Annotated in this window: 51 protein-coding genes (1 of these 51 running past the window's edge); 16 read left to right on the top strand and 35 right to left on the bottom strand. The window is 73.0% G+C overall.

Features of this window, described 5'->3' with window-relative positions:
* On the bottom strand, window positions 1-45 hold the 5' portion of the coding sequence (locus ACWCRA_RS32065; RefSeq protein WP_351553875.1) for a hypothetical protein. The gene continues 159 nt to the left of window position 1, outside the view; 45 of the gene's 204 nt are visible here — the first part of the coding sequence; its start codon is at window positions 43-45; the stop codon falls past the left edge of the window.
* Between the two features lie 157 nt (window positions 46-202).
* On the opposite strand from ACWCRA_RS32065, the gene ACWCRA_RS32060 reads away from it, so the two are divergent.
* Both ACWCRA_RS32060 and ACWCRA_RS32055 read left to right on the top strand, forming a co-directional pair.
* Window positions 203-1,036 (top strand): helix-turn-helix domain-containing protein, encoded by an 834-nt coding sequence (locus ACWCRA_RS32060; protein WP_451069226.1) that lies wholly within the window; start codon window positions 203-205, stop codon window positions 1,034-1,036.
* Window positions 1,018-1,290: a DUF397 domain-containing protein gene (locus ACWCRA_RS32055; RefSeq protein WP_451069225.1), complete on the top strand. Its 273-nt coding sequence runs from the start codon at window positions 1,018-1,020 to the stop codon at window positions 1,288-1,290. The genes ACWCRA_RS32060 and ACWCRA_RS32055 overlap by 19 nt, the downstream gene beginning before the upstream one ends.
* A gap of 49 nt (window positions 1,291-1,339) precedes the next feature.
* Here the strand turns inward: ACWCRA_RS32055 and ACWCRA_RS32050 are convergent, their stop codons facing one another.
* Window positions 1,340-2,290 carry a LysR family transcriptional regulator gene (locus tag ACWCRA_RS32050; protein WP_451069224.1) on the bottom strand — a complete coding sequence of 317 codons (951 nt, stop codon included), beginning with the start codon at window positions 2,288-2,290 and terminating at the stop codon, window positions 1,340-1,342.
* On the opposite strand from ACWCRA_RS32050, the gene ACWCRA_RS32045 reads away from it, so the two are divergent.
* The 3 genes from ACWCRA_RS32045 (at window position 2,274) to ACWCRA_RS32035 (ending at window position 5,458) form a co-directional block, all read left to right on the top strand.
* The gene (locus tag ACWCRA_RS32045) at window positions 2,274-3,614 is read left to right on the top strand and encodes an MFS transporter (RefSeq protein WP_451069223.1); all 1,341 of its coding nucleotides are present in this window, start codon (window positions 2,274-2,276) and stop codon (window positions 3,612-3,614) included. The genes ACWCRA_RS32050 and ACWCRA_RS32045 overlap by 17 nt on opposite strands.
* A gap of 16 nt (window positions 3,615-3,630) precedes the next feature.
* Window positions 3,631-3,852, top strand: a complete 222-nt coding sequence (locus ACWCRA_RS32040; protein ID WP_351553860.1) for a hypothetical protein — start codon at window positions 3,631-3,633, stop codon at window positions 3,850-3,852.
* 157 nt (window positions 3,853-4,009) lie between these two features.
* Window positions 4,010-5,458 carry a S28 family serine protease gene (locus ACWCRA_RS32035; RefSeq protein WP_351553857.1) on the top strand — a complete coding sequence of 483 codons (1,449 nt, stop codon included), beginning with the start codon at window positions 4,010-4,012 and terminating at the stop codon, window positions 5,456-5,458.
* 89 nt (window positions 5,459-5,547) lie between these two features.
* On the opposite strand, the gene ACWCRA_RS32030 is transcribed toward ACWCRA_RS32035, so the two are convergent.
* Both ACWCRA_RS32030 and leuA read right to left on the bottom strand, forming a co-directional pair.
* Window positions 5,548-6,225, bottom strand: coding sequence for a TerB family tellurite resistance protein (locus ACWCRA_RS32030; protein ID WP_451069222.1), 678 nt, complete (start codon window positions 6,223-6,225; stop codon window positions 5,548-5,550).
* Between the two features lie 298 nt (window positions 6,226-6,523).
* A complete protein-coding gene (leuA, locus tag ACWCRA_RS32025; protein WP_351553851.1) occupies window positions 6,524-8,284 on the bottom strand; it encodes a 2-isopropylmalate synthase in 1,761 nt (586 codons plus the stop codon).
* A 293-nt stretch (window positions 8,285-8,577) separates the two neighbouring features.
* On the opposite strand from leuA, the gene ACWCRA_RS32020 reads away from it, so the two are divergent.
* Together ACWCRA_RS32020 and ACWCRA_RS32015 are read left to right on the top strand one after the other, a co-directional pair.
* Complete coding sequence (locus tag ACWCRA_RS32020) at window positions 8,578-9,666, top strand: M4 family metallopeptidase (protein WP_451069221.1); 1,089 nt, start codon at window positions 8,578-8,580, stop codon at window positions 9,664-9,666.
* A 147-nt stretch (window positions 9,667-9,813) separates the two neighbouring features.
* Window positions 9,814-10,080, top strand: a complete 267-nt coding sequence (locus tag ACWCRA_RS32015) for a protealysin inhibitor emfourin (RefSeq protein ID WP_451069220.1) — start codon at window positions 9,814-9,816, stop codon at window positions 10,078-10,080.
* Between the two features lie 66 nt (window positions 10,081-10,146).
* Here ACWCRA_RS32015 and era read toward each other — a convergent pair whose 3' ends face one another.
* From era to ACWCRA_RS31955, 12 genes are all read right to left on the bottom strand, one after another.
* The gene (era, locus tag ACWCRA_RS32010) at window positions 10,147-11,100 is read right to left on the bottom strand and encodes a GTPase Era (protein WP_351553843.1); all 954 of its coding nucleotides are present in this window, start codon (window positions 11,098-11,100) and stop codon (window positions 10,147-10,149) included.
* A gap of 29 nt (window positions 11,101-11,129) precedes the next feature.
* Entirely contained in the window at window positions 11,130-12,140 is a 1,011-nt protein-coding gene (locus tag ACWCRA_RS32005; RefSeq protein ID WP_451069219.1) for a WxL protein peptidoglycan domain-containing protein, read from the bottom strand.
* A gap of 73 nt (window positions 12,141-12,213) precedes the next feature.
* Window positions 12,214-13,626, bottom strand: coding sequence for a beta-xylosidase (locus ACWCRA_RS32000; RefSeq protein ID WP_451069218.1), 1,413 nt, complete (start codon window positions 13,624-13,626; stop codon window positions 12,214-12,216).
* A 182-nt stretch (window positions 13,627-13,808) separates the two neighbouring features.
* Window positions 13,809-14,285: a hypothetical protein gene (locus ACWCRA_RS31995; RefSeq protein ID WP_351553836.1), complete on the bottom strand. Its 477-nt coding sequence runs from the start codon at window positions 14,283-14,285 to the stop codon at window positions 13,809-13,811.
* Between the two features lie 452 nt (window positions 14,286-14,737).
* Window positions 14,738-15,100, bottom strand: coding sequence for a cytidine deaminase (locus ACWCRA_RS31990; protein WP_451069217.1), 363 nt, complete (start codon window positions 15,098-15,100; stop codon window positions 14,738-14,740).
* A 491-nt stretch (window positions 15,101-15,591) separates the two neighbouring features.
* Window positions 15,592-15,948: an MmcQ/YjbR family DNA-binding protein gene (locus tag ACWCRA_RS31985; protein ID WP_351553830.1), complete on the bottom strand. Its 357-nt coding sequence runs from the start codon at window positions 15,946-15,948 to the stop codon at window positions 15,592-15,594.
* The gene (locus ACWCRA_RS31980; RefSeq protein WP_351553827.1) at window positions 15,945-17,243 is read right to left on the bottom strand and encodes a hemolysin family protein; all 1,299 of its coding nucleotides are present in this window, start codon (window positions 17,241-17,243) and stop codon (window positions 15,945-15,947) included. The genes ACWCRA_RS31985 and ACWCRA_RS31980 overlap by 4 nt, the downstream gene beginning before the upstream one ends.
* Window positions 17,240-17,737 carry an rRNA maturation RNase YbeY gene (ybeY, locus tag ACWCRA_RS31975; protein ID WP_351553824.1) on the bottom strand — a complete coding sequence of 166 codons (498 nt, stop codon included), beginning with the start codon at window positions 17,735-17,737 and terminating at the stop codon, window positions 17,240-17,242. Before ybeY ends, ACWCRA_RS31980 begins: the two co-directional genes overlap by 4 nt.
* 14 nt (window positions 17,738-17,751) lie before the next feature.
* Window positions 17,752-18,870: a PhoH family protein gene (locus tag ACWCRA_RS31970; RefSeq protein ID WP_351553821.1), complete on the bottom strand. Its 1,119-nt coding sequence runs from the start codon at window positions 18,868-18,870 to the stop codon at window positions 17,752-17,754.
* Between the two features lie 143 nt (window positions 18,871-19,013).
* The gene (locus ACWCRA_RS31965; protein WP_351553818.1) at window positions 19,014-20,144 is read right to left on the bottom strand and encodes a carbohydrate kinase family protein; all 1,131 of its coding nucleotides are present in this window, start codon (window positions 20,142-20,144) and stop codon (window positions 19,014-19,016) included.
* A gap of 763 nt (window positions 20,145-20,907) precedes the next feature.
* The gene (locus ACWCRA_RS31960) at window positions 20,908-21,570 is read right to left on the bottom strand and encodes a permease prefix domain 1-containing protein (RefSeq protein ID WP_451069216.1); all 663 of its coding nucleotides are present in this window, start codon (window positions 21,568-21,570) and stop codon (window positions 20,908-20,910) included.
* Entirely contained in the window at window positions 21,567-21,896 is a 330-nt protein-coding gene (locus ACWCRA_RS31955) for a helix-turn-helix transcriptional regulator (protein ID WP_351553812.1), read from the bottom strand. Before ACWCRA_RS31955 ends, ACWCRA_RS31960 begins: the two co-directional genes overlap by 4 nt.
* Before the next feature lie 81 nt (window positions 21,897-21,977).
* On the opposite strand from ACWCRA_RS31955, the gene ACWCRA_RS31950 reads away from it, so the two are divergent.
* A complete protein-coding gene (locus ACWCRA_RS31950) occupies window positions 21,978-22,430 on the top strand; it encodes a hypothetical protein (protein ID WP_351553809.1) in 453 nt (150 codons plus the stop codon).
* 9 nt (window positions 22,431-22,439) lie between these two features.
* Here the strand turns inward: ACWCRA_RS31950 and ACWCRA_RS31945 are convergent, their stop codons facing one another.
* The 6 genes from ACWCRA_RS31945 to ACWCRA_RS31920 all read right to left on the bottom strand — a co-directional run bounded on the left by ACWCRA_RS31945 (window position 22,440) and on the right by ACWCRA_RS31920 (window position 30,374).
* Entirely contained in the window at window positions 22,440-23,801 is a 1,362-nt protein-coding gene (locus ACWCRA_RS31945) for an enolase C-terminal domain-like protein (RefSeq protein WP_451069215.1), read from the bottom strand.
* 187 nt (window positions 23,802-23,988) lie between these two features.
* Window positions 23,989-24,996, bottom strand: coding sequence for an adenosine deaminase (locus tag ACWCRA_RS31940; RefSeq protein WP_351553803.1), 1,008 nt, complete (start codon window positions 24,994-24,996; stop codon window positions 23,989-23,991).
* A 14-nt stretch (window positions 24,997-25,010) separates the two neighbouring features.
* On the bottom strand, window positions 25,011-25,919 hold the full coding sequence (locus ACWCRA_RS31935) for a ribonuclease Z (RefSeq protein ID WP_451069214.1): 909 nt from the start codon (window positions 25,917-25,919) through the stop codon (window positions 25,011-25,013).
* 15 nt (window positions 25,920-25,934) lie between these two features.
* Window positions 25,935-26,294 (bottom strand): histidine triad nucleotide-binding protein, encoded by a 360-nt coding sequence (locus tag ACWCRA_RS31930; RefSeq protein WP_351553922.1) that lies wholly within the window; start codon window positions 26,292-26,294, stop codon window positions 25,935-25,937.
* A 115-nt stretch (window positions 26,295-26,409) separates the two neighbouring features.
* The gene (locus ACWCRA_RS31925; protein WP_351553797.1) at window positions 26,410-29,643 is read right to left on the bottom strand and encodes a S41 family peptidase; all 3,234 of its coding nucleotides are present in this window, start codon (window positions 29,641-29,643) and stop codon (window positions 26,410-26,412) included.
* A 245-nt stretch (window positions 29,644-29,888) separates the two neighbouring features.
* Window positions 29,889-30,374 carry a hypothetical protein gene (locus ACWCRA_RS31920; RefSeq protein ID WP_451069213.1) on the bottom strand — a complete coding sequence of 162 codons (486 nt, stop codon included), beginning with the start codon at window positions 30,372-30,374 and terminating at the stop codon, window positions 29,889-29,891.
* A 75-nt stretch (window positions 30,375-30,449) separates the two neighbouring features.
* Between ACWCRA_RS31920 and ACWCRA_RS31915 the strand changes: the two genes are divergently transcribed.
* A complete protein-coding gene (locus tag ACWCRA_RS31915) occupies window positions 30,450-30,833 on the top strand; it encodes a hypothetical protein (protein ID WP_351553791.1) in 384 nt (127 codons plus the stop codon).
* Between the two features lie 126 nt (window positions 30,834-30,959).
* On the opposite strand, the gene ACWCRA_RS31910 is transcribed toward ACWCRA_RS31915, so the two are convergent.
* From ACWCRA_RS31910 to hrcA, 4 genes are all read right to left on the bottom strand, one after another.
* A complete protein-coding gene (locus tag ACWCRA_RS31910) occupies window positions 30,960-31,703 on the bottom strand; it encodes a 16S rRNA (uracil(1498)-N(3))-methyltransferase (protein WP_451069212.1) in 744 nt (247 codons plus the stop codon).
* Window positions 31,703-32,773, bottom strand: coding sequence for a nitronate monooxygenase (locus ACWCRA_RS31905; protein ID WP_351553785.1), 1,071 nt, complete (start codon window positions 32,771-32,773; stop codon window positions 31,703-31,705). Before ACWCRA_RS31905 ends, ACWCRA_RS31910 begins: the two co-directional genes overlap by 1 nt.
* Window positions 32,774-33,388: 615 nt before the next feature.
* Window positions 33,389-34,525, bottom strand: a complete 1,137-nt coding sequence (dnaJ, locus tag ACWCRA_RS31900) for a molecular chaperone DnaJ (RefSeq protein ID WP_351553782.1) — start codon at window positions 34,523-34,525, stop codon at window positions 33,389-33,391.
* On the bottom strand, window positions 34,526-35,551 hold the full coding sequence (gene hrcA / locus ACWCRA_RS31895) for a heat-inducible transcriptional repressor HrcA (protein WP_351553919.1): 1,026 nt from the start codon (window positions 35,549-35,551) through the stop codon (window positions 34,526-34,528).
* A gap of 217 nt (window positions 35,552-35,768) precedes the next feature.
* Between hrcA and ACWCRA_RS31890 the strand changes: the two genes are divergently transcribed.
* The 3 genes from ACWCRA_RS31890 (at window position 35,769) to ACWCRA_RS31880 (ending at window position 38,681) form a co-directional block, all read left to right on the top strand.
* A complete protein-coding gene (locus ACWCRA_RS31890; RefSeq protein WP_351553779.1) occupies window positions 35,769-36,503 on the top strand; it encodes an MBL fold metallo-hydrolase in 735 nt (244 codons plus the stop codon).
* 9 nt (window positions 36,504-36,512) lie between these two features.
* The gene (locus ACWCRA_RS31885; RefSeq protein ID WP_351553776.1) at window positions 36,513-37,313 is read left to right on the top strand and encodes a DUF3097 domain-containing protein; all 801 of its coding nucleotides are present in this window, start codon (window positions 36,513-36,515) and stop codon (window positions 37,311-37,313) included.
* 327 nt (window positions 37,314-37,640) lie between these two features.
* Window positions 37,641-38,681: a hypothetical protein gene (locus tag ACWCRA_RS31880; protein WP_451069211.1), complete on the top strand. Its 1,041-nt coding sequence runs from the start codon at window positions 37,641-37,643 to the stop codon at window positions 38,679-38,681.
* Between the two features lie 126 nt (window positions 38,682-38,807).
* Here the strand turns inward: ACWCRA_RS31880 and hemW are convergent, their stop codons facing one another.
* From hemW to lepA, 3 genes are all read right to left on the bottom strand, one after another.
* The gene (gene hemW / locus ACWCRA_RS31875; protein WP_451069210.1) at window positions 38,808-40,040 is read right to left on the bottom strand and encodes a radical SAM family heme chaperone HemW; all 1,233 of its coding nucleotides are present in this window, start codon (window positions 40,038-40,040) and stop codon (window positions 38,808-38,810) included.
* A 137-nt stretch (window positions 40,041-40,177) separates the two neighbouring features.
* Window positions 40,178-42,067, bottom strand: a complete 1,890-nt coding sequence (locus ACWCRA_RS31870; RefSeq protein ID WP_351553767.1) for an AMP-dependent synthetase/ligase — start codon at window positions 42,065-42,067, stop codon at window positions 40,178-40,180.
* Between the two features lie 230 nt (window positions 42,068-42,297).
* Window positions 42,298-44,166: a translation elongation factor 4 gene (gene lepA / locus ACWCRA_RS31865; RefSeq protein WP_351553764.1), complete on the bottom strand. Its 1,869-nt coding sequence runs from the start codon at window positions 44,164-44,166 to the stop codon at window positions 42,298-42,300.
* A gap of 213 nt (window positions 44,167-44,379) precedes the next feature.
* Between lepA and rpsT the strand changes: the two genes are divergently transcribed.
* Window positions 44,380-44,646 carry a 30S ribosomal protein S20 gene (gene rpsT, locus ACWCRA_RS31860; protein ID WP_351553761.1) on the top strand — a complete coding sequence of 89 codons (267 nt, stop codon included), beginning with the start codon at window positions 44,380-44,382 and terminating at the stop codon, window positions 44,644-44,646.
* Window positions 44,647-45,148: 502 nt separating this feature from the next.
* Here the strand turns inward: rpsT and holA are convergent.
* Entirely contained in the window at window positions 45,149-46,138 is a 990-nt protein-coding gene (gene holA, locus ACWCRA_RS31855) for a DNA polymerase III subunit delta (protein ID WP_351553758.1), read from the bottom strand.
* 56 nt (window positions 46,139-46,194) lie between these two features.
* On the opposite strand from holA, the gene ACWCRA_RS31850 reads away from it, so the two are divergent.
* Window positions 46,195-46,440 carry a hypothetical protein gene (locus ACWCRA_RS31850; RefSeq protein ID WP_351553755.1) on the top strand — a complete coding sequence of 82 codons (246 nt, stop codon included), beginning with the start codon at window positions 46,195-46,197 and terminating at the stop codon, window positions 46,438-46,440.
* Window positions 46,441-46,453: 13 nt separating this feature from the next.
* On the opposite strand, the gene ACWCRA_RS31845 is transcribed toward ACWCRA_RS31850, so the two are convergent.
* Window positions 46,454-47,656, bottom strand: coding sequence for an erythromycin esterase family protein (locus ACWCRA_RS31845; RefSeq protein ID WP_451069209.1), 1,203 nt, complete (start codon window positions 47,654-47,656; stop codon window positions 46,454-46,456).
* A 58-nt stretch (window positions 47,657-47,714) separates the two neighbouring features.
* Between ACWCRA_RS31845 and ACWCRA_RS31840 the strand changes: the two genes are divergently transcribed.
* Together ACWCRA_RS31840 and ACWCRA_RS31835 are read left to right on the top strand one after the other, a co-directional pair.
* On the top strand, window positions 47,715-48,449 hold the full coding sequence (locus ACWCRA_RS31840) for a TioE family transcriptional regulator (RefSeq protein WP_451069208.1): 735 nt from the start codon (window positions 47,715-47,717) through the stop codon (window positions 48,447-48,449).
* A gap of 102 nt (window positions 48,450-48,551) precedes the next feature.
* Complete coding sequence (locus ACWCRA_RS31835) at window positions 48,552-49,307, top strand: class I SAM-dependent methyltransferase (protein WP_451069207.1); 756 nt, start codon at window positions 48,552-48,554, stop codon at window positions 49,305-49,307.
* 4 nt (window positions 49,308-49,311) lie between these two features.
* Here ACWCRA_RS31835 and ACWCRA_RS31830 read toward each other — a convergent pair whose 3' ends face one another.
* From ACWCRA_RS31830 to ACWCRA_RS31815, 4 genes are all read right to left on the bottom strand, one after another.
* Window positions 49,312-52,107, bottom strand: a complete 2,796-nt coding sequence (locus tag ACWCRA_RS31830) for a ComEC/Rec2 family competence protein (RefSeq protein WP_451069206.1) — start codon at window positions 52,105-52,107, stop codon at window positions 49,312-49,314.
* Window positions 52,104-52,973, bottom strand: coding sequence for a ComEA family DNA-binding protein (locus ACWCRA_RS31825; protein ID WP_351553740.1), 870 nt, complete (start codon window positions 52,971-52,973; stop codon window positions 52,104-52,106). The genes ACWCRA_RS31830 and ACWCRA_RS31825 overlap by 4 nt, the downstream gene beginning before the upstream one ends.
* A gap of 892 nt (window positions 52,974-53,865) precedes the next feature.
* Window positions 53,866-54,711: a DegV family protein gene (locus ACWCRA_RS31820; protein ID WP_351553737.1), complete on the bottom strand. Its 846-nt coding sequence runs from the start codon at window positions 54,709-54,711 to the stop codon at window positions 53,866-53,868.
* 109 nt (window positions 54,712-54,820) lie between these two features.
* Complete coding sequence (locus ACWCRA_RS31815; RefSeq protein WP_351553734.1) at window positions 54,821-55,591, bottom strand: hypothetical protein; 771 nt, start codon at window positions 55,589-55,591, stop codon at window positions 54,821-54,823.
* Window positions 55,592-55,847: the final 256 nt, after the last annotated feature.

Genomic DNA, 55,847 nt, shown 5'->3' with positions numbered 1-55,847 from the left:
CAGGGCGCCGCGCAATTCCGCCACGGCGTCTTCCGCGTCGGTCATGCATTCCCGTGCGTGGCGCATTTCCCTGCCTGACATGGCACACCTTCTTCCGGCCGGGCCGATTTCACACTTCGTATTGCGACAGTGACAGCGGGGCCGCTACCTTCGCCAGAGGCCGGCGCTCTACAACGCGTCGGCTGCGGAAGGGAGTTACGCCATGGCCAAAGGTCAACAACAGGCCGCGTGGGAGTTCTTCGGTACGGAGCTGAAACGGCGCCGGGAGGACGCGGGCCTGACGCAGGCGGAGGTGGGGATGGCGGTGTTTGTATCCGGGGGATACATCGGCCAGTTCGAACAGGCGATCAGGAAGCCGCAGCTGGATGTGGCGATGCGGCTCGATGATTTACTACAAACCGGAGGTCTTTTCGAGCGGCTGTGGAGGAAGTTGATCGACAGCTCGCCGCATGCGAGTTACTTCACGGCAGCGGCGGAGCTGGAGGCGCTGGCAACCCACATCTCCGAGTGGGAGCCGGGCTTGGTGCCGGGCCTGATGCAGACCGCCGAGCACATCCGCGCGATGATCCTCGCGGACCACCCCTTCGCACCGGAGGAGGAGATCGAGTCCAAGGTAGCCCTGCGCATGGAACGGGCGGAACTGCTCCAAGGCCCGTCCAACCCCGAGTACTGGGCGATCCTGCATGAGGGCACACTCCGCCTCCCGGTCGGCGGGCCCGACGCCATGGCACGGCAGCTCGACCACCTCGCGGACCTCATGGGCAGCCGCAGGGCGGTGATACAGGTCATCCCGTTCAGCGCCGGGGCCTACCCGATGATGGCCATGAATCTCCGGCTCATGGAGTTCGAGGACACACCGCCAACGGTCTATACAGAGGCGGTGTATTCGGGGAATCTGCTGGACGATCCGGCTGTGGTGAAGCGCGCACAGCGGGCATACGATCTGCTCAGGGCCGCCGCTCTGTCCCCTGAGGCGTCCCTCGCCCTGATCGAGTCGGTAGCAGAGGACCACAGACGATGCGCGAGTACGACCTGAGCACTGCTCGTTGGCGTAAGAGCAGCTTCAGCGACGCAAACAACGGCAACTGCGTCGAGGTGGGATACGACTTCCCCGGCGCGGAAGCCTGGCGCAAGAGCACCTACAGCGACACCAACAACGGCAACTGCGTCGAGGTGCTCGACGACATCCCCGGAGTCGTCCCCGTCCGCGACAGCAAAACCCCGTCCGGCCCTGTCCTCGTCATCCCCGCCCCCGCCTGGCAGAGCTTCATCACCCACGTGCGGGCCTGACCACCACCACCCACACGGGCCCGACTCCGTCGAGTCGGGCCCGTCCCTTTCACGTACCGTCGATCCGCTCCTGGACCTCCGGCGACAGGCTCTTCTCGGAGCCGGCGGAGGTGAACTCCTCGCGGAGGAGGCGGGCCAGGGTGATCAGTTGGGGGGTGGTGCGGTCCGTGCGCCAGATCAGGGCCAGTTGGGAGGACTCCTCCAGCCCCTCCACCGGGACGTACCGCACATCGCCCCGGACCGCGCGGTCCGCCAGCGGGCGGCAGACCAGCATCGAGTGGGCACCGGAGGCGACCAGGGCCAGGCCCTCCTGGACCGTGGTGATGCCGGCGGTGGAGCGGATGGGGGTGCCCTCGGGGGTGGTGCGGGGGACGCGGGCGGTCATCCAGTAGTCGGGGGCGTCGCCGACCGGGTGGACGAGGTCCAGGGCGGCCAGGGTCTCGACGGGGACGCGGGCGGCCGCTGCCAGGGGGTGGGAGGCGGCGACGGCCAGCAGGCGGTCCTGGGGCGGGAAGCGGTAGCCGGTGGTGAGGGCGGGCTCGTCGACGGGGAGTTCGACCACGGCCGCGTCGATACGGCCGTCCAGCACCCCCGAGAAGGGCGAGCCGAGCGGGATCTCGCTCAGCGCCATCGTGACCTCGTGGTCCGCGCGGAGCCGCCGGAACGCCTCGGTGATCTCCTCGTAGACGCTGCCGTGGAAGCCGATGCTCAGCCGGCTCAGGGTGCCGCTGCCCGCGCGCTCCCGGGCCCGGCCGATCACCGTGGACAGGGACTCGTACGCCGGGCGCACCTCGTCGACGAACTGCGCGCCGAAGCGGCTGAGCGCCACCCGCCGGCTGGTGCGGTCCACGAGACGCACCCCCACATGGCGCTCCAGGGCGGTGATGAGCTGGCTCACCCGGCTCTGGGAGAGGCCGAGGCGCTCGGCCGTCCGGCCGAAGTGCAGCTCGTCGGAGAGGACGAGCAGACACTCGATCTGCTGGATGTGCACCTGGTTCATCGCGGCCTTCCCGGCGCTGCGGATCGATTACCTCAGCTCATCGAACCGTGAGCGGATCGCCGTTGTTCCCGCCCCGGCCCGCTGGTTGTTTGGGGGCATGGTTTCGCACACGACCCCACCGAAGACCGGCACCGATCCGGCCCGCACCACACCGTGGCAGTGGGTGACGGTCGTGGTGCTGGCGCTCAGCACCTTTGTGATCGTCACCTCCGAGATGCTGCCGGTGGGGGTGCTGACCCCGATGGCCGACGGCCTGGGCACATCGACCGGCGCCGCCGGGTCCAGCCTGACCATCACCGGTCTGGCGACCGCCGTCACCGCCCCGGCGGTGCCGCGGCTGCTGGGGGCGTTCGACCGGCGGGCGGTGCTCGCCGTGGCGATGGTGGTGGTGGCCGCGGGCAACGCGCTGACGGTCCTGGCGGACGGCTTCGCCCTGCTGGTGGTCGCGCGGATCGTGCTGGGGGCCGGGATGGGGGCGGTGTGGGGGCTGGCGTCCGCTGTCGCGGGGCGGCTCGTGGCGCCGCGCGGGGCGGCGCTGGCGGTCTCGGCCGTTGTGAGCGGGGTGGCGGCGGCCTCGGTCGTCGGGGTGCCGCTGGGCACCCTGGTCAGCAACGCCTTCGGGTGGCGCGCCGGGTTCACCGCCCTCTCCGCCGCCGCGCTGCTCCTCGCCGCCGCGCTGGCGCTGGCGCTCCCCCCGCTCCCCCGGCCGGCCGCCCCGGCGGACGGCCCGGACGCCGGGGCCGCCCGGGAGCCGCTGTCGCGGATCGCGCCGGTGACCACCGGCCTGGTGCTGATCCTCCTCCTGGTGACGGCGCACTTCGCCGCGTACACCTATGTGCGGCCGATGCTGGAGGAGCGCACCGGGCTGGCCCCGGGGCCGATCGCCCTGGTCCTGCTGGTCTACGGCGTCTTCGGACTGATCGGCAACTTCGCCACCGGGGCCCTGGCGGCCCGCCGCGCCCGGTCCACGGTGCTGGGCCTGGCGGCGGGCATCACGGCGGCCGTCGCCCTGCTCGCGCTCTTCAGCCCGCTGACCGTGCCCACCGTCGTCTCCATGGCCCTGTGGGGTCTGGCGTACGGCGGGATGTCGGTGGGCGGCCAGCTCTGGATGTCCCAGTCGGCGCCGCACCGGATCGAGCAGGTGACCGGGGTGTACGTGGGGGTCTTCACCGGCTCCATCGCCCTGGGGGCGTTCCTCGGCGGGGCCGTCGTGGAGACGGGCGGGATCACCGTGCTGCTCTGGGGCGCCGCCGGGCTCGCGGCCGTGGCCCTCGCCGCGGGACTGGCCGGCCAGGGGCCCCGGCCCCGGCACTCGTCCCCGTAGCGGGACCGCCGGAGGCGTGCACCGGACCCAGGAGTCGTCCGTCTCGATGCTGATGCGGCGCCGTGACGCCCGGGTGGATGTCACCTGCGACCCGGAGGAACCGACCCGGGTGCGCGGCGGACGGGCCGTGGGACACCTGGCGGCGGGGGTCGTCCTCGGGCTCCTGGGGCTGGGCGGGGTACTGCCGTCGGTGGCCGTGTTCGTGAGCGTCACGGTCGGGGCGCTGCTGCCCGGCTGAGGGGCCCGGCCCCCGCCGGAGGGCGATGCCCGCTGCCCGCCAACACCCGCCTCACACCCCGCAGTTGCGTTGCCCTTGTCACACCCTCCCCGCTCAACCTCTGCGCGCGTCACACCGTCCCCCCGTGCGTAGACGGACTGGACGAGGAGGACAGCGCATGCGCAGAACGCTCACGGGGATGGTGTCCCTGGCCGTGCTGATGGGCACGGTGACGGCGGCCGGGGCCACCGCCGCCGAGATACCGGAGCGGGCGGCGGGGCAGGAGAGCCGGGCGGCGGATCTCAGGGACCGGCTGCTGGCGATCCCGGGGATGACCGTCATCAGCGAGGAACAGGTGGGGAAGCACCGGTACTTCGAGCTGGGCTACGAGCAGCCCGTCGACCACCGGAACCCCTCCAAGGGCACCTTCCAGCAGCGCCTCACCCTGCTGCACAAGGACGTGAACCGGCCCACCGTCTTCCACACCTCGGGCTACTTCCTGTGGGGCAGCCCGGAGCGGTCCGAGCCGGCGCGGATCATCGACGGCAACGAAGTGAACATGGAGCACCGCTTCTTCCCGCCGTCGCGGCCCTCGCCCGCCGACTGGTCGAAGCTGACGATCAAGCAGGCGGCGGACGACCAGCACCGGCTGTTCACCGCGCTCAAGTCGGTCTACACCAAGAAGTGGATCTCCACGGGCGCCTCCAAGGGCGGGATGACCGCGACCTACTACGAGCGCTTCCACCCGAACGACATGGACGGCGTGGTCGCCTATGTGGCGCCCAACGACGTCCACAACAAGCAGGACACGGCGTACGACCGCTTCTTCCGGAAGGTCGGCACCGAGAAGTGCCGCGGCCTTCTCGCGGGGATGCAGCGGGAGGGGCTGATCCGGCGGGCCGCGCTGGAGAAGCGGTACGAGAGGGAGGCGGCCGAGGCCGGGGAGACCTTCACCGCGTTCGGCGGCGGCGCCAAGCAGGCGTACGAGAGCGGGATCGTGGGCATGGACTGGGGGTTCTGGCAGTACGCCGGGATCGACCTGTGCGACTACATCCCCGCCAAGCCCGCGAAGCTGTCATCCGACCAGCTCTACGACGCGCTGAACGAGCTGGGCGGCATCGGCGGGGGCGACTCCTCCCTTCAGGACTTCGTGCCGTACTACTACCAGGCCGGGACCGAGCTGGGGTCGCCCTCGCTGAAGACCCCGCCGCATCTGCGGGGGCTGGTGCGCTACCCCGAGATGGGGCCGCGCGACTTCGTGCCCAAGAGCATTCCGATGACCTTCAAGCCGAAGGCGATGGCCGATGTGGACCGCTTCGTGCGGGACAGCGCGCGGCGGATGCTCTTCGTCAACGGCGAGTACGACCCGTGGGCGGCGGAGCCGTTCCGGCTGGGCCGGGGCGCGAAGGACAGCTATGTCATGACCGCGCCCAAGGCCAGTCATATGGCCGATATCAGCATGCTGGGGGCCAAGGACAGGGCGCTCGCCACCGCGAAGATCCAGGAGTGGGCCGGGGTGGCCACGGCGGCCGTGCGGAAGGAGCCGTCGCGGGCCGAACCCCTGGCGGCGTACAGCGCTCAGCTCGACCGGAAGGACACCCGGAAGGAGCGGTCACTGCGGCCGTGACCGGCTGAGAGGGGTGGGGGCGGGCACGGGCCGCGCCCCCACCCCGGGCCCGGAGAGCACCTGAAGAGCCCCGGGAGGTCTCGCGCGGATCAGGGCGAGGGGGTACGGGCCGCCGAGAGCAGCCGGTCGGTCTCGGCGGGCCGGAGCCGCAGGGCCGCCCCCACCGTCGCCAGGACCTCGCGCTCGGCGGGGCTGTAGGGCGCGTCCGCGAGGGCGATCCGGGCCCCCTGGAGCAGGATCGACTCCCGGCCCGCCGACGCCAGATGCGGCGCCAGCGGCTCCAGCGCCTCGTGCAGCTCGATCGCGAGGGCGGCGCCGTAGGGGCCGACATCGGCGACGAAGCGGCCGGTGTCGGCCGCGAGCGCCTCGATCAGCCCGGTGAGCTGGTCCTCGGTGCAGTCGTGCAGGCCGGCCGCGCGGACGGTGGCGACCGCCGTCTCCCGCACCTGGCGCGAGGAGGTGCCGCCGGAGGCGAGCACCGCGAGGGTGACCGTGTGCACGGCGTCCCGGAGCATCGCCGAGAAACGGGCGGTGGTGGGGTGGTCCAGCGCGTCCATGCCGAAGTGGCCGTGGCACGCGGCGCACTCGACCACCGGTCCGGCGTCCCCGCGCGGCAGCAGCGGAACACCGAGCAGGGTGAAACGGCGGCGGCCCGTGCGGCGGCGGTAGTTCCGGTCGCCTCCGCAGTCGGGGCAGAAGAACTCCCCGTCCCCTACCGTGTTCCACGAGGTATGAATGCCACAGACCAGCAGCTTTCGGCCAAACAATCCCCGGTCTGCGCGCACCGCGCACCTCCGTAACGCTCCGGCAACTTTCCCGCGTTGACGTGATGTTAGCCACACCGCAACCGTGCCGTCAGCACCCGGGCGGCAGTACGCCGACACATGGCCGATTCCCCGCCCTGCGATCCGCACACGAAACCCCGCGAACCGCCCGGCTCGCGGGGCCGTGTCCACCAGGAAAGTCCGGGGAGGGACCCGCTCCCGCGCGATGTCCGGGGACAGCCGTGCCCCCGGCACATCCATCGGGGAATGTGCCCGGGGCACGGCGCAAACAGAACCCGGTTCAGCGACTGGCGCGGTTGACGGCGGAGACAACCGCCTTGAGCGACGCGCGGGTGGTGTTGGCGTCGATGCCGATGCCCCACAGGACCTTGCCGTCGATGGCGCACTCGATGTAGGAGGCGGCCTGGGCCGACGCGCCCTCACTCATGGTGTGCTCGGTGTAGTCCAGCAGCCGGGCGTCCACACCCACCGCGTTCAGCGCGGCGAAGAACGCGGAGATCGGTCCGTTGCCCGACCCGGACAGCACGGTCTCCGCCCCGTCCACCACCGCCTCGACGGTCAGGGTGTCGATGCCGTCGGTGTCGGTGGTCGACTGGCCCGAGCGGAGCTGGACCCGGCCCCACGGGTTGTCCGGGTTGGGCAGGTACTCGTCCTGGAAGACCGACCAGATCGCCGCCGGGGTGACCTCGCCGCCCTCGGTGTCGGTCTTGTGCTGGATGATCCGCGAGAACTCGATCTGCATCCGGCGCGGCAGGTCCAGCTTGTGGTCGTTCTTCAGGACGTAGGCGATTCCGCCCTTGCCGGACTGGGAGTTGACCCGGATGACCGCCTCGTAGGAGCGGCCCACGTCCTTGGGGTCGATCGGCAGGTAGGGGACGTTCCATTCGAGGTCGTCGACGGACTTCCCGGCCGCCGCCGCCTCGCTCTCCATCGCGTCGAAGCCCTTCTTGATGGCGTCCTGGTGGGAGCCGGAGAAGGCCGTGTAGACCAGATCGCCCGCGTAGGGATGGCGCGGGTGGACCTCCATCTGGTTGCAGTACTCACTGGTGCGGCGGATCTCGTCGATCTGCGAGAAGTCGATCTGCGGGTCCACGCCCTGGGAGAACAGGTTCATGCCCAGCGTCACCAGGTCGACATTGCCCGTGCGCTCGCCCTGCCCGAACAGGCACCCCTCGATCCGGTCCGCGCCCGCCATCAGCGCCAGCTCGGCCGCCGCCACCGCCGTGCCCCGGTCGTTGTGCGGGTGGACGGAGAGGCAGACGTACTCCCGGCGGGAGAGGTTCCGGCTCATCCACTCGAACCGGTCCGCGTGCGTGGAGGGCGTCGAGCGCTCCACGGTCGCCGGCAGATTCAGGATGATCTCCCGGCCCGCCTCCGGCTGCCATACGTCCATCACGCCCTCGCAGACCTCCAGGGCGAAGTCCAGCTCGGTGTCGGTGAAGATCTCGGGGCTGTACTGGTAGCCGAAGACCGTCTCCGGGCCGAGGATCTTCTCCGCGTACTCCACCACCAGCCGGGTGCCGTCCACGGCGATCTGCCGCACCTGCTCGCGCGACCCCCGGAAGACGACCCGGCGGAAGGTGGGCGCGGTGGCGTTGTACAGGTGCACGGTGGCGCGGTGGGCGCCGCGCAGCGACTCCACCGTCCGCTCGATCAGCTCCTCGCGCGCCTGGGTCAGCACCGAGATCGTCACGTCCTCGGGGATCGCGCCGTCCTCGATGATCGAGCGGACGAACGCGAAGTCCGTCTCGCCGGAGGAGGGGAAGCCGACCTCGATCTCCTTGTAGCCCATCCGGACCAGCAGATCGAACATCTCCCGCTTGCGGGCGGGGGACATCGGGTCGATCAGGGCCTGGTTGCCGTCCCGCAGATCCGTGGACAGCCAGCGCGGGGCGGCCGTGATCCGGTTCTCCGGCCAGGTGCGGTCCGGGATGTCGACGGCCTCGTACCCGCCGTACTTGTGCACCGGCATGCCGGACGGCTTCTGGGTGTGCGTCGCGTTGGTGATCGGCGTCGGGCGGCCGACGGAATTCTCGGACATCTGCGCAGGGCTCCTCGGGGGTCCAGAAGTGTGGACGGCCGACGATTTCGAAGCAGCACCAGATCCCGCGGGGAGGGAGTCGGCCTACGACTACAGGCCCTCGCCGCGGCAGCTAAGGAGAAGCAGCCCGAAACGCATGATGCGCGGAAGCGTAACCGAGAAATCGGGGATGCACCGCTCCGTATCAGTATGCGGGATGTCCGTGTTCCGGCTGTGCGGGATACTTCACTCCATTTCACTAATCATCGTCGCAACTAGTGACAGTGGAGTAACTCAGTGCCACATTGCCGGACATGGCAGACACGCACGCAGTTTCCCACCCACGCCACCCCGTCTTCTGCACGATCATCCCGCCGCACCTCCTGGACACCCTGGCCCGGAGCGCGGACGAGCTGCTCGCGGCGGTCGCGCAGCGCACTCTGGAGCTGGACGCCGCCAACCGCACCCGGCGCCGGATCACCACGGTCCGGGGGCTGACCGGCTCCGTGGTCTCCGCGCTCACCGGGGCCGCCCCCGAGGAGCCGGACCGCACCATCCACGACTGTGAGCACCGCACCCGGCTGCCCGGGAAGAAGGTCCGCGCCGAGGGCTCCCCGCCCGGACAGGACGCCACCGTCAACCGTGTGTACGCGGGCCTGGGCGCCACCTTCGAGCTGTTGCAGAAGAGCTACGGCCGCAGCTCGCTGGACGGCGAGGGGCTGCCGCTGATCGCGAGCGTCCACTACGACCAGAACTACTCCAACGCCTTCTGGGACGGCGAGCAGATGGTGTTCGGCGACGGGGACGGGGAGATCTTCCTCGACTTCTCCCTCCCGGTCGACGTCATCGCGCACGAGCTGGCCCACGGCCTCACCCAGTACACGGCGAAGCTGGAGTACTTCAGCCAGTCGGGCGCGCTCAACGAGTCCGTGTCCGATGTCATTGGCTCGCTGGTCAAGCAGTCGACGCTGGGCCAGACCGCCGACGAGGCCGACTGGCTGATCGGCGCCGGGCTGCTGGCCCCGCGCGTCCAGGGGGTGGCGCTGCGGAGCATGAAGGCGCCCGGGACGGCGTACGACGACGATGTGCTCGGCAAGGACCCGCAGCCCGCGACGATGGACGACTATGTCCGCACCGGGCAGGACAACGGCGGCGTCCACATCAACTCCGGCATCCCCAACCACGCCTTCTATCTGCTGGCGACCGAGCTGGGCGGGAAGTCGTGGGAGCGCGCCGGGCAGATCTGGTTCGACACCCTGACCGGGGGCGAGCTGTCGCCGGACGCCCGGTTCGCCGAGTTCGCGCGGCTCACCGTGGAGGCGGCACGGGCCCGCTACGGCGAGGGCGAGGAGCACCAGGCGGTGCTGAAGGCGTGGTCGACGGTGAAGGTGCCGACCGACTGAGAGCCCCGGCTGAGAGCCCTGACCGACCGCCCCCGGGTGACCGCCCCGAGGCGCCGGTGACCGGCACCCGGGGCGACCGGCGCCGGGGCGTCGGTCCGGCCGTGGCCGTGCTACCGCGCCGGACCGATCCGTACTAGAACGGAACGCATGCGCATCCAGGTACGACGTACGGGCGGCTTCGCCGGGATCGAGCGGTTCGCCGAGGTGGACACCGCGGACCGCGACGACCCCGGAAGCTGGGTCGCCCTCGCCGGGCAGGCCCTGACCGAGGGCCGTGACACGCCCCCGGTGGGCGTGCCCGACGGATTCAGCTACCAGATCACGGTCGACGGGCGGACGGTCTACTGCTCCGACCCCCGGCTGACACCGGAGCAGCGCGAGCTGATCTCCCGGGTGCTGAAGGAGGGGTCATGACCGATCCCGGCTGGTGAGACCGGCGCCGGCGGCGGGGCCCGGCGCCCGGCCCGGTATCCGTACCGCTCAGAAGCCGAGCCTGCGGAGCTGCTTCGGGTCCCGCTGCCAGTCCTTCGCGACCTTGACGTGCAGATCCAGATAGACCGGGGTGCCGAGCAGCGCCTCGATGTGCTTGCGGGACTTGGTCCCGACCTCCTTCAGGCGCTTGCCCTGGGGGCCGATGATGATGCCCTTCTGGCTGGGGCGCTCGATGTACACATACGCGTGGATGTCCAGCAGCGGCCTGTCCGCCGGGCGGTCCTCGCGCGGGATCATCTCCTCGACGACGACCGCGATCGAGTGCGGCAGCTCGTCCCGGACGCCCTCCAGGGCGGCCTCGCGGATCAGCTCGGCGACCATGACCTGCTCCGGCTCGTCCGTGAGGTCGCCCTCCGGGTAGAGCGCGGGGCCCTCGGGGAGCAGCGGCACCAGCAGATCGGCCACGAGCCGCACCTGCTTGTCGCCGACGACCGAGACCGGGATGATCTGGGCCCACTCGATGCCCAGCTCCCGGCCGAGCTGGTCGATGGCGATGAGCTGCTCGGCGAGGGTCTTGGAGTCCACCAGGTCGGTCTTGGTGACGATCGCGACCTTGGGGGTCTTGCGGACCTCGGCCAGCTCCTTGGCGATATAGCGGTCGCCGGGGCCGAGCTTCTGGTCGGCGGGCAGGCAGAAGCCGATGACATCGACCTCGGCCCAGGTGGCGCGGACCACGTCGTTGAGCCGCTCGCCGAGGAGGGTGCGCGGCTTGTGGAGCCCGGGGGTGTCGACCAGGATCAGCTGCGCCTCGGGGCGGTGGACGATGCCGCGCACGGTGTGCCGGGTCGTCTGCGGCCTGCTGGAGGTGATCGCCACCTTCTGCCCGACCAGAGCGTTCGTGAGCGTGGACTTGCCCGCGTTGGGACGGCCGACGAAGCAGGCGAAGCCCGCCCGGTGGGACGCGGGCTCGGAGGAGGGGGTACGAACACTCATGCCGCCCATTGTCGCTGATGCCGGACGCCCCCGTGGCCTCAGGCCCGGCCGGGTGCGCCGCCGGGCCCGGCGGGAGCCCGGGTGCCGGTCCCGGCGAAGGCCCGGCCCCGGTGCCGTATCCGCAGCCGGACCCCCGTACCGGCCGCGGCGGCGAGCAGGGCGGCGGCGAGCAGCCAGGGCAGGGCGAGGAAGGAGACCCCGGCGGACTCCCGCACCTCCCGCGCGGTCGCCGTCAGCTCGATCCGGCCCCAGTCGAGCTGGGGCGAGTCCGGCCACCGCTCGGTGAGCCGGATGCGCTGGCGGGGCAGCAGCTCGGAGGGGACCTTCGTGAGGTTCCGGCGGAGCAGCTCGCGGCCGAAGAGCCCCTCGGCCCTGAGGGCGACCCTGGGGTTGAGGGTGACATTGCCCCGGTTGTGCAGGGTGTACGAGATGAGGGCGCCGGCCTCGCGGGTGCCGGGGATCAGGGGCCGGTCCTGGGTGAGGGAGACGGACTCGACGGAGAGCGCGGGCACGGTCGGCCCGTTCACCCGGAGGTGGACCCGGGCGCCGACCGCCTGCCGGACGCCGACGGCGACCCCGCCGTCCGCGCCCCGGGTCCGGGCCACCCGCTCGTCGAGGGCGACCAGCGCGCCGGGGTGGTCGCCCGGTTCGGCGGACTCGGGGACGGTGAGGGTGTACGGGACGGTGACCGAGGAGCGGGCGGGCACGGTGACCGTGTCGCGGTGGGGTCTGGCCCAGGCGCCGACGCCGCGCTGCCGCTCGCCCGGGGAGCGCACGGCGAAGCCGCCGTCGCGCGTGGTGTTGTAGGCGTCGGCCGCGTAGAGCCGGAAGGTCAGCGGCGCGGTGGTGCTGTTGCCGACGGTGACCCTGTCGGTGATGGTCTGGCCCGGGTCGGCCACGAGGTGGAAGTACGGGCGGCTGCCCGGCTCCGCCGCCTGCGGGAAGACCGACCACTGCCCGTTGTCGGCGGCGCGGGCCGGGCCCGCGCCGAGGAGCGGTGCCAGGAGGAGGGCGGGGAGCAGGGCGTACAGCGCGGGCTTGGAGGGCATGGGTGCGGACCCCGGTCGTTCGGCGGGGCGGACCGGGCGGGACCCGGTCCGCCGGGCGGTCGGATGAGGGCGGTCAGGTGAGGGTGAGCGTGAGCACGCCGGAGTACTCGCCGGGGGCGGTGAACGCCGGGACCTTCAGCGACATCCGGGCGTCGACGGTGAACTCGCCGCCGGTGCGGGTGTCGTTCGGCGCGGACGCGAGGGTCGCGCCCTCGCTGCCCACGGCGCCCTCGGAGCCGGCCGCGCAGGTGCTGGGGCTGCCCTCCTTGGTGGTGCAGGCGGGGACCCACCGGAGCTTTCCGGCGTCGATGGTGCCGGGGCCGGTGAAGTCGGTGACCTTGCCGGTCAGCGACCAGCCGGCGGCGCCGCCCCGGTAGTCCTTGACGGTGACCGTCCGGAGATCGCCGTCGGCCCCGCCGCCGGTGCCGTAGTCGACGGAGGAGAGGGCGACGCTCTCCCCGGCCTGGGACATGGAGAGGGTTCCGGCGGTGACGGACGCGGTGAGCTTCTGGCTGTTCCCGGGGACCGGGGTGTCGTCGGTGACGGTGTACGCCACCGGGCCCGCGCCCTTCGATGAGGACCAGGAGGCGCCCTCGTACGCCACGATCCCGGTGGTCGCCCGGTCGTTCACCTTCAGCCGGCCGGTGAAGCCCCCATCGGCGCCGGAGGTGAAGGTCAGCTTGTCGGCGGTCTGGGCGGCGCCGGCGCGGCCGGCCAGGGTGATGCCGGTGAGCGCGGTGAACCCGGTACCGGTGACGGTGACCCGGTCGCCGGGCCTGCCGGAGGAGGTGGCGAGGGTGATCGCCCGCTCGTTGGCCCCGGGCCCTCCGGTCGCGGTGACCGTCTCGGAGACGGGGGCGGGCGGGTTGCTCACGGTGCAGGGGGTGTCCAGCTCCATGATGTAGCTGGTGTGGATGTTGTAGTCGCCGGGCGAGAGGGTGATCGCGCCGGCGGCGGTGACCTTGAAGGTGCCGGTCATCGAGAACGACGGGAACTCGCCCTTGCCGGGGACGGGCGGGTTCTTCTTCGGCCCGGTGACGGAGAGCTTTCCGCTCTGGGCGCCGCCGATGGCCACTTCCCCGGTGGGGGTCATGATGTCGGCGGGCAGGGCCAGGTCGACGGGGTTGCCGGCGGCGGGCTTGGTCACCTGGTAGGTGACGGTGACGGTGTCGCCGACCTTCGGGGCAGACGTGTCGACGCTGATCCGGGCGGTGGTGGTGCCGTTGACCGGCGGGATGCCGGCGATCGGCGGCGGGACGCAGCGGGTGGCGAAGTCGACGGCCTTCGACGCGGTGGTCCGGTCGGTGGACTGGGCGGTGGACTGGGCGGTGGTCCGGTCGGTGGCCTGGGCGTTCGCGGGTGCGGTGAGGGCCGCCGTACCGGCGATGAGCGCGACCGCGCCGAGGGCCGCGGTCCAGCGCCGGGGCCCGCGCCGGCGGCGGGGAGATGGCCTTCGTACGGCTGGATTCCTGCTTGCCGATGCCATGAGGGTGCCCCCTTCGGAGGTGTGCTGGGGGCCATTGACGGGGGGTGGCGCGGAGAAGTCAATGGAGCCGAAATCCCCTGACTGATGACCCATCGGACAGTGGCAGGATCGGGGCGGCGGTCCGGCGCGGAGAGCGCCACCGCCCGGGGCGGTGGCGCCGGTCGCGCGTGGGGCGGTCGGGGTCAGAAGACGAACGGGCCCGGGGTCTGGGAGGTCAGGGCGTCACAGTTGACCGGGACGCCGAAGATGGTCATCGACAGGGCCGTACCGGCGAAGTACGAGTCGAGGACGTTGCCGGAGGCGACGGTGCCGTTGAGCGGACCGATCGTCACCGCGGAGTTGGCGGGGAGCGCCGGGTTCCGCTTGCCGGTGAACTTGACGGTCCCGCCGCCCCGTTTGGCGAGGGTGAGGGTGGCGTTGATCTGGTTGGCGCCGACGGCGATCGGGGTGGTGACCGCCGAGTTGATGGTGATGGTGGCCGAGGTGCCGCTCTGGGTCGCGGACAGGGTCGCCGTGCCGCCGCCCCAGGAGCCGCAGTCGTAGTTGGCCTGGGCCGAACCCGGGGTGACGGCCGCGGCGGCCGGGGCGAGGGCCAGGGAGGCGGCGGCGAGCGCTCCCGCCGCCAGGGCCGTGCCGATCAGTGCTCTGCTGCCTCGCATGGGGGATTCCCCTTCCCGTTTCGGGGATCGTGGTGGAGACCCGCGCCGGGCCCGGGACCCGGGCACCGCCGCAGCCGGTCCGGGTCAGGGGCACCCGGGCGGACGGGCGGGCAGGGCGGGGCACGGCGGAGGCCGGTGACGAAGGCGCGCGTGGACCGTCGGGAGAACTCCGCGGGCGGGGTGCGCACGCCACACGGACGGAGGAACGCGGACGGCTCGGCACGGGACCGCGACTCGGGTCCGGGTCCGGGCCGCCCGGTGGAGCTGACGGTCCGTCGGTTGAGCTGAACTGCTGTTCATTGAGGCGCACGCGAGCGGCGATGGCAAGACACAGGGGCGTGATTCTTCGGCGGGGCCGTGGATCGGTACGGCCCCGCCCCGGCGGGAGGGGGGCGGCGCGCGGGGCGGGAGGAGGGCGGCGCGCGGCGGACGAGGTGCGGCGCCCCCGGGGATCAGCCGGCCGTGACCGCCGACTTCAGGACGCCGTCGGGGCCCGCGAGCAGCACCGGGGTGGCGGGGCCGCCCAGGTCCCGTACGGCAGCGCGGTCGGCGTCGGACGCGGAGTCGGCGTCCGAGACGACGGCGGCGGCCTCCAGGGACCGCGCGCCGCTGGCCACGGCCATGGCCACGGCGGTCTGGAGGGCGCTGAGCGCCAGGGACTCCAGGGCGACGGTGCCGGCCACATAGGTGCGTCCGGTCTCGTCCCGTACGGCCGCGCCCTCGGGGACACCGTTGCGGGCCCGGGCGCTGCGCGCCAGCGTGATGATCTTGCGGTCCTCGGGACCGAGGTCGCCGGGGTCGGTGCTCTGCGTCATGCCCCGAGCATAGGACGCCCCCGCGCGGCCGTCGGCGAGGACCCCGGTCCCCCGCCGACGGGGGCCCTGGGAGGGGCGGGACCTGCGGGCGGGCCGGGCTCACGGGCGGGAGGGCCCGAGGCCGACAGGCTCAGGGCAGGCAGGGTCCGAGGCGGCAGCGCTCAGGGGCGTGCGGGGCCTGCGGGCCGGGCGGGCGCGCCGGGCGGGCGCGCCGGGCGGGCGCGCCGGGCGGGCGCGCCGGGCGGGCGCGCCGGGCGGGCGCGCCGGGTTTGTCCGGGTCGCCCGTCACCCGGGCGAACTCAGCCCTGCCGGCGAGCTGAGGCACAGAATCCAGCCTCGCTGGGGGCACCTCCCGGAGGTAGCTCTGGGGGAGATTGAGGCTCGGGGGGGCGGCGGGGGGCGCGGGGGGGCGCGGGGGCCGGCCCCCGACCGTGGCCCGCACCGTGCGGGCAGAGCCTGCCGGGGCGGCCGGGTTCAGGTGTCGGCCCGGCTCACGGGCGGTCCAGGCGGAGGCGGGCCGCCTTCGGGAGGCCCGCCACCACCAGGTCGTAGGAGTCCTCGATCAGCTCCCGGACCATCGCGTCCGGGAGCAGCCCGACGGTCACCGTGTTCCAGTGGCGCTTGTTCATGTGCCAGCCGGGGGCGATGGCGGCCGGATGGTCCGCGCGGAGCCGGACCGCGATCTCCGGCTCGCACTTCAGATTGACCGTCAGGGGATCGGCGTCGAGGGCGCAGAGCGCGAACATCTTCCCGGCGACCTTGAAGACCGAGGTCTCCGGACCGAAGGGAAACTCCTCCGCCGCGTCGTTGAACTCCAGGCAGAACGCCCTCAGCCGCCGCGCCCTCATGCCGCGTGCTCCCCCTCCGGACGGGAATCGACGGGCTCCGCGAGCACCGTGACGATCTTGTTCCGGCGGCCGGCCGGGGACTCGGCGGTCAGCCGCAGCGCCCGTCCGTCCGGAAGGTCGACCACGGCGCTCGCCCCGGAGATGGGCACCCTGCCCAGGGCCTTGGCGAGCAGCCCGCCGACGGTCTCCACGTCCTCGTCGTCCAGCTCGTCCAGGCCGTACAGCTCGCCCAGATCGCCGATGTCGAGCCGCGCGGTCACCCGGTAGCGGCCCCCGCCCAGCTCCTCGACGGGGGGCAGCTCACGGTCGTACTCATCGGTGATCTCGCCGACGATCTCCTCCAGGATGTCCTCGATGGTGACGATCCCGGCCGTGCCGCCGTACTCGTCGATGACCACGGCGACATGGTTCCGCTTCTGCTGCATCTCACGGAGCAGATCCCCGGCGTTCTTGGTGTCGGGGACGAAGACGGCGGGGCGCATCGCCGTGGAGATCAGATCGTTCTCGGCGTCACGGTTGACATGGGTCTTCCGCGCCAGGTCCTTCAGATAGACGATGCCGACGACATCGTCCTCGTTCTCCCCGGTGACGGGGATGCGGGAGAAACCCGAGCGCAGGGCGAGGGTGAGCGCCTGACGGACGGTCTTGTACCGCTCGATGGAGATCAGGTCGGTGCGCGGCACCATCAGCTCGCGGACGAGGGTGTCGCCCAGCTCGAAGACCGAGTGCACCATCCGGCGCTCGTCGTCCTCGATCAGGGACTCCTGCTCGGCCAGGTCCACCAGCGCCCGCAGCTCCGCCTCACTGGCGAAGGGGCCCTTGCGGAACCCCTTCCCCGGGGTGAGCGCGTTGCCGATCAGGATCAGCAGCTGGGGAATGGGGCCCATGATCCGGGCCAGCGGCAGCAGCACATAGGCCGCCGCGGTGGCGGTGTTCAGCGGATGCTGACGGCCGATCGTGCGCGGGGAGACCCCGACGGCGACATAGGAGACCAGGACCATGACGCCGATGGCGACGGCCAGCGCCTCCCAGGTCTCGGGGAACTCCTGGAGGCAGGCGTAGGTGACCAGCACCCCCGCCGCCATCTCGCAGGCCACCCGCACCAGCAGGGCGACATTGAGATAGCGGGTGGGGTCGGCGGCGACCTGCTCCAGCCGGGCCGCGCCGCGCCTGCCCGCCCGTACCGCCTCGGCGGCGCGGAAGCTGGAGACCCGCGCGATGCCCGCCTCGGCGCACGCCGCCAGCCAGGCGACCACGACCAGCAGGACCGCGCCGAGAACCAGGGGGGCGCTCATGAGAGGGTCGGCGCCGGCGAGGGACCGGTGAGGCCCGTCTCCGCCCGCCAGCCGTCGATGATCGCCGCCTGGAGGCCGAACATCTCGGCCTTCTCGTCCGGCTCCTCGTGGTCGTACCCCAGCAGATGGAGCACGCCGTGGACGGTGAGGAGCTGGAGCTCCTCGTCCATGGAGTGCTGGGTCGGGGCCTGCTCGCCCTGCTGCCGGGCCACCTCGGGACAGAGCACGATGTCGCCGAGGAGCCCCTGCGGGGGCTCCTCGTCGTCCTTGACCGGGGGACGCAGTTCGTCCATCGGGAAGGACATGACATCGGTGGGGCCCGGCAGATCCATCCACTGGATGTGGAGCTGCTCCATGGCTTCGGCGTCCACGACGATCACCGACAGCTCGGAGAGCGGATGGATGCGCATCCGGGCGAGGGCGTAGCGGGCGACATCGAGGATCGCCCGCTCGTCGACCTCGGTTCCGGACTCGTTGTTGACGTCGATCGACATGGTGTGCTGTACCGCTACTTCCCGGTTCCGGTCCCATGGCCGTGGCGGGCACCGCTGCGGGTGCCGCCCGCGCCGCTGTGCTGGGCGCCCTGGCCGTCGTACTTCTCGTACGCGTCGACAATACGGCCGACGAGCTTGTGCCGTACGACGTCATGGGACGTGAGACGCGAGAAGTGGACGTCCTCGACGCCGTCCAGGATGTCCTGGACCTGGCGCAGACCGCTCTTGGTGCCGTTGGGCAGGTCGACCTGGGTGACATCGCCGGTGATGACGATCTTCGAGTCGAAGCCCAGCCGGGTCAGGAACATCTTCATCTGCTCGGCGCTGGTGTTCTGCGCCTCGTCGAGAATGATGAAGGCGTCGTTGAGGGTCCGGCCGCGCATGTACGCCAGGGGCGCGACCTCGATGGTGCCCGCGGCCATCAGCCGGGGGATCGAGTCGGGGTCGAGCATGTCGTGCAGCGCGTCGTAGAGCGGGCGGAGATAGGGGTCGATCTTCTCGTAGAGCGTGCCGGGGAGGAAGCCGAGGCGCTCGCCCGCCTCGACGGCGGGGCGGGTCAGGATGATCCGGTTGACCTGCTTGGACTGGAGGGCCTGGACCGCCTTGGCCATCGCGAGATAGGTCTTGCCGGTGCCCGCGGGGCCGATGCCGAAGACGATGGTGTGCTTGTCGATGGCGTCGACATAGCGCTTCTGGTTGAGGGTCTTGGGGCGGATGGTGCGGCCGCGGCTGGAGAGGATGTTCTGGGTGAGCACCTCGGCGGGGGTCTCGGCGGTGCCGTCGGCGCCCGCCTCCCCGCTCGCCCGGAGCATGGCGATCGAGCGTTCCACTGCGTCCTCCGTCATCGGCTGTCCGGTGCGGAGCACCAGCATCATCTGATCGAACAGTCGCTGGACGAGCGCGACTTCCGCCGCGTCACCGACAGCGCTGACCTGATTGCCCCGGACATGGATGTCGGCCGCCGGGAAGGCCTTCTCGATCACGCGCAACAGGGCGTCACCCGAGCCGAGGACGGTCACCATGGGGTGCTTGGCGGGGACCGCGAACTCGGCTCGTGCCTGCCCCGTCGCCGGGGGGCCCGCCGCGCCCTGGGGCTGCGGGGGGAGGGTGTGGGCTGTGGGTGTGTGAGTCATGGGCCGGCTCTGTGGCCTGCACATACCTCCCGTTGCAGGGTTCTCGCCGCTCGACAACCTCTGGACATCAAGCGTACGACGCCGCACCGACAACGACCGAGGGCTTTTCGCCGCCCGTGCCCCCGGGTCCGGGGCGGGGAGGGTCAGGCCGGGCTGCGGAAGCCGATGGTCGGGACGGCGCGGCGCAGCGGCCACGGGCGCGCCGGGGCGGGGAGCAGCCGCTCCAGGAAGGCGTACCGGCCGAGCGCGCCGCCGGTCTGGCCGCGCACCCCCTGGACCTGGCGCCACCAGGAGGCGATCTCCATCCAGCCGGGGGCGGAGAGCGAGCCGCCGAACTCCTGCACGGAGAGCGCGGCGGTGAGCCCGGCGAAGGCGAGGCGGTCGGCGAGGGGCCAGCCGGCGAGCGTCCCGGTGACGAAGCCGGCGACGAAGACGTCCCCGGCCCCGGTCGGGTCGAGCGCCTCCACGGCGATGGCCGGGACCCGCGCGCTCTCGCCGGTGGCGCCGTCCACGGCGCAGGCGCCCTCGGCGCCGAGGGTGACGACGGCGACCGGGACCCGCTCGGCGAGGGCGTGGGCGGCGGCGAGCGGGGTGCGGGTGCGGGTGTAGCGCATGGCCTCCTCGGCGTTGGGGAGGAAGGCCTCGCAGTGCTCCAGGTCGTCGAGGTCGGCGGGGTCCCAGCGGCCGGTCTCGTCCCAGCCGACATCCGCGAAGACCCGGGTGCCGGTGCGGGCGGCCTGGGCGATCCACTCGTCGCGCCGGCCGGGGGTGAGGGAGGCGACGGCGGCGCGGGCGGGCGGGGGCCGGTCCGGGGCGGGCTCGGGCGGCGGGGCCTCGTGGCCGTGGGAGACCATGGTGCGCTCGCCCTCGTACGCCATGGAGACGGTGACCGGGGAGTGCCAGCCGGGGACGGTGCGTGAGAGGGAGAGGTCGATGCCCTCGCCCTGTTCGAGGGCGTCCCAGCAGTAGTCGCCGTAGTGGTCGTCGCCGAAGGCGGCGGCGAGTGAGGTGCGCAGCCCGAGCCGGGCCAGGGCGGTGGCCATGTTGGCGACCCCGCCGGGGCTGGAGCCCATGCCGCGGGCCCAGGACTCGGTGCCGCGGACGGGGGCGGAGTCGAGGCCGGTGAGGATGATGTCGAGGAAGACGGTGCCGGTGAGGTAGACGTCGCAGCCGGGGTCGGTGGGGGTGCGGAGGTGGGAGAGGGGGTCGAGGCAGGGGGGCCTGCGGTCGGGGGGTGGTGCGGGGTGGTGATGGGGGGTGTGCCTTGTACTCACTGGGCCGCCGCTTCTGTGCGTGGTGCGATCCGGCCAGTCTGCCAAACCCGCCCGCGCGCCGAGAGCCCGCACATCCCCGCCCCGCCCGCTACCACCGCCTCGCCCGGCAAACCCGGCCCGCCCGCTACCTCCAGCCCGTCCGGCGCTTGAGGACGGACCCCGCACCACGGGCGACCCGAGCAAACCCAGCCCACCCGGCAAACCCAGCCCGCCCGCTACCTCCAGCCCGTCCGGCGCTTGAGGACGGACCCCGCACCACGGGCGACCCGAGCAAACCCAGCCCACCCGGCGAACCCAGCCCGTCCGCTACCTCCAGCCCGTCCGGCGCTTGAGGACGGACCCCGCACCACGGGCGACCCGAGCAAACCCAGTCCACCCGGCGAACCCAGCCCGTCCGGCGCTTGAGGACGGACCCTGTGCCACAGGAGCCCGCACCCTGCGGGCCACGGTCGGGGGCCAGCCCCCGAACCCCCGCTCCTCAATCGCCGGAGGGGCTGGAGTGGTGCTGCCTCAATCGCCGGAGGGGCTGGAGTGGTGCTGCCTCAATCGCCGGAGGGGCTGGAGTGGTGCTGCCTCGAACGCCGGAGGGGCTTGGGTTGCTCAGGTCGCCAGCGGGGCTGGATCTCGTGCCTCAGCTCGCCCGGAAGGGCTGAGGGTGGCGGCTCAGACGCCGGAGGGACTGGGGTGGCACGCGTCACCCCGGACGGGCCGGGATGGTGCGCCCCAGCTCGCCGGAGGGGCTGGATTTCGTGTCTCGGCTCGCTCAGGTTGGGCGAGGGGTGAGGGGGAGGCGGGCGTACTGGCGGCAGGTGCGGGCGGTGGAGGCCAGCAGTGCGTGGGACGCGGCGGCCAGGGCGCCGGCCAGAGCCGTCAGGGGCCAGTTCCGGTCCAGCACCGCCACCACGACGAACCCCAGCGCACCCACCCCCATCGCCATCGCCGCCCCCGTCCCGCTCCAGGCCACCACCAGGGGCAGCCGGGACGGGACGCGCAGCCGCCGGCCCGGGCTGCCGGTCGCGGCCAGCGCCCCCGCCGCGAGCAGCGCCGCCGCGACCGCGACCCCCGCCAGATGGAGCCCCAGCACCCCCCACCCGTCGTCCACGGCCCCCCTCAGCAACAGCAGGCACACCACCAGCAGCGGCACCGTGAGCCCCGCCGCGCGTGCCGTGTGCCGGGCCTGGGCGATGGTCAGTTCGCGCTGCCAGCTCGGCGCCAGCTCCTCCGGCGTCCCGAACTCCCGCACCGCCCGCCGGGCGGCCTCCTCGCGGGACAGCCCGCCGCGCGCGTACGCCTCGACCGTGTCCGTCAGCCCTTCCCTGATCTCCTCGATCAGCCGGGACTTGACCCGGGCCGGCCCGTGAACGGCCGCCGCCAGCTCCGCCACGTACCGCTCCACGGGGTCGGACGAGGGCCGTCCGGCGCTCACAGCGCCCGCGCCGGGTTCAGGACCGAGCCGATCGCGTCCGTGAACTCCTGCCAGGCCGTGCGCTCGGACGCCAGGCTCCCCCGCCCCGCGTCGGTGAGTTCATAGACCCGGCGGCGCCGCTCCCCCGTCGTCTCCCAGCTGCCGCGCAGCAGCCCCAGCCGCTCCAGCCGGTTGAGCGCCGGGTAGATCGTGCCCGTGCGCAGCTCCAGCACACCGCCGCTGCGCCGCTGTACGGCGGTGATGATCGCGTAGCCGTGCAGCGGGCCCGGTTCGAGCACGGCCAGGAGCAGGCCGTCCAGGTGGCCGCGTACCGCATCTGTCCTCATGGATTGGCAGCCTATCCATAGGAAGCCTTGGCATGCTATCTATTGGCAGCCAACCTATTCAGCCTCCGGAGGGTCGTCCCGGTGACCACGTTCCTGCTGTCCGTCCACGTCCTCGCGGCGATCCTGACCATCGGTCCGGTCGCGGTGGCGGCCTCCCTCTTCCCCCGTTACGCACGGGCACAGCCGGAGGAGCCGGGCGAACGGACGCCGCCCGCCACGGCCGCGCTGCTGCACCGGATATGCCGGGGCTACACCATCGCCGGGCTGAGCGTCCCGGTCTTCGGGGTCGCCACCGGCGCCGCGCTCGGGGTCCTCACCGACGTGTGGCTGCTGGTGTCGATCGTGCTCACCGCGATCGCCGCGGGCATCCTGGCGCTGGCCATCCTCCCCGGCCAGGAGCGGGTGCTCGCCGGCGGGGAGGGGACGGCGCGGACGGCGGCCCGGCTGTCCGGGCTCACCGGGATCTTCAATCTCCTCTGGGCGGTCGTGGTGGTCCTGATGATCGCCCGGCCGGGCTCCACGACGGGGGCCTGAGCCCCGCGCTCACCAGCGCGGGCCCCGGGGCGCCGCCCACCCCGGCTCCGCGCGGCGCATCGCGCGGGCGTCGTCCCGGTCGCGCAGGGCGCCGTCGTCCTCCACCCAGCGCCGGTGCAGCGCCGCCAGCCGCTCCCGGTCCAGCTCGACCCCCAGCCCCGGCAGATCGCCGACCGTGAGCCGCCCCTCCCGGAAGGTGTGGCGTTCGGTGATCACGTCCTCCGTCTGCCACGGGTAGTGGCTGTCGCAGGCGTAGTCCAGTCGCGGCACCACCGCCGCCGCGTGAGTCATCGCGGCGAGGCTGATCCCCAGATGCGTATTGGAGTGCATGGACAGGCCCACCCCCCAGGTGCGGCAGATCGCCGCCAGCTCACGGGTGTTGCGCAGCCCGCCCCAGTAGTGGTGGTCGCAGAGCACCACCTGCACGGCGCCGAGCGCGAACGCCTCCGGGATCTCCGCGAAGGTCGTCACGCACATATTGGTGGCCAGCGGCACCGGTGTCCCGGCCGCCACCCGCGCCATCCACCGCACCGACCCGGCCGGGTCCTCCAGATACTCCACCACGCCCCGGAGTTCCCCGGCCACCCGCAGCGAGGTCTCCACGGACCAGGCCCCATTGGGGTCGAGCCGCAGCGGGGCGCCGGGGAAGGCCGCCGCGAGGGCCCGTACGGCCGCGATCTCCTCGTCGGGCGGGAAGACGCCGCCCTTGAGCTTGAACGAGCCGAAGCCGTGTTCGGCGGCGAAGCGCCGGGCCTGCGCGACGATCCCGGCGGGGTCGAGCGCCGCGCCCCAGTCGTCGGGCTCCCCCGCGCCCTCCGGGTGCCCGGCCCAGCGGTAGAAGAGATACGCGCTGTACTCGACGGTGTCCCGGACCTTCCCGCCCAGCAACGCGTGCACGGGCAGGTCCAGCACCTTGCCGAGGACATCGAGCAGCGCGACCTCGAAGGCGGAGACCACCGAGAGGCGCAGCTTCTCCGAGGTGCGCACCCCGCGCAGCCCGCGCGCGTCCACCCCGTCCCCGTCCCCGTCCCCGTCCGTGGCTTCTCCCCCATCCGCGCCCGCGGCCCCCGGGGAGAGCGCGCCCGGGGAGACGGCACCGGGGTCCCCGCACACCAGCTCCGCGAGCCGGTGGAGTCCGTTCACATCGGTGACCCGATGACCGGGCAGGGCGCGCGCCAGCGGCGCGGCCAGCGCGAGGTACTCCGTGTCCCCGTAGGTCTCACCCACACCGGTGGTCCCGTCCGCCATCACCACCTCGACGATCAGACGAGGGGTGTACGGCTGGTGGACGCCCTGCGTATTGAGGAGAGGGGGGTCGGCGACGAGGACCGGGGTGAGCCGCACCTCGCCGATCGTCAGATCCTGGGTCATGCCATGCTCCTGCCGGTCTCAGACATGGACGGCGTGCACAGACAGGAATGGAGACTAGGGAGATGGGCATGCCCCGGTCAATGGGACCGGGGCACACGGGACCGGGGCACACGGGACCGTACCCGCGCGACCCGCCCGGGTGGGCCACCCGCACGGGCCGCCTGCCCGGGCCGCCTGCCCGGGCCGCCTACTCGGGCCGCTCCGAGGCGAAGTCGTACGCGTCGACCTCCGCGATCAGCCGCGCCCGCCGCTCCTCGTCGTCCTCCAGGAACGACACCAGGAAGGAGTTGCGCGCCAGTTCCCGCAGCCGCTCCTCCTCCAGTGACAGCGCCTCGCGCACCGCGTGGAAGGTGTCGCCGACATAGCCGCCGAAGTAGGCCGGATCGTCCGAGTTGACCGTGCAGACCAGACCCGCGTCCATCATCGCGCGCAGCGGGTGGTCCTCCAGGGTGTCGATCGCCCGCAGCCGTACGTTGGAGAGCGGGCAGAGCGTCAGCGGCACCCGCTCGCGGGCCAGCCGCTCGACCAGCTCGTGGTCGTCCATACAGCGCAGGCCGTGGTCGATCCGCTCGACCCCGAGCACGTCCAGGGCCTCGGTGATGTAGGAGGCGGGACCCTCCTCGCCCGCGTGGGCGACCTTGCGCAGACCGAGCGCGCCGGCCGCCTCGTACACCTCACGGAACTTCGCGGGCGGATTGCCCACCTCCGCCGAGTCCAGGCCCACGGCCGTGATCCGGTGCAGATGGGGCCGCGCCTCCTCCAAGGTGGCCAGCGCCGATTCGGCGCTCAGATCCCGCAGGAAGCACATGATGAGCCGGGTGGAGATTCCGTGCCGCTCCTCGCTCGCGTCCAGCGCGCGGGCCAGGCCGCCGATCACCGTGGCGATGGGGACGCCCCGCGAGGTGTGCGCCTGCGGGTCGAAGAAGATCTCCGCGTGCCGGACGCCCTGGGCGGCCGCCCGGGCGAGATACGCGTCGGTGAGGTCCGCGAAGTCGTCCTCGGTGCGCAGCACCGCCATCAGACCGTAGTAGAGGTCCAGAAAGGACTGGAGATCCTCGAAGTCATAGGCGCGGCGGAGCGCCTCGGTGTCCGCGAAGGGCAGGTCGACGCCGTTGCGCGCGGCGAGCGCGAAGGCCAGCTCGGGCTCCAGGGTCCCTTCGATGTGCAGGTGCAGTTCGGCTTTGGGAAGTGGCACGGGTCCAGCTTTGCTCATGGGTGACGTGGGGGGAGGGGGACGCGCAGAAGGTCGGACGCCACGGTCAGCTCGGCGTCGAACCCGGCCGCGCGGGCCTGCCGCTCGAATTCTCCCGCATCGGGGTAGCGCTGCGAGAAGTGGGTGAGGACGAGGTGGCGCACCCCCGCGTCGCGCGCCACCCGGGCCGCCTGCCCGGCGGTCAGATGGCCGTGGTCGGCCGCCAGCCCGGCGTCCTCGTCGAGGAAGGTGGACTCGATGACCAGCAGATCGCACCCGTCCGCGAGGGTGCGCACCCCGTCGCAGAGCCGGGTGTCCATGACGAAGGCGAACCGCTGCCCCCGGCGCTCCTCGCTGACCTCCTCCAGGGTGACGCCCCGCAGCTCCCCGGTGCGCTGGAGCAGCCCCACATCGGGTCCCGCGATGCCGTGCGCGGCGAGCCGCTCGGGGAGCATCCGGCGCCCGTCGGGCTCGGTGAGGCGGTAGCCGCAGGACTCGACGGGGTGCGAGAGCCGGTGGGCTTCGAGGGTGTACGCGGGAGTGCGCGCCAGGACCCCGTCGGCGGCGACGGGGGCCTCGGTGAGCCGGACGGTCTCGCGGTAGGCGGTGGCGTACCGCAGCCGCTCGAAGAAGTGCTGCCCGCTCGCCGGGTAGTGGGCGGTGATCTCGTGCGGGACCCGGTCGAGATTGATCCGCTGGATGACGCCGGCCAGCCCGAGGGAGTGGTCACCGTGGAAGTGGGTGACGCAGATCCGGTTGAGGTCGTGGGCCGCCACCCCGGCGCGCAGCATCTGGCGCTGGGTGCCCTCCCCCGGGTCGAAGAGGATGCCCTCGGCGCCCCAGCGCAGCAGATAGCCGTTGTGGTTGCGGTGCCGGGTGGGCACCTGGCTGGCGGTGCCGAGGACCACCAGTTCTCGTACGGACACGGTGTGCGGCGCTCGCTATCCGGGGGGCCATTCGAGGCCGCGGCCACCGAGGATGTGGGCGTGCGCGTGGAACACGGTCTGTCCGGCGCCGGAACCGGTGTTGAAGACGATCCGGTACCCCTTGGCGACGGTGCCCTCCAGCTCGGCGACCTCGCCCGCCTCCCGCAGGACGTCGGCGGCCAGCTCGGGCTCGGCGGCGGCCAGTGAAGCGGCGTCGGGGTAGTGGGCCTTGGGGATCACCAGGACATGGGTGGGGGCCTGGGGGTTGATGTCGCGGAACGCGACGACGGTCTCCGTCTCGCGCACCACGGTGGCGGGCACATCGCCGGCGACGATTTTGCAGAACAGGCAGTCAGCCTGGGGTTCTCCCGCCATGCCGGGGTTCCTCCTCGCGTTGATCGGCCAGTGGTTGATCAGCCAGTATCCGAGCATGCTACCGAGGGCACGGCTCCCGGGGGCCCGAGGGCTCCCGGGGGCCGTGCACCGGGCCCTAGGGAAGGGACGGAGGCGATTTCGGCGGGTTCTCCGCGAGGACGGCCAGCGCCATGCGGACGGCCTCGTCGAGCTGGGGATCGCGCCCGGCGGCGTGGTCCTGGGGGGTCGTCACCACCTCGACGTCCGGGTCGACCCCGTGGTTCTCCACCCCCCAGGCGTACCCCTCCAGCCAGAACGCGTACTTGGGCTGGGTCACCAGCGTCCCGTCGACCAGGGAGTAGCGGCTGTCGATGCCGATCACCCCGCCCCAGGTCCGGGTCCCGACCACCGGGCCGATGCCGAGGGCCTTGATCGCCGCGTTCACGATGTCGCCGTCGGAGCCGGAGAACTCATTGGCCACCGCCACCACCGGGCCCCTCGGGGCATCCTGCGGATAGCTGTACGGGCGCATGCCGCGCGGCAGGTCCCAGCCGACGATCCGGCGGGCCAGCTTCTCGATGATCAGCTGGGAGGTGTGGCCGCCGCGGTTCTCCCGGACGTCGACGACGAGTCCGTCCCGCACCACCTCGACCCGCAGATCCCGGTGGATCTGCGCCCAGCCGGCGCCCTGCATGTCGGGCACGTGCAGATAACCCAGCCGCCCGCCCGACTTCTCGTGGACGTACGCCCTGCGGTCCGCGACCCAGGCGTGGTAGCGCAGCGGCTCCTCGTCCGCGAGCGGCACCACCACCGCGTACCGGGGATCGCCGCCGCCCGCGGGGGCCACCGTCAGCTCGACGGGTTTGCCGACCGCGCCCACCAGCAGCGGGCCGGGACCGGCGACGGGGTCCACGGGGTGGCCGTCGACGGCGAGGATCGCGTCACCGGCGCGGACGGCGACCCCGGGGGCGGCGAGCGGGGAGTGGGCCTGGGGGTCGGAGGTCTCCGACGGCAGCACCCGGTCGACGCGCCAGGTGCCGTCCTGCGCACGGGAGAGGTCGGCGCCGAGGAGCCCCTGCCGGGTCGAGCGGCTCCCGTACCAGCCGCGCGGGGTGACATAGGCGTGCGAGGTGCCCAGCTCCCCCTGCACCTCCCACAACAGGTCCACCAGGTCGTCGTGGGTGGCGACGCGCGCCAGCACCGGGCGGTAGCGCTCCAGTACGCCGTCCCAGTCGACGCCCCCGAGGTCGGCGCGCCAGAAGTTGTCCCGCATCAGCCGGCCGGCCTCGTCGTACATCTGCCGCCACTCGGCGGCCGGGTCGAGCAGCCGGCGCACCCGGGAGAGATCGACGGTGATGTTGGTGTCGCTGTCCTCGTCGCGCGAGGCACGGCGGTCGCTGGGGACGACCTTCAGCGCGCCGTCGGTGAGGAGCAGCACCCGCTTGCCGTCGCCGCTGACGGAGTACGTCCGCACATCGGACGCGAGTTCCTCGCTGTGGAGCTGGGCCAGGTCGTACCGCTCCAGCGCGGTCCTGGGGCCCGGGTCGTCCGGGGTCGCCCGGGTCGCGCCCAGCACCCCCCGTACCGGGTGGCGCAGCCAGAGCAGGCCGTCCTTGGCGGCGCGCAGGGTGGAGTAGCGCGCGGCCTCGACGGGGAACGGCACTATCCGGTCGGCCAGTCCGTCGAGATCGATACGGGTGACGGGGGTCCCGTTGTCGCCGTTCTCCTGCTTGCCCTCGGTCTCCCGCTCCTTCTCCTTGTCCTTCTCCTTGTCGGCGTCGAAGGGGCGGCCGTGCCGCTGCGGCCCGAAAGGGGAGGGGGTGGTCGCGGCCAGGGTGATCAGATGCGGGCGGCAGCCGCCGACGAAGGCGAGATCGAAGACATGGGTGTCGTAGACGGGGTCGAAGGCGCGCTCGGAGAGGAAGGCCAGATGCTTGCCGTCGAGGGTGAAGGCCGGCTGGTAGTCGCGGAAGCGGAGCGGGGTCGCCTCGGAGACGGTCAGATCGGCGGTGCCGGCGAGTTTCAGCTGCCGCAGCGGGGAGGGTCCGGCGTGCGACCAGACGAGCCAGGCGGAGTCGGGCGAGAAGGTCAGCCCGGTGGCCTCGCCGTCCTCGCTGCGGTCGACCTCGCGCACCTCGCCCGAGTCGCGCTCCACCAGGAGGACGCGGCCGTCGTGCGAGGCGACGGCGGCTCGGGAGCCGTCCGGGGAGACGGCGAGCCCGAGGACCCGGCCGAGCCGGCCCGCGCCCAGCCGGCGCGGGGTGGCGCCGGCGGCGGTGCCGGTCGCCGGGGCGAACTCCAGGGCGTCCTCGCCCTCCGCGTCGGTGACCCAGACCACCTGCTGCTCGCTGCCGGTCCGGAAGGTGCGGGGCAGCCGGGCCCGGACCCCCGGCTCCACCGCCAGCGCCCGCGCGGGGCCCTCGCGGTGGGTGATCCAGTGGATGCCGCCCCGGATCTCGACGGCGCTGCCGCGCCCGGTGTGGTCGGGTGCGGCGGAGCCGAGATGGTGGTCGGCGTGGATGAGCCGGGGACGCAGATCGGTGCGCTGGCCGCCGAGGCGGATGTCGAGACGGCGGGGTTCGGCGCCGTCGAGGTCGTCGAGGAGCCACAGCTCGCCGGCGGACGAGTAGACGACACGGGTGCCGTCGGTGGCGGCCTGGCGGGCGTAGAAGCCGTCCACCGGGGTGTGGCGGCGCAGGGCGGAGCCGTCGGGGAGGGAGGAGTAGAGGGCGCCGACGCCCTCGTGGTCGGAGAGGAAGGCGATCCGGTCGCCCACCCAGAGGGGGTACTCCAGGTTGCCGTCCAGGTCCTGGTGGAGGCGGGTGAAGTCGCCCGTGTCGCCGTGGTCGATCCACAGCTTCCCCGCGGTGCCGCCCCGGTAGCGCTTCCAGGCGGCGGCCTCGCGGCCCATGGTCGCGGAGAGCAGCAGCACGCCGGGGCCGCGTTCGCTCCGGGCGACGCCGCCCACCGGCCCGTACGGCAGCTCCGTCCCCGGGCCGCCGTCGAGCGGGAGGGCCCGCGCCCAGGTGCGGCGCAGCGAGGGCTGGGCGTGCGTGGTGAGCACGAGGATCTCGCCGTCGGCGGTCCAGCCGCGCACGGCGGTGCGGTGGCTGCCCCAGTGGGTGAGCCGGGTCCCGGGCCCGCCGTCGACGGCCGCGAGATGCACCTCGGGCGCGCCGTCGCGGCGGGAGGTCCAGGCGATGTGCGAGCCGTCGGGGGAGATGCGGGGGTGGTCGACGGGCACGTCGTCGGCGCTGACGCGCCAGGCTCGGCCGCCGTGGAGGGGGGCGACCCAGATGTCGTCCTCCGCGGTGAAGGCGATCAACTCGCCGTGAATATGGGGGTACCGGAGGTAGGCAGGCTGCGTCACGCTGTCACCCTAGGCAGGCGGGGGTCGCGGGGGGAGCCCTTTGCGAGATCAGCCTGCCCGTCGCCCGGCCCCCGGGACGGCCCCTGTGCCACAGGCAACCCGCACAGCGCGGCCCACGGTCGGGGGCCGGCCCCCGAACCCCCGCTCCTCAAACGCCGGAGGGGCTGGAGTGGTGCGGCTCAGCCCGCCGGAGAGGCTGGAGTCGTGCGGCTCATCACAGACAGCCCGCGTCCCGCGCGCACCCGTCAGGGAGGAGTCACGGTTCTGGTGACCGTCACCGTCACCGTGGGCGTGGGCTCGGGAGCCCGGCGGGACGGGCGCGGCTGGGTGCAGTCCCCGAGGAACTCCGCGTCGAAGGCCGCCTTGCCGCCGACCCGCGCAGCCAGATCCCCCCGCACACAAACCCCCGCCCGTTCCTCCGTCACCCTCCCCCGCAACGTGATCGACTCCCCGCCCGCCGTCTCCCCCTCACAGTCGACCGTCGCGTACCCCGCCCCCGCCGGAGGCGCACTCCCCGGTGCCGAGGTACAGCTCAGCCACCTCACCTCCACCCCGAGGCGCTTGAACGTGCTGGTCGCCGTCCGGTCGGTGGTGAACGCGACGGCCGCGGCGTTGAGCCTGCCGTCCCCCGTCGGCTCGCACCCGGTCAGCGCGGCGACCGCCGCGGCGGCGAGAGCGAGGGCGCGGGCGGCCGGGAGCCGGCGGCCGGGTCTGATGGTGGTGCCGTTCATGCACGGCAGCGTGACACCGAGCGGCGGCCGGTAAAAGAGTGGTTGCGGACACAAATCCCCCGTACGGTCCGCGAGATGAGCAGAAAGCTGATCCGGCCCCGCAGGCTCGTCCTCGACGCGGACACGGTCTACATGTGGACCGTGCGGCACCGGCACTCGGCCGAGGGCGGACGCCCGTACAACTGCCGTACGGTCCTGTGCTTACGCCGCGAGGGCACCACCCCACGGCTGGAGATCGCCTTCCGGGAGACCGGCGAACCCTCCGGCCCGGGCCAACGGCTCAACCTCCACGAGCCGGGCATCGTACGGCGGTTCGTCGACGAGGCCCTGGCGCGGGGGCTGCTCCCCGCCCCGCCGGGGACCACCGAGGTGGACGGCGGGCCCCTGTTCGACGCGGTGATCGCCGCCTCCGCCGCTGCGCGCGGCGGACGGCCGGATCACGCTGCGCCAAGCGGGTGAACGGCCCCTCCGAGGGGTCCGGGCCGTCTCTTTCGGATCTTGCCGGGCTCGCGAGCCCCGGCACCGGACCCCGCTCACCGATCCGGCCCGATCCGGCCCGATCCGGCCCGATCCGAAAGAAACTCCCTAGCCCCAGCGCCCGGTGCGCCCGAGCAGCAGCGCCACCCCCGCCGTACCCGCCGTGGAGGTGCGGAGCACCGTGCGCCCGAGCCGGTGCGGCCCGGCTCCCGACGCCGCGAACACCGCTAGCTCCTCCGGCGAGACCCCGCCCTCGGGCCCCACCACCAGCACCATCGACCCCTCCGCCGGGAGTTCCGCCGTGGCGAGCGGCTCGGCGCCCTCCTCGTGCAGTACGGCGGCGAAGTCGGCCGCCGCGAGCACCTCGGCGACCTGCTTGGTCGTGGCCGCCTCCGCGACCTCGGGGAAGCGCAGCCGGCGGGACTGCTTCCCCGCCTCGCGCGCGGTCGCCCGCCACTTGGCGAGGGACTTGGCGCCGCGCTCGCCCCTCCACTGGGTGATGCAGCGCGCAGCCGACCAGGGCACGATGGCGTCGACGCCGGTCTCGGTCATGGTCTCCACGGCGAGTTCCCCCCGGTCGCCCTTGGGGAGCGCCTGCACCACGGTGATACGCGGCCGGGGCTCGGGCTCCTCCAGCAGGCTCCGCGCCTCCACGACCAGCCGGTCCTTGCCCTCGGTCCGGAGGACGACACCGGCCGCGCCCCGGCCGAGGCCGTCGGTGAGCACGATGTCCTCGCCGGGCTGGAGCCGCCGCACGGAGACCGCGTGGCGCCCCTCGGGCCCGTCCAGGGTGATCGGCCGGCCGGGTCCGGCGCCGTCCAGCGATTCGACGAGGAAGACGGGCGCGGTCATCAGGAGCCCTCCGGGGCGAACGCGGTGCGGGCGGAGTCCATTTCGCCGGCGAGCACCCCGACGAGTTCCCCGGCGGGCAGGGTGCGGGCCAGCCGGTGGCCCTGCCCCGCCCACAGGGACATCCCCTGGGCGTCCCCCGCCTTCGCGGCGGCCTTGCGGAGCCCGCTGGTCAGATGGTGGACCTCGGGGTAGGCGGCCGGGGCGTAGGGTCCGTGCTCGCGCATGAAACGGTTGACCAGGCCCCGGGCGGGCCGCCCGGAGAAGGCCCGGGTCAGCTCGGTGCGGGTGAAGAGCGGGTTGGTCATGGCCTGTTTGTGCAGGGTGTGCGCGCCGGACTCGGGGCAGACCAGGAACGCGGTGCCGAGCTGGGCGGCGGTCGCCCCGGCGGCGAGCGCGGCGGCGATCTGGGCGCCGCGCATCAGCCCGCCGGTGGCGATGACGGGCAGGTCGACGGCGTCGCGGATCAGCGTGATGAGGGTGAGCAGCCCTATCCCGGCGCCGGCGGTGGCGGGGTCGTCGCGGTGGGTGCCCTGGTGTCCGCCCGCCTCGACGCCCTGCACACAGAGCGCGTCGGCTCCGGCCTGCTCGGCGGCGCGGGCCTCTTCGGGGGTGGTGACGGTGACGACGGTGAGGGTGCCGGCCCGGCCGAAGGATTCGAGCACCTCGGGGGCGGGGCAGCCGAAGGTGAAGGAGACGACGGGCACCGGGTCGTCGAGGAGGATGGCGAGTTTGGCCTCGTAGCCGTCGTCGCCGCCGGAGTCGGGGTCGCCGAGCGGGGTCTCGTACCAGGTGGTCTCACCGGCGAGCTGGTGCTGATAGACCTCGATGGCGGCGGGGTCGGTGGTGCCGCGCTGCGGCATGAAGAGGTTGACCCCGAAGGGGCGTGGGGTGAGCCCGCGGATCTGTTTGATCTCCTGGTACATGCCGCCCGCGGTCTTGTACCCGGCGGCGAGGAACCCGAGACCGCCCGCCTCGGACACGGCGGCGGCGAGCTGGGGGCACGACGCGCCGCCGGCCATGGGCGCCTGCACGATGGGATACCGGCAGAGACCGGTCAGTGCGGAGGACATGCTTGCATCGTGCCATGCGCCTCCCGGCCCACCGAATCGGCCTCGCCCGGCCCGTGGAAGACTCCCGGCCCCCTGCGCGACCCCCGTGCCGGGGCCTCTCGCACCCTGATGCTCCACGGCGCGCCGGGTCCCCGGTCGCGCGGGGAGTTCCGTCCTGGCGCTCCCCCAGTGCTGCCCCCGGACAAGCCGGACCGGCTCGACGCGCCGGCCTCACAGGCACCCCGGGTGTGCGCAGAAACCGGCCTCCGGGAAGCCGGAATTCCCCAGACAGCCACCGGACAGCACCCGAGACACCCCGAAGCCACCCCGCCACCCAGGCCCTGGACGAGCCGAACCGGCTCGACGCGCCGGCCTCACAGGCACCCCGGGTGTGCGCAGAAACCGGCCTCCGGGAAGCCGGAATTCCCCAGGCAGCCACCGGACAGCACCCGAGACACCCCGAAGCCACCCGGCCACCCAGGCATCGCCCGCCGCAGCTCCGGCACCGGCCCCCGGACGAGCCGGACCGGCTCGGACACCCTCCCCGGGCAGGCACCCGGCAGCCGAAATCACCCGGACCAGCAGCCGGGCGGACGGCCCGGGAAGCACCCGGACCACCCGAGCCGCCGGCAGGCACTACCGGCCGTTGAAAGCGTCCTTCAGGCGCGAGAACAACCCCTGCTGCCCGGGCTGGAACTGCCCGAGAGGCCGCTCCTCGCCCCGCAGCTTCGCCAGCTCCCGCAGCAGCCTCTCCTGCTCCGCGTCCAGCTTCTGCGGGGTCATCACCTCGACGTGCACGATCAGGTCGCCGCGCCCGCCGCCCCGCAGATGGGTGATGCCCCGGCCGTGCAGCGGAATCGACTGGCCGGACTGGGTACCCGGCCGGATGTCGACCTCCTCCACGCCGTCGAGCGTCTCCAGCGGCACCTTGGTGCCGAGCGCGCCCGCCGTCATGGGGACCGTCACGGTCACATGGAGATCGTCCCCGCGCCGCTGGAACACCGGGTGGGGCAGCTCGTGGATCTCGACGTAGAGATCGCCGGCGGGTCCGCCACCGGGCCCCACCTCCCCCTCGCCCGCGAGCTGGATGCGGGTGCCGTTGTCGACACCGGCGGGGATCTTCACGGTCAGGGTCCGGCGGGACCGCACCCGGCCGTCGCCCGCGCACTCCGGGCACGGGGTCGGGACGACGGTCCCGAAGCCCTGGCACTGGGGGCACGGCCGCGAGGTCATGACCTGGCCGAGGAAGGACCGGGTCACCTGCGAGACCTCACCGCGGCCCCGGCACATGTCACAGGTCTGCGCCGAGGTGCCCGGCGCCGCTCCCTCACCGCTGCAGGTCGTACAGACCGTGGCGGTGTCGACCTGGATCTCCTTCGTGGTGCCGAAGGCGGCCTCACTCAGATCGATCTCCAGGCGGATCATCGCGTCCTGGCCGCGCCGCGTCCGCGAGCGGGGCCCGCGCTGCGACGCCGTCCCGAAGAACGCGTCCATGATGTCCGAGAAGTTGCCGAAGCCACCGGCGCCGAAGCCTCCCGCGCCCGCGCCTCCGGCCTGCGACAGCGGATCGCCGCCGAGGTCGTAGACCTGCTTCTTCTGCGGGTCCGAGAGCACCTCGTAAGCGGCGTTGATCTCCTTGAACCGCTCCTGGGTCTTCGGATCGGGGTTGACATCCGGATGCAGCTCGCGGGCGAGCCGACGGAATGCCTTCTTGATCTCGTCCTGCGATGCGTCGCGGCGCACGCCGAGTACGGCGTAGTAGTCCGTGGCCACTTACGACTCCGCCAGGATCTGTCCGACGTAACGTGCCACTGCGCGTACCGCTCCCATCGTTCCGGGGTAGTCCATGCGGGTCGGTCCGACCACGCCGAGTTTGGCGACTGCCTCGTCGCCCGAACCGTAGCCGACGGCGACCACGGACGTTGAGTTGAGCCCTTCATGGGCGTTCTCATGACCGATGCGGACAGTCATGCCCATTCCGCCCGACTCCTTCGCCTCACCGAGCAGCTTGAGGAGCACCACATGCTCCTCCAGCGCCTCCAGCACCGGCCGGATGGTGAGCGGGAAGTCGTGTCCGAAGCGGGTGAGGTTGGCGGTGCCGCCGATCACCAGCCGCTCCTCGGTCTCCTCCACCAGCGTCTCCAGCAGAGTGGAGAGCACCGTGGAGACCACGCCCCGGTCCTCCGGGTCGAAGGACTCGGGAAGGTCCTGGACCAGCTGCGGCACATCGGCGAAACGGCGGCCGACGACCCGGCTGTTGAGCCGGGCCCGCAGATCGGCGAGCGGGACCTCCCCGAAGGGCGAGGGACAGTCGATCATGCGCTGCTCGACCCGTCCGGTGTCCGTGATCAGGACGAGCATCAGCCGCGCGGGCGCGAGGGAGAGCAGCTCGACATGGCGGACGGTGGAGCGGGTGAGCGAGGGGTACTGGACGACGGCGACCTGGCGGGTCAGCTGCGCCAGCAGCCGTACCGTGCGGCCGACGACGTCGTCGAGGTCGACGGCGCCGTCCAGAAAGCTCTGGATGGCGCGCCGCTCGGCCGACGACAGGGGCTTGACCCCGGCCAGCCGGTCCACGAAGAGCCGGTAGCCCTTGTCCGTGGGAATGCGTCCGGCGCTGGTGTGGGGCTGGGCGATGAAGCCCTCCTCCTCCAGCACGGCCATGTCGTTGCGGACCGTCGCCGGGGAGACCCCGAGGCGGTGGCGCTCCGTGAGCGCCTTGGAGCCGACGGGCTCCTCGGTGCCGACATAGTCCTGGACGATGGCGCGCAACACTTCGAGTCTGCGTTCGCTGAGCATCGCGCACACCTCCAGCGGTGTTCCCTCGGTGGTTCTTCGGTCGTCCACGGTCGTCTTCGGTCGTCTTCGGTCACTGCTCAGTCACTGACTGGCACTCATGAGGCACGAGTGCCAGCTCCGCCCCGAGCCAGTGTACGGCCGTGGGGTACGCCCCTAGCAAGGGCGACCGACCACGGTACCGCGCACTCGCGCTGGTCGTTGCCAGTAGCGTCGCGGTATGGACGTCAGTTGGGAAGAGCACGGGTGGGAGCGGTTGGACGGCCGGGTGGGCCGGCGCCGGCTCCCCGGATGGGACGCGACCGTCGGTCTGATCGCCGGCCCGGAGGGCGTACTGCTGTACGACACGGGCTCCACGGTGCGCGAGGGGGCGGAGATCCGGCTCCAGGCGCGGACGCTGCTGCCGGGCCGCCGCGTGACGCATGTCGCACTGAGCCATCCGCATTTCGACCATGTGATGGGCACCTCGGCCTTCGCGGGTGTGGAGGTGTACGGAGCCGGGGGCGTCGACACGCTCCTGCGGCGGGAGCGCGAGGTGCTGTGCGCGGACGCGGTACGCCATGGGGTCGCCCCGGACGCGGCGGCGGACGCGGCCGATCTGCTGGTGGTGCCGGGCCGGACGGTCGCCGGGGAGCTGGCGCTCGACCTGGGCGGCGGGCTGCGGGTGCTGCTGGTGAACGCGGGGCCCGGGCACACCGGCCACGACCTGGCCGCCCTGGTCCCGGGGCCGGCGGGGGCGCCGCCGGTGGTCTTCTGCGGTGACCTGGTGGAGGAGTCGGGCGAGCCGCAGGCGGGACCGGACGCGGTGGCGGCCGGGTGGCCGGCGGCGCTGGACCGGCTGCTGGCGCTCGGCGGCCCGGACGCGGTGTACGTACCGGGGCACGGCGCGGTGGTGGACGCCGCGTTCGTGCGTGCCCAGCGCGATGCGCTGGCGGAGCGGTTCGCGGTGTCGTAGCGTCGCCGGATGCGCAGCTACAGCCCCGATCTGACCCCGCCCTGGAAGAAGCCGGCCCCCGTCGCGGAGGTGCCCGCCGACCCCGATCTGGTGGTGGAGGAGGTCACCACGGGGTTCTGCGGGGCCGTGGTGGGCTGCGAGGCGGGGACGGTGACCCTGGAGGACCGTTTCGGCAAGCACCGGGTCTTCCCGCTGGCCCCGCGCGGGTTTCTGCTGGAGGGCAGGGTGGTGACGCTGGTCCGCCCCGCCCGGGGGCCCGTCGCGGCGACGCGCACGGCCTCGGGGTCGGTCGCCGTCCCGGGCGCGCGGGCGCGGGTGGCGCGGGCGGGCCGGATCTATGTCGAGGGCCGGCACGACGCGGAGCTGGTGGAGCGGGTCTGGGGCGACGATCTGCGGATCGAGGGAGTGGTGGTGGAGTATCTGGAGGGCGTCGACGACCTCCCCGCCATCGTCCGGGAGTTCGACCCGGGGCCGGACGCCCGGCTGGGGGTGCTGGTGGACCATCTGGTCCCCGGCTCGAAGGAGTCGCGGATCGCCTCGGCGGTGACCGGTGACCATGTGCTGGTGACGGGACATCCGTTCATCGACATCTGGGAGGCGGTGAAGCCGTCATCGGTGGGCATCGCCGCCTGGCCCCGGGTGCCGCGCGGGCAGGACTGGAAGACCGGGGTGTGCCGGGCGCTGGGGTGGCCGGAGAACACCGGGGCGGCCTGGCAGCACATCCTGGCGCGGGTGGGCTCGTACCGCGATCTGGAACCGGCGCTGCTGGGGCGGGTGGAGGAGCTGATCGACTTCGTCACCGCGGAGTGAGGGCCGCCGCGTCCCCGATCGCCTGCGCCTGCGCCTGCGTCCGCGCCTGCGTCCGCGCCTTCCCGGCCGGCCGGCCGGGTCCGCCACGGGCTCGGGCGCCCGCAATCCACGGGTTGCGGACTGAATATGTGAAGAAGTCTCCTTTCAGTCAGTAATACGACTTTGAGCCGTTCATCACTCCTGTCGTGTAGGAGCGGCCGACCATGGACAACTCCTCACTGCGACAGCGCGCGCACCCTCCGTAGCACCCCGCTGGCAATTCCGTGGTCCGGCCGCCGCCCCCGCCCCCGCTCCTGCACCCTGAACCGCAGACTGAGGAGGACAGCCATGGCATTCGACCCCGGCCTCGCGAGCATCCGCGCCGCCCGCAACGCGGACGGCCGTCTCGAAGTGTTCGCCACCGGTTCGGACAGCGCCCTGTGGCACATCTGGCAGACCGCGCCCGGCGGCGCCTGGACCGGCGACTGGGTCAGCCGGGACGGCACGCTGACCACCGCCCCCACGGTCTTCCGCAACGCGGACGGGCGCCTGGAGGTCTTCGCGGGCGGCGCCGACGGACGCGTCTGGCACACCTGGCAGACCTCCCCCAACGGGAGCTGGGCCAAGGAGTGGCGGCACCTGCGCGACCAGCGGATGCTCGGCCGGCACCTCGCCGTGTTCCAGAACGCCGACGGGCGGCTCGAAGTCTTCGTCCGGGGCGCGGACAACGCGCTCTGGCACATCTGGCAGACCGCTCCCAGCGGCACCTGGCACGACCGCTGGGTCTCCCGGGGCGGGGTGCTGCGCGGCTGTCCGGCCGTCTTCCAGAACGAGGACGGCCGGCTGGAGGTCTTCGTGCGCGGCAGCGACGACGCCCTGTGGCACACCTGGCAGACCTCCCCCAACGGGGAGTGGTATCCCACCTGGTCGTCGCTCGGCGGCGATCTGCGGGCCGACCCGGCGGTGTTCCCGAACAAGGACGGCAGGCTGGAGGTCTTCGCGAAGGCCCCGGACAACACCCTGCGCCATATCTGGCAGTCCGAGCCCAATGGCGCCTGGCACCCGGTGTGGGCCAATCGCGGCGGCCCGCGCATCGGGGTGCCCGCCGTCTTCCAGGAGGCCGACGGGCGTCTCGTCCTCTTCGCCCGGGGCTCCGACCTGGGCGGCTGGCGGGCTGAGCAGCAGGTGGCGAACGGAACCTGGGGCGACTGGCAGTCCCAGGGCGGGCTGCTCGCGACCGATCCCGTGGTGGGCCGCCACGCCGACGGCCGGCTGGAGTCGCTCCATCTGAGCTTCGACAACGCGCTGTGGCACAAATGGCAGACATCCGCCAACAACGGGTGGACCGCCAGTTGGGCGACCCGGGGCGGGAGCCTCTCGGCGCTCTGACACCGCCCGCGCCCGGCCGCCCCGCCCCGGCCCAGCCCGGCGCGGGCGGGCGCGGGCGGGCGCGGGCGGGCGCGGGCGGGCGGCAGGAGCACGTGGGCAGGCGGGGAGGCGGGCAGGCGGGCTGCCTCAGTCCACCAGGTCGCGCACCACCGCGTCCGCGAGCAGCCGGCCCCGCAGGGTCAGGACCCCGCGCCCCGCTCCGTACGCCTCCCGGTCCAGCAGTCCGCCGTCCAGGGCACGGCGGGACGCCGCGAGCCCGGCGGTACGCAGCAGCGAGAGCGGCACGCCCTCGCGGAGCCGCAGCTCCAGCAGAATCCGCTCCACCCGCCGGTCCTCGTCCGGCAGCAGCTCACGGCCCGCGCCGGGCGAGCGGCCCTGTGCCAGCGCCGCCGCGTAGGCGCCGGGGTGCTTCACATTCCACCAGCGCACCCCGCCGACATGGCTGTGGGCGCCGGGGCCCGCGCCCCACCAGTCCGCGCCGCGCCAGTACAGCTCGTTGTGGAGACAGCGCCCGGCGTCCGACGTGGCCCAGTTGGAGACCTCGTACCAGTCGTACCCCGCGTCCGCGAGGACGGAGTCCGCGATCAGATAGCGGTCGGCGTGCACATCGTCGTCCGTCATCGGCACCTCGCCCCGTCTGATCCGGCGGGCCAGCTGGGTGCCCTCCTCGACGATCAGGGCGTACGCCGAGATGTGGTCGGGCCCGGCGCCCACGGCGGCGGCGAGCGTGGCGCGCCAGTCGTCGTCGCTCTCACCCGGGGTGCCGTAGATCAGATCGAGGTTCACATGGCCGAAACCGGCCGCCCGCGCCTCGGCGACACAGGCCTCGGGCCTGCCGGGCGTATGGGTGCGGTCGAGCACCTTCAGCACGTGCTGCCGGGCGCTCTGCATCCCGAAGGAGATCCGGTTGAAGCCCCCGGCGCGCAGCTCGGCCAGATACTCGGGACCCACCGACTCCGGATTGGCCTCGGTGGTGATCTCCGCGCCGTCCGCGAGCCCGAACTCCTCCCGTACGGCGTCGAGCATCGCGACCAGGTCGGCGGCGGCCAGCAGCGTGGGCGTACCGCCGCCGATGAACACCGTCTCGGCCCGGCGCGGGTCGTCGCCGAGGACCTTGCGGGCGAGCCGGACCTCGTCGGCGAGGGTCGCGGCGTAATTGTCCCGGGAGGCCAGCACACCGCCCGTGCCGCGCAGCTCGGTGGCGGTGTAGGTGTTGAAGTCGCAGTACCCGCAGCGCGTGGCGCAGTACGGGACGTGCAGATAGAAGGCGAGCGGCCGGTCGCCGGCCCCGGCGAGGGCGGACGCGGGGAGCGACCCGTCCTCGGGCACGGGCTCGCCGTCGGGCAGTACGGAAGGCATGTCCTCCATTGTCCGTCACCCGGCCGCCTCACCTCGCCCGCGCCCGTTCCGGCACCGGGCACAGTGAGCGGTGCCGTGCCCGGTGACGGGCGGCCCCGGGGTTCCCCGGGGAGCTGTGGGAAGGGTCCGCCGCGGGGTCACGCCTCCCGGGAGCCCTCGTACATCTCCTCGATGAGGTGCTTGAACTCACGCTCGACGACCGGGCGCTTCAGCTTGAGGCTCGGGGTGAGATCGCCGTGCTCGACATCGAGGTCGCGGGGCAGCAGCCGGAACTTCTTGATCGTCTGCCAGCGCTGGAGGCCGCCGTTGAGCCGGTCCACATATCCCTGGACCAGCTCCCGGGTGGCGGGGGCCGCGACCACGTCGGCGTAGGACCGGCCGGCCAGGCCGTGCTCCTTCGCCCAGTTCAGGAGGGTCGGCTCGTCGAGCGAGATCAGCGCGGTACAGAAATTGCGGGCCGCGCCCACCACGACGATGTTGGAGACGAACGGGCAGATCGCCTTGAACTGGATCTCCACCTCGGTGGGCGCGATGTACTTTCCGCCGGAGGTCTTGATCAGGTCCTTCTTGCGGTCGGTGATCCGCAGATAGCCGTCCGGGGAGAGTTCGCCGATGTCCCCGGTGTGCAGCCAGCCGTCGGGTTCGAGGACCTCCGCCGTCTTCTCGGGCAGCCCGTGGTACCCCTCCATGATCCCGGGGCCGCGGAGCATCACCTCGCCGTCCTCCGCGATCCGCACCTCGGTGCCGGGCAGCGGCTTGCCGACCGTGCCCGTGCGGTACGCCTCGCCCGGGTTGACGAAGGAGGCGGCGCTGGACTCGGTGAGTCCGTACCCCTCCAGGACATGGATTCCGGCGCCGGCGAAGAAGTAGCCGATCTCCGGCGAGAGCGCGGCGGAACCGGAGACGGCGGCGCGCAGCCGCCCGCCGAAGGCGTCCCTGAGCTTGGCGTACACCAGCGCGTCGGCGACCTTGTGCTTGGTGGTCAGGACGAAGGGCGCGGAGGCGGTCCCGGTGCGGCGGAAGTTGTCCTGGCTGATCCTCGCGTACTCCCGGGCCACTCCGGCCGCCCACTGGAAGATCTTGTACTTGGCGGGCCCGCCGGCCCGGGCCTTGGCCGCGACGCCGTTGTAGACCTTCTCGAAGATCCGGGGCACGGAGGCCATATAGGTCGGCTGGACCACCGGGAGATTCTCGATGATCTTGTCGATCCGGCCGTCGACGGCGGTGACATGGCCCAGCTCGATCTGCCCCGAGGTCAGCACCTTGCCGAAGACATGGGCGAGCGGCAGCCAGAGGTACTGCACATCGTCCTTGGTGACCAGGCCGGTCGCGGCGATCGCCTTCGCCATGTACGACCAGTTGTCGTGGGGCAGCCGGACGCCCTTGGGCCGTCCGGTGGTGCCGGAGGTGTAGATCAGGGTGGCCAGCTGGTCGGCGGTGATCGCCGCGATCCGCTCGGCGACGGCGTCCGGGGTCTGCTTCAGCAGGGCCTTGCCACGGGTCTCCAGCTCCGCGAGGGAGAGCACCCAGCCCTCGGGGTCGCCCGGTTCCGCTTCCACACCGGCGGGGTCGATGACGACGACATGCCGCAGCTCGGGCAGGTCCGCGCGCCGCTCGCGGGCCTTGGCGAGCTGGGTCGCGTCCTCCGCGATCAGGATGCGGCTCCCGGAGTCGGCGAGGATGTACGCCGACTCCTCGGCGTTGGTCGACGGATAGACGGTCGTGGTGGCGCCGCCGCCGCACATGACCCCCAGGTCGGCGAGAATCCACTCCACCCGGGTGGCGGACAGCAGCGCGACCCGGTCCTCGGGCGCCAGCCCGAGGCCGATCAGGCCGGCGGCGATGGCGTCGACCCGTTCGGCGGCCTCGCCCCAGCTCAGCGACTTCCACTCGTCGGGGCCCCGGCCGGAGGCGGACGGCACCGGGTAGCGGTACGCCTCGGCGTCCGGGGTGGCCGCGACACGCTCGGTGAAGAGGGTCGCGACCGACGGCGGCCGGTTCTCGATCAGGGTCTGTGTGTCGCTCACGACATCCTCCGGGCCTGCGGCAGCACTGCACGACGGGCTGGTTCTTTAACTGGCGAGTAACCATCGAGCCGTGATCAGACTAGAGGCCACTCTGCCAGTGCGTAAGGGGATACGGGCTGCCGCTTCATAACGAAGGACGGCGCCCCCCGGCCGCTCGCGGATACGGGGAAGCGCCCGCCGAAAGCTCCGGCGGGCGCTTCCCCGTCTGTGCGCGCACGGGCGCGGGCCGGCTACTTCTTGCCCTTGCCGCTGCTCTCGTCGCTGGAGAGGACGGCGATGAAGGCGTCCTGGGGAACCTCCACACTGCCGACCATCTTCATCCGCTTCTTGCCTTCCTTCTGCTTCTCCAGCAGCTTCCGCTTACGGGAGATGTCACCGCCGTAGCACTTGGCGAGGACGTCCTTGCGGATGGCGCGGATGGTCTCGCGGGCGATGACCCGGGAGCCGATCGCGGCCTGGATCGGCACCTCGAACGCCTGGCGCGGGATCAGCTCGCGCAGCTTCGCCACCAGCCGCACGCCGTACGCGTACGCCGCGTCCTTGTGGGTGATCGCGGAGAAGGCGTCGACCTTGTCGCCGTGGAGCAGGATGTCCACCTTGACCAGGCTGGACGACTGCTCGCCCGTGGGCTCGTAGTCGAGGGAGGCATAGCCGCGGGTCTTGGACTTCAGCTGGTCGAAGAAGTCGAAGACGATCTCGGCGAGGGGCAGGGTGTAGCGGATCTCCACCCGGTCCTCGGAGAGGTAGTCCATGCCCAGGAGGGTGCCGCGGCGGGTCTGGCACAGCTCCATGATCGCGCCGATGAACTCGCTGGGCGCGAGGATGGTGGCCCGCACCACCGGCTCGTACACCTCCGAGATCTTGCCCTCGGGGAACTCGCTCGGGTTGGTGACCGTGTGCTCGGCGCCGTCCTCCATGAGGACGCGGTAGACCACGTTCGGCGCGGTGGCGATCAGGTCGAGGCCGAACTCGCGCTCCAGGCGCTCCCGGATGACATCCAGGTGCAGCAGGCCGAGGAAGCCGACGCGGAAGCCGAAGCCGAGGGCCGCGGAGGTCTCCGGCTCGTACACCAGGGCGGCGTCGTTGAGCTGGAGCTTGTCGAGGGCGTCGCGCAGCTCGGGGTAGTCCGAGCCGTCCAGCGGGTAGAGGCCGGAGAACACCATCGGCTTGGGGTCCTTGTAGCCGCCCAGGGCCTCGGTGGCGCCCTTGTGCTGCTGGGTGATGGTGTCGCCGACCTTGGACTGGCGGACGTCCTTCACACCGGTGATCAGATAGCCGACCTCGCCGACGCCCAGACCGTCGGCCGGGAGCATCTCGGGCGAGTTGGTGCCGATCTCCAGCAGCTCGTGGGTGGCGCCGGTGGACATCATCCGGATGCGCTCGCGCTTGCCCAGCTTGCCGTCGATGACCCGGACATAGGTGACGACGCCCCGGTAGGAGTCATAGACCGAGTCGAAGATCATCGCGCGGGCGGGCGCGTCGGCGACGCCGACCGGGGCGGGGACCTCGCGCACCACCCGGTCGAGCAGCGCCTCCACACCGACGCCCGTCTTCGCGGAGACCCTCAGCACATCGTCCGGGTCGCAGCCGACGAGGTTGGCCAGCTCCTCGGCGAACTTCTCCGGCTGGGCGGCCGGGAGGTCGATCTTGTTGAGGACCGGGACGATGGCGAGGTTGTTCTCCATCGCCAGATAGAGGTTGGCCAGGGTCTGCGCCTCGATGCCCTGGGCCGCGTCCACCAGCAGGATCGTGCCCTCGCAGGCGGCGAGCGAGCGGGACACCTCGTAGGTGAAGTCCACATGGCCCGGGGTGTCGATCATGTTCAGGATGTGGGTCCTGCCCTGGCCTTCGCCCTCACTGGGCGCCCAGGGCAGCCGGACCGCCTGGGACTTGATCGTGATGCCGCGCTCGCGCTCGATGTCCATCCGGTCGAGATACTGAGCACGCATCTGCCGCTGGTCGACCACACCGGTCAGCTGAAGCATCCGGTCGGCGAGCGTGGACTTGCCGTGGTCGATGTGCGCGATGATGCAGAAATTGCGGATCAGCGCCGGGTCTGTACGGCTCGGCTCGGGCACGTTGGAAGGAGTCGCGGGCACGCAGGGTCCTGATTCTTGAGACGCGGGGCGTCTCGTCTCGGGCGATGTCGGATCGATACGTAGCCCCCATCGTCCCACGGGTGAGGGACTGCGACCGGTTTGGGCCGCCGGGAGAGCTGCTGGTAGCCTGGCTAGCTGTGTCTCTTCCCATGGTGCAGACCATGGGACACGAGGCGCTCATCGAAGATCAATCGAACCTGAGAAGGCTCTTTCGTGGCGAACATCAAGTCCCAGATCAAGCGGAACAAGACGAACGAGAAGGCGCGCCTGCGCAACAAGGCCGTCAAGTCGTCGCTGAAGACCGCTGTCCGCAAGGCCCGTGAGGCCGCCGCTTCGGGCGACGTCGAGAAGGCCACCGCGGCCACTCGCGAGGCCGCTCGCAAGCTCGACAAGGCTGTCTCGAAGGGTGTCATCCACAAGAACGCCGCCGCCAACAAGAAGTCGGCGCTGGCTGCCAAGGTTGCCTCCCTCCAGGGCTGAGCCCACTCGCTGTAACCCGGGGGCGACCCCGGACCGGCGGCACTCCCTGAGGGTGCCCCGCCGGAAGACTTGATCGCCGGACGGACCCGAGCGGGCCCTCTCTCTCCGCTCCCCGCCCCGGCACCCCTCAGGACTCGCACTTGGACCTGCGTTCGCCACGCGGGTGCGAGTCCGAACCGCAGGACCTCGCCAGGGCCCCGGACCCCTCTCGCTCCTTCCCCAGGACAGAGGCTCCCCCGGGGCCTTCGGCATGCCCACCCCAGAAGACGGCCCCACCCCGGCCGAACCGACGATCGGCGCACACCTCAGCCCCGCCGGCGATTGAGGCACGGGAAGCGCAATTCAGCCCCGCCGGCCATCGAGGTACGGGAAGCCCAATCAGCCCCGCCGGCGATTGAGGCGCGGGGGTTCGGGGGCAGAGCCCCCGACCGAAGCCCCCCGGGGCGGAGGCCCAAGCACCAGGGACCTCCCCCGAACCCCGGGCTCAAACTCGGACTCAACCTCAGCGCCGCGAACGCGCAGCCCTCGCCACAGTCACCACAGCCTTCTCCAGGGCATACTCCGCATCATCCCCACCCCCCTTCACCCCCGCATCCGCCTCCGCCACCGCCCGCAGCGCCACCCCCACCCCGTCCGGTGTCCACCCCCGCATCTGCTGCCGCACCCGGTCGATCTTCCAGGGCGGCATGCCCAGCTCACGGGCCAGATCCGCCGGTCTGCCGCCGCCCCTGGCCGAGGAGAGCTTCCCGATCGCCCGCACCCCCTGCGCCAGCGCACTGGTGATCAGCACTGGCGCGACCCCGGTCGACAGCGACCAGCGCAGCGCCTCCAGCGCCTCCGCCGCCCGGCCCTCCACCGCCCGGTCGGCGACGGTGAAGCTGGAAGCCTCCGCACGGCCCGTGTAGTACCGCCCCACGACGGCCTCGTCGATCGTGCCCTCGACATCCGCGGCGAGCTGGGACACCGCGCTGGCCAGCTCCCGCAGATCGCTGCCGATGGAGTCCACCAGCGCCTGGCACGCCTCCGGTGTCGCGGACCGGCCCAGCGCCCGGAACTCCGAGCGCACGAACGTGAGCCGCTCGGCGGGCTTGGTGGTCTTGGGGCAGGCGATCTCACGGGCCCCGGCCTTGCGGGCCGCGTCCACCAGCCCCTTGCCCTTCGCGCCCCCGGGGTGGAGCAGGACGAGGGTGATCTCCTCCACCGGCGCGGTGAGATACCCCTTGATGTCCTTGATCGTGTCGGCGGAGAGATCCTGCGCGTTCCGCACGATGACGACCTTGCGCTCGGCGAAGAGCGAGGGGCTCGTCAGCTCGGCGAGGGTGCCCGGCTGGAGCTGGTCGGCGGTGAGGTCGCGCACATCCGTGTCGGCGTCGGCGGCGCGGGCCGCCGCCACCACCTGCTGCACCGCGCGGTCGAGAAGGAGATCCTCCTGCCCCACGGCGAGGGTGACGGGGGCGAGCGGATCGTCGGTGGAATTCTTCCTGGTGGCCATCGCGTCCAGCATCCCATGGGCCACCGACACCCGGTCCGGTGCCGGAGAATGAACGGGTGAGCGATGGACGACATGTACTGGTGCTGCCCGACCGCGACGCAGCCGAGGAGGTGGCGGGGGAGCTGGCGGACCGCTTCGGCGTGGCCGAGGAACCCCAGCTCGTACGGGACGCGCTGGCCGGCGAGGACGACGCCGAGGACGCCCAGTGGCTGGTCGTGGTGGAGGACCCGGGCGCCCGGCTGGACCCGGCGGGCCTGGACGCCTTCGCCGCCGAGTACGAGGGGTGGCTGGAGGCCCCCTGACGGCGGGCCGGGCTCAGCTCCGCGCGACGTCCCTGAGGAAGACGAGCCCGTCGATCTCCGCCAGGTGCGCCGGGTCGAGCCCGAAGTAGCCGAACCAGGGGGAGTCGCGGGGCGCGGGCGGGGTGTCGCGGAGGGCGGCGGCCAGCCGGGGCGCGTCGACGAGACAGCGGTCCTCCGGGAGCGCGTACAGCAGCCCTTCGACGGAGTCCGGCGGCGGCGCGCCCACCCCCCGGTGCCGGATCGTGCCGAGGGCCGTGGCCACGAAGGCGTACTCCTCACCGAGGCGGGCGCTCACCAGCGCGCCGGCGCCCCACCACTCCAGCGGCGCCCCGCCCATCCGCATCGAGCTCCTGGTCCGCTGGAGATGGGTGTTGTGGGCGTGGACCAGCGCCGGTCCCCCTTCCGCGACGGCGAGGAGGTTGTGGGCCATCATCCGGTCCCGGACGCCCACCAGCCGCGTCATGCGCGCCGGTGAGGTGTCGGCCATCCAGTGGTGGTAGCGGAGCAGGCCGGTGGCGGTGCGCCCGTACAGGCGCGCCCGGTCCCAGTCGTCCCGCGAGGTCGCCGCGATGAGGTCCGGCGTCCGTTCGTCGAGCAGCGACACCAGATCGTCGGCGATCAGCCGCAGCCGGCCCGCTTCGGGCGACCGTCCCACGGAGCGGGACGGGTCCGTCATCGCGGCGGGCTCGGTCCACCGGTCGTCGGCGCCGAGCAGCCGGTCGAGTGTCTCCGCCGTGCAGGGGAGCAGATCCGCGTCCACCAGGGCCGCGAGGCGGTGGTGGAGTGCGGTGAGGGCCTGCCGGGGGCTCTCGGCGCCGGTGATCTCCAGCGGGCCGTCGAAGCCGGCGAAGCGGAGCCGCTCGGAGGCGGGCCGGCCGTCGTTGTACGCCCTCATCCACCGCACGAGTGCGCGGTTGGCGGCGGACGCCCCGAGCCCATGGCTGAACCCGTGCTCCATGGCCTCGTCGAGGGTGCCCGTGCCCGTGGTGACGTAGTCGTCCACCACCAGGCCCGCCAGACAGCCGCTCTCGATCGCGATCGCGCGGTAGCCCTCCTCCGCGACGAGCTGCCGGAAGATCTCGTTGCGCAGATCGAGCAGGGTGTCCTCGCCATGGGTGGGCTCGCCCAGGGCGAGCAGCCTCGGCCGGGCGGGCAGCAGCCCCCTGAGGGAGGCGGCGTCGACGGTGTGGAGGGTTTCCCGGATGCCAGTAGCCATGACCTCAACGGTATCGTTGAAGACTCGGTTGAGACTTTTTCGCGATAATCTCGGAGCTGTGGGAAGAAACCCTCAAAGCACTGGTCACCTCAGGCCGATTGATCTGGCGCGCCGCCACGGACTGTCCACGCAGGCCGTGCGGAACTACGAGGAGGCAGGCATCCTCCCGGCCGCCGACCGCACACCCCACGGCTACCGCGTCTACACCCCGGCGCACACACGGGCTCTGGCGGCGTTTCTCGCCCTGCTGCCCGGCCACGGCCATCCGACGGCGGCATCGGTCATGCGGGCCGTGAACCGGGGCGCGACCGATGAGGCGCTCCGCCTCATCGACGAGAGCCATGCCCAGCTCCTCGACGACCGGCGCACCCTCCGGGCCGTGGAGAGCGCCCTCCGCGATCTGGAGTCCGCCGCGCCGTCCGAGCCCGACGCGGCGCTCCCGGGGCCCGGCGGCACCTTCATCGGGCCGCTGGCGGAGGGACTCGGCATCCGGCCGGCGACCCTGCGCGCCTGGGAGCGCTCCGGGCTGGTGCACCCGCGCCGCGACCCGCTGACCGGGTACCGCGTCTACGACGAGGCCGCTGTACGGGACGCCCGGCTGACCCACCAGCTCAGACGGGGCGGCTATCCGCTGGAGCGGATCGCCCCGCTGATCACCCAGGTGCGGACCGCCGGCGGACTGGAGCCTCTGGAGTCGGCCCTGCGCGACTGGCACGGCAGGCTCTCCGCCCGCGGGCGCGCGATGCTGACCGGAGCCGCCGAGCTGGACGCGTACCTCCGCGAGCTGCCCTGACCCCGTGCGCGAGGCCCGGGCCCGCCCTCGGGGCCGGAGCGTCAACGCCCTTATCACGCGGCCCCCTTGGCTCCATCCCCTCCCATCTGCTGGGCTGGGCCCATGGACGCCGCCGCAGGCCGCACACCGGCCGTCTACGACCGCATCGGAACCGGCTACAGCGACATCCGGGTCCCCGACCCCCGTCTGCACGCCCTGATCAGCCGGGCCCTGGAGGGCGCCCGCACCATCGTGAACGTCGGCGCCGGGGCCGGCTCCTACGAACCCGAGCACGCCAAGATCACCGCGGTCGACCCCTCCCAGGTCATGCTGGACCAGCACCCTGCGGCCGGAAAGGTGCGGGCCGGCGCGGAGGCGCTCCCGTTCCCCGACGGGTCCTTCGACGCGGCGATGGCCGTCCTGACCGTCCAGCACTGGCCCGATCCGCACCGGGGCCTCGGCGAGCTGCGCCGGGTCGCCCGCAGACAGGTGGTCTTCACCTGGGACCCGGGCCATCCCCAGGAGCTGTGGCTGATCGAGGAGTACCTCCCGGAGATCCGTGACATGGACCACGCCCGCTTCACGCCCGTGGCCGAGGTCGCCGACGCGCTCGGAGCGCACACGGTGCTGCCCTTCCCCATCCCCCGCGACTTCACCGACGGCTTCCAGAGCGCCCACTGGCAGCGGCCCGAGCGCTATCTCGACCCGGCCGTCCGACAGGCCAGCTCCACCTTCGCCCAACTGCCGCCCTCCGTCGTGGAACCGGCGATCGAACGGCTCCGCGCCGACCTCGACTCCGGCCTCTGGCACCGCCGCCACGCCGATCTCCTCGACCGGGAGAGCATGGACTACGGCTACCGCCTGGTGATCGCGGGCTAGGTCGTCACTTTCGGATCGTGCCGGGCTCGCGAGCCCTGGCACCGCGCCCCGCCGCGATGTCGTCAGTCGCCGACCCTCCGCGTGGACTCCCTCCTCTGCCCTGCGATCCACGGCACCGCGTCCCGCTCGCCGATCCGGCCCGGTCCGAAAGAAGCTCCCCGGGCGGACCACGGGGACCGCCGCGGGCGCCCGAGGCCCGAGGGCACCCGGCCCGCCCGCCTCCCGCCCGGGCGCCCCGCCGGCCGCGCCCGGTGACCACGGCCCCCCGGCGCAGGCCCGCCCGCAGGGAGCGGCCGGCGCCGGTCACGGCGATCGGCCCGTCCCGGTCGGTGCGGAGCACCACCGCTCCCCCGGCTCCGAGCGCGCCCACGGTGTGCGGGGACGGATGGCCGTACGGGTTGTCCCGGCCCGTGGAGATCAGTGCCAGTCGCGGGCGCGCGGCGGCCAGCAGAGCCGGGTGCTGATGCGCCGACCCGTGGTGGGCGACCTTGAGGACATCCACCGGCGGCAGTTCCGGATGGGCCAGCAGCAGCCCGCGCTGGGCCGGTGGTTCGAGGTCGCCGAGCAGCAGGAGGACCGGCCCCGCCTCCACCCGCACCAGCAGGGTGACGCTGGCGTCGTTGGGTTCCGTCGGCGGGACCGCGGCGGCCGCCCGGCCCGGGGCGCGGTCCGGGGCGCGGTCCGGCCAGAGCACCTGCCACGACAGCCGTCCGAGCCGGCGCCGCTCCCCCGGGGCCGCGCGCACCAGCGGCACCCCGGCTTCCGCCGCCGCCGCGCGGACGAACGCGCTCTGCGCCCTCGGCTCGTCGAGCGTCGTGGTCTGCACCGCCCCCACGGTCCGGCCCCGCAGCACCCCGGACAGGCCCCCGATGTGGTCGGTGTGGAAGTGGGTGAGGACGATCAGCGGGATACGCGTGACGCCCAGCTCCCTCAGACAGCGGTCGGCCAGATCCGGGTCGGGTCCCACATCCACGACCACCGCCGCGCCGGTGCCGTCGCCCGCCGCGAGGACCGTGGCATCTCCCTGTCCGACATCGCACATGGCGAACGACCAGCCCGGTGGCGGCCAGCCCGTGACGACGCGGGTGAGCGGCGCGGGGCGCAGCACGGCCAGCAGGAGCAGCAGCGCACAGGCCGAGGCCGCCCAGGGGCGGCGCCACAGCCGGCGGGCGATGAGCACCGCGAGCGCGGTGGCGGCGGCGAGCAGCACTCCGCCGCGCCAGCCGCCCGGCCAGTCCACCCACGCCCCCGGCAGCGAGGCCCCGGCACGGGCGACGGCGGCGATCCACCCGGCCGGCCATCCCGCGACGCCGGCGAGCACCTCGGCCGCGGGCATCGCGACCGGGGCGGTGGCGAGCGCGGCGAAACCGAGGACGGTGGCCAGGGCGACGGCCGGCTCGGCGATCAGATTGCAGGGGATCGCCACCAGGCTGACGCGGGTGGCCAGGACGACGACCACGGGCGCGCAGACGGCCTGCGCGGCCCCGGCCGCCGCCAGCGCCTCCGCGAGCCTCGGCGGCACCCCGCGCCGCCGCAGCGCCGCGCTCCAGCCGGGGGCGATGGTCAGCAGCGCGCCGGTGGCGAGGACGGAGAGCACGAAGCCGGGGCTGCGGGCGAGGCCGGGGTCGTGGAGGACCAGCAGCAGAACGGCGGCGGCGAGCGCGGGGAGGAGGGATCTGCGCCGGCCGGTGCCGATGGCGAGCAGGGTGATCGCACCGCACGCCGCCGCCCTGAGCACGCTCGGCTCCGGTCGGCACACGACCACGAAGGCGAGGATCAGCCCGCCGCCGAGGAGCGCCGTCCCTCTCAGGGTGATGCCCAGCCGGGGTGCGAGACCGCCGCGCTCGGCGAGCAGGGCCCGGCCCGGGGGTCCCACCAGCAGGATGAGCACCACGCCCAGGTTGCTCCCGGAGACCGCGAGGAGATGGGTGAGGTCCGTGGCCTCGAAGGCTTCCTGGAGGTCCGGGGTGACCCGGGAGGTGTCCCCGACGGTCAGCCCGGGGAGGAGGGCGCGGGCGTCCCGGGGCAGGCCGTCGGACGCCGTGCGCAGCCCCGCCCGGAGGGCTCCCGCGGTGCGCTGCACCGCGCTGGGGCTCTCGATGACCTCCGGCCCGCCGCCCCGCACCCGCAGCACCGCCCCGTACCGGTCGGCGCCGTGCAGCGGTGGCGCGAGGCCGCCCGTCAGCCGGAGCCCGGTGGAGGGCAGCAGCGACTGCCAGCGGGCGAGTACGGGCCGGGGGAGCCCCGGCCGCACCACCACCAGCAGGGGTGTCCTGACGGCGGTGGCCTCCCGGCCCGCTCCGGAGACCTCGGTCGCCTCCGCGTCGAACACCAGGGCCCGTCCCGCCCGCGGACCGCCTTCCGGCCGGGGCCGGGTGAGCCTGGGGTCGGAGGAGACCCGCAGCTCCACGGTGGCGTGGGCGTACCGTTCGGCCAGCGCGGGCAGCGGGCCGCGCCGCAGATCCGCGCTCCACAGCCCGGCGGTCACCGCGCCCGCCGCCGCGCACAGCAGCAGCGCCGCGCAGGCGGTGGCGGTGGCGGTGATCCGGTCCCGGCCGCCCGCACGGGCCGCCCGGCGTGCGCCGGGCCTCAGGACCGAGACGAGGAGCAGCGCCGCGAGAGCCGCGCAGAGGGCCGCGCCGAGCGCCGTCCACCGGCCCGGGGCGCCCACGGCAAGCGCGGAGGCCGCCCAGGCCGCCAGGGCCGGAAAGACCAGCCGCAGATCGGCCGGGCCCTCCTGGCGGGGGTTGGCCGCGCCCAGCCGGTGGCCCGACGCGGTGTGCACGGCCCGGCGGGTCACGGCCGCACCAGCGGCTGGAGGTCGGCGAACCGGCGGTCCCCGATCCCTCTGACCTCGCGGAGCTGCTCGACGGAGCGGAAGCCGCCCTGCTGGGTGCGGTGGTCGATGATGTGGCGGGCGAGGACGGGGCCGACCCCGGGGAGGGTTTCGAGCTGGTCGGCGGTGGCCGCGTTGAGGCTCAGCGGCCCGGTGGACGGGACCGTGGCGGGCCCGGGGGGTGCTGTGTCTGCCCCGGGGGCGCTCGGGGGTGCGGGGGCGCCCACCACCACCTGCTCGCCGTCGATCAGCACCCGGGCCCGGTTGAGGCCAGTGAGATCGGCGCCCGTTCTGACGCCTCCGGCGGCGCGCAGGGCATCGGCGACCCGGGAGCCATTCGGCAGTCTCAGCACGCCGGGCCGCCGCACCTTGCCGCTGACGTCCACGACGACCCGCCCGCTCCCCCGGCGGGCGGCCTCAGGGGCGCGCTCGGGTGCCGCGACCCCCGGCCGGACCACCTCGGGGGCGCGCACGCTCTCCGGGTTCCCCGTCCAGAAGTGCTGGACGGCGAGGAGGGCGGCGGCCACCAGGACGACGGCCAGCGCGGCGAGGGTTCTCGGTTCGAGCCCGCAGCGGAGCCGCACCCAGACCGGCAGCCGCTCCCGCACGGCGAACACGGCCCGCTGCCGGAGGGGGTGGTCCGTGCCGGGAGGCGGGTCGGGGGCCGGGGCGGTGGGCGGTACCTCGCCCCGCCGGCGCGCCGTGGTGCCCCTGCCGGGGCCCGGGCCCGGACCGTGCCGGACGCGGGTACGGAGACGGGGGTGGGCGCGGCTGTCGGATGCCGGGGGGCGGCCGGGGCCGCTGGTCGCGGGGTGCGGGTGAGGGGTCATGAGGAGGACGGTAGGAGGGGTTGGGCGGGGCTCGCCGGGAGGGGGGAATTCCGGTGGAGAACCCGCCACTTGTGGATATCCCCATCCCCCAGCCGGGTGACGATCCCCTACCTGGTTGACACCCCCGAGTCAATCCCAGCCCCCCCCCGCCACTCGGGGATACCCACCGGGCCAACCCGACCCGTCCGCCCTCTTGAGGCCACACCTCGCACCTGACGGGCGACCCGAACACATCAAGCCCGCCCGGCGCTTGAGGCTGGCCCCTGTGCCTGACGGGTGACCCGCATCCCGCGGGCCCGGGTCGGGGGCCAGCCCCCGAACCCCCGCTCCTCAATCGCCGGAGGGGCTGAGTGGGTGCGGCTCAACCACCAGTGAGGCTGGGATGGTGCGGCTCAAACGCCGGAGAGGTTGGAGTGGTCCGCCTCAGTCGCCGGAGGGGCTAGGTCGTCTCTTTCGGATCGTGCCGGGCTCGCGAGCCCGGCACCGCGCCTCGCGAGCCCGGCACCGCGCCTCGCCGCGTTGTCGTCAGTCGCCGACCCTCCGCGTGGGCTCCCTCCTCCGCCTCGCGATCCACGGCACCGGACCCCGCTCACCGATCCGGCCCGATCCGAAAGAAACTCCCCAGGGGGCGCGGCTCAATCGCCGTGGCTGGTGTTGTGCCTGAGCTTGTCCGGCAGGGCTGAGCAATCCCAGCCCGTCCGGGAGCACCTCCCAGAAGCCGCTCCAGGGGAGCTTGAGGACAGCCCCCGCACCACAGGGAGCCCGAGCAATCCCAGCCCGTCCGGCGCCACCTCCCAGAGGCAGCTCCGGGGGAGCCTGAGGACCGCCCCCGCACCACAGGACCCCGCACCCCGCGGGCCCGTCGGAGCCCCCCGCCGCCCCGAACTCCCCCTCAGCGGGGCGAGATCACCGTCCCCAGGAGGCCCGGGCCCGTATGCGCACCGATCACCGCCCCCACCTCGCTCACATGCAGCTCCACCACCCCCGGCACCCGTTCCCGCAGCCGGTCCGCCAGGGCCGAGGCGCGTTCGGGGGCGGCGAGGTGGTGGACCGCGATGTCGACGCCGCTCATGCCCGCCCGCTCGACGGCGATCTCCTCCAGGCGGGCGATGGCGCGGGCGGCCGTGCGGACCTTCTCCAGCAACTCGATCCGTCCGCCCTCCAGTTGCAGCAGCGGCTTCACGGCCAGCGCGGACCCCAGGAGCGCCTGCGCGGCGCCGATCCGGCCGCCGCGCCGGAGGTAGTCGAGGGTGTCGACGTAGAAGTAGGCGGAGGTGCCCGCCGCGCGCTTCTCCGCGGCGGCGACCGCCTCGTCGAGAGTGCCGCCGGACTCCACGGTCTCCGCCGCCGCGAGGGCGCAGAAACCGAGGGCCATCGCGACCATCCCGGTGTCCACCACCCGTACCGGAACCGGGGCTTCCCTGGCGGCCAGCACCGCCGCGTCATAGGTGCCGGAGATCTCGGCCGACAGATGGAGGGAGACGATCGCGGTCGCGCCGGCCCGGGCACGCGCCCGGTAGGTCTCGGCGAAGGTCTCGGGGCTCGGCCGCGATGTGGTGACCGGGCGCCGCTTCTGAAGGGCCTGGGCCAGCGAGCGGGCCGAGATCTCGGTGCCCTCCTCAAGCGCCTCGTCCCCGAGGACGACGGTCAGGGGCACCGCCACGATGCCATGGCGCTCCATCGCCGGCGGCGGCAGGTAGGCCGTTGAATCGGTGACGATCGCGACATGGCGGGACATGAGCGGGAGGTTACCGGTCACGGCCACCGGACGGCAGCCCGGACCTCTGCCTCAGGGAACTCGGCCGCACGCTCGGCTGCCTCACAGTCGCTCGGGGGGAGGATCGGGGTCAGTTCGTGGTCTCGGGGCGGGTGGTCTTCTCCCACGGGTACGCGGTCTGCTGCCGGGGGTCACGCGCGGTGATCGCCTGCGGCTGCTGGGCCGGTGCGCCCGGGGCCGACGCCTCGCCGGACTCCGGCCGGTCGGTGTCGGGCCAGCTCCGCGAGGGTCCCGCCGGGCCGCCGGACGCGCTCTGCGACCGGGTGTCCCGGGGCGCCTCCGCCTCCGGCTCCGACCAGTGCCGCAGCGCTCCCGCCTCCATGTCGATCTGGGTGCTGAGGCTGTCCAGATCGTCGTCGGCGAACCTGCGGGCCCGGTCCCGGGCGGCCCAGCGCAGGGACTCCGCCGAGTGCGTGATCCGCTCGGTGCGCTCGCGCAGCTCGGGCAGCCGGGCGGAGACCGTGGCCCGGTCGGGCTCGCGCTCCAGGCGCTTCAGCTCGTCGTCGAGTTCATGGCCGTGGGCGCTGAGGCGCTCGAAGAGGGCGATCGTCTCGGACAGGGAGGCGTCCTCGGCGACCCCGGCCTGGAGCGCGTCCTGGGTGGCGCGCATGGAGGTGCGCAGCGACAGCCGCAACTGGGCCAGATCGGCGGCGACCCCGCTCTGGCCGAAGGTCTTGGCCCGCAGGGTGGTGTCCTCGACCGTGCGCCGGGCCTGGGTGACGGACTGCTTGGTGCGCTCGACCCCGCGTTTGGCCGCGCCGACCGCCTTGACCGTGACAAATGCTCCCAACGCCACAAAGGCGACCAGAAGCAGTGCCAGTATCGCGATCACGACTTCCATGTCCGCCCCTTCGGCGTCGAGCGCTGTGCGCCGGCTGCGCACGTCGACTGTGTTCCCCTCCACCGTAAACGGAACAGGCAGGCCAAGGGTTCCCCATGCCCCCCCAACCTGCCCGTAGGGGAAACCCCGAACCAGGGGGCCGGGGCCTCGGGGTGGCCCCGCAACGGCCAGCTCACGGTCTGCGGCACCAAGCTCTGTAATCAGTACGGCAAACCCATCCAGCTGCGGGGCATGTCCACCCACGGCCTCCAGTGGT

This window comes from Streptomyces sp. NPDC001889 (genome assembly GCF_053594535.1).
The sequence above is the reverse complement of the archived record's forward strand: the minus strand, read 5'-3'. Positions and strand labels throughout refer to the sequence as shown.

What these genes read in the sequence shown, in the direction of transcription:
- ACWCRA_RS32060 (WP_451069226.1), top strand. Translation starts at nt 203, where the DNA reads ATGGCCAAAGGTCAACAACAGGCCGCGTGGGAGTTCTTCGGTACGGAG.
- ACWCRA_RS32055 (WP_451069225.1), top strand. Translation starts at nt 1,018, where the DNA reads ATGCGCGAGTACGACCTGAGCACTGCTCGTTGGCGTAAGAGCAGCTTC.
- ACWCRA_RS32045 (WP_451069223.1), top strand. Translation starts at nt 2,274, where the DNA reads ATGTGCACCTGGTTCATCGCGGCCTTCCCGGCGCTGCGGATCGATTAC.
- ACWCRA_RS32050 (WP_451069224.1), bottom strand. Translation starts at nt 2,290, where the DNA reads ATGAACCAGGTGCACATCCAGCAGATCGAGTGTCTGCTCGTCCTCTCC.
- ACWCRA_RS32035 (WP_351553857.1), top strand. Translation starts at nt 4,010, where the DNA reads ATGCGCAGAACGCTCACGGGGATGGTGTCCCTGGCCGTGCTGATGGGC.
- leuA (WP_351553851.1), bottom strand. Translation starts at nt 8,284, where the DNA reads ATGTCCGAGAATTCCGTCGGCCGCCCGACGCCGATCACCAACGCGACG.
- ACWCRA_RS32020 (WP_451069221.1), top strand. Translation starts at nt 8,578, where the DNA reads ATGGCAGACACGCACGCAGTTTCCCACCCACGCCACCCCGTCTTCTGC.
- ACWCRA_RS32015 (WP_451069220.1), top strand. Translation starts at nt 9,814, where the DNA reads ATGCGCATCCAGGTACGACGTACGGGCGGCTTCGCCGGGATCGAGCGG.
- era (WP_351553843.1), bottom strand. Translation starts at nt 11,100, where the DNA reads ATGGGCGGCATGAGTGTTCGTACCCCCTCCTCCGAGCCCGCGTCCCAC.
- ACWCRA_RS32005 (WP_451069219.1), bottom strand. Translation starts at nt 12,140, where the DNA reads ATGCCCTCCAAGCCCGCGCTGTACGCCCTGCTCCCCGCCCTCCTCCTG.
- ACWCRA_RS32000 (WP_451069218.1), bottom strand. Translation starts at nt 13,626, where the DNA reads ATGGCATCGGCAAGCAGGAATCCAGCCGTACGAAGGCCATCTCCCCGC.
- ACWCRA_RS31995 (WP_351553836.1), bottom strand. Translation starts at nt 14,285, where the DNA reads ATGCGAGGCAGCAGAGCACTGATCGGCACGGCCCTGGCGGCGGGAGCG.
- ACWCRA_RS31990 (WP_451069217.1), bottom strand. Translation starts at nt 15,100, where the DNA reads ATGACGCAGAGCACCGACCCCGGCGACCTCGGTCCCGAGGACCGCAAG.
- ACWCRA_RS31985 (WP_351553830.1), bottom strand. Translation starts at nt 15,948, where the DNA reads ATGAGGGCGCGGCGGCTGAGGGCGTTCTGCCTGGAGTTCAACGACGCG.
- ACWCRA_RS31980 (WP_351553827.1), bottom strand. Translation starts at nt 17,243, where the DNA reads ATGAGCGCCCCCCTGGTTCTCGGCGCGGTCCTGCTGGTCGTGGTCGCC.
- ybeY (WP_351553824.1), bottom strand. Translation starts at nt 17,737, where the DNA reads ATGTCGATCGACGTCAACAACGAGTCCGGAACCGAGGTCGACGAGCGG.
- ACWCRA_RS31970 (WP_351553821.1), bottom strand. Translation starts at nt 18,870, where the DNA reads ATGACTCACACACCCACAGCCCACACCCTCCCCCCGCAGCCCCAGGGC.
- ACWCRA_RS31955 (WP_351553812.1), bottom strand. Translation starts at nt 21,896, where the DNA reads ATGAGGACAGATGCGGTACGCGGCCACCTGGACGGCCTGCTCCTGGCC.
- ACWCRA_RS31945 (WP_451069215.1), bottom strand. Translation starts at nt 23,801, where the DNA reads ATGACCCAGGATCTGACGATCGGCGAGGTGCGGCTCACCCCGGTCCTC.
- ACWCRA_RS31930 (WP_351553922.1), bottom strand. Translation starts at nt 26,294, where the DNA reads ATGGCGGGAGAACCCCAGGCTGACTGCCTGTTCTGCAAAATCGTCGCC.
- ACWCRA_RS31920 (WP_451069213.1), bottom strand. Translation starts at nt 30,374, where the DNA reads ATGAACGGCACCACCATCAGACCCGGCCGCCGGCTCCCGGCCGCCCGC.
- ACWCRA_RS31915 (WP_351553791.1), top strand. Translation starts at nt 30,450, where the DNA reads ATGAGCAGAAAGCTGATCCGGCCCCGCAGGCTCGTCCTCGACGCGGAC.
- ACWCRA_RS31910 (WP_451069212.1), bottom strand. Translation starts at nt 31,703, where the DNA reads ATGACCGCGCCCGTCTTCCTCGTCGAATCGCTGGACGGCGCCGGACCC.
- ACWCRA_RS31905 (WP_351553785.1), bottom strand. Translation starts at nt 32,773, where the DNA reads ATGTCCTCCGCACTGACCGGTCTCTGCCGGTATCCCATCGTGCAGGCG.
- hrcA (WP_351553919.1), bottom strand. Translation starts at nt 35,551, where the DNA reads ATGCTCAGCGAACGCAGACTCGAAGTGTTGCGCGCCATCGTCCAGGAC.
- ACWCRA_RS31890 (WP_351553779.1), top strand. Translation starts at nt 35,769, where the DNA reads ATGGACGTCAGTTGGGAAGAGCACGGGTGGGAGCGGTTGGACGGCCGG.
- ACWCRA_RS31885 (WP_351553776.1), top strand. Translation starts at nt 36,513, where the DNA reads ATGCGCAGCTACAGCCCCGATCTGACCCCGCCCTGGAAGAAGCCGGCC.
- ACWCRA_RS31880 (WP_451069211.1), top strand. Translation starts at nt 37,641, where the DNA reads ATGGCATTCGACCCCGGCCTCGCGAGCATCCGCGCCGCCCGCAACGCG.
- hemW (WP_451069210.1), bottom strand. Translation starts at nt 40,040, where the DNA reads ATGCCTTCCGTACTGCCCGACGGCGAGCCCGTGCCCGAGGACGGGTCG.
- holA (WP_351553758.1), bottom strand. Translation starts at nt 46,138, where the DNA reads ATGGCCACCAGGAAGAATTCCACCGACGATCCGCTCGCCCCCGTCACC.
- ACWCRA_RS31845 (WP_451069209.1), bottom strand. Translation starts at nt 47,656, where the DNA reads ATGGCTACTGGCATCCGGGAAACCCTCCACACCGTCGACGCCGCCTCC.
- ACWCRA_RS31835 (WP_451069207.1), top strand. Translation starts at nt 48,552, where the DNA reads ATGGACGCCGCCGCAGGCCGCACACCGGCCGTCTACGACCGCATCGGA.
- ACWCRA_RS31825 (WP_351553740.1), bottom strand. Translation starts at nt 52,973, where the DNA reads ATGACCCCTCACCCGCACCCCGCGACCAGCGGCCCCGGCCGCCCCCCG.
- ACWCRA_RS31820 (WP_351553737.1), bottom strand. Translation starts at nt 54,711, where the DNA reads ATGTCCCGCCATGTCGCGATCGTCACCGATTCAACGGCCTACCTGCCG.
- ACWCRA_RS31815 (WP_351553734.1), bottom strand. Translation starts at nt 55,591, where the DNA reads ATGGAAGTCGTGATCGCGATACTGGCACTGCTTCTGGTCGCCTTTGTG.